General features: G+C 73.1%; 50 protein-coding genes and 1 pseudogene. 42 read left to right on the top strand and 9 right to left on the bottom strand.

What is annotated here, in order from left to right:
* Positions 1-133 precede the first annotated feature (133 nt).
* Both GSY69_RS05800 and GSY69_RS05795 read right to left on the bottom strand, forming a co-directional pair.
* The gene (locus GSY69_RS05800) at positions 134-1,615 is read right to left on the bottom strand and encodes a SulP family inorganic anion transporter (RefSeq protein WP_160952927.1); all 1,482 of its coding nucleotides are present in this window, start codon (positions 1,613-1,615) and stop codon (positions 134-136) included.
* A 5-nt stretch (positions 1,616-1,620) separates the two neighbouring features.
* On the bottom strand, positions 1,621-2,409 hold the full coding sequence (locus tag GSY69_RS05795; RefSeq protein WP_160952926.1) for a fructosamine kinase family protein: 789 nt from the start codon (positions 2,407-2,409) through the stop codon (positions 1,621-1,623).
* Between the two features lie 252 nt (positions 2,410-2,661).
* Here GSY69_RS05795 and GSY69_RS05790 point away from each other — a divergent pair, with 252 nt between their 5' ends.
* From GSY69_RS05790 to dapF, 11 genes are all read left to right on the top strand, one after another.
* Positions 2,662-5,376: a DNA translocase FtsK gene (locus GSY69_RS05790; protein ID WP_160952932.1), complete on the top strand. Its 2,715-nt coding sequence runs from the start codon at positions 2,662-2,664 to the stop codon at positions 5,374-5,376.
* A 46-nt stretch (positions 5,377-5,422) separates the two neighbouring features.
* On the top strand, positions 5,423-6,058 hold the full coding sequence (gene pgsA / locus GSY69_RS05785) for a CDP-diacylglycerol--glycerol-3-phosphate 3-phosphatidyltransferase (RefSeq protein ID WP_160952925.1): 636 nt from the start codon (positions 5,423-5,425) through the stop codon (positions 6,056-6,058).
* Positions 6,055-6,516, top strand: a complete 462-nt coding sequence (locus GSY69_RS05780; protein WP_160952924.1) for a CinA family protein — start codon at positions 6,055-6,057, stop codon at positions 6,514-6,516. The genes pgsA and GSY69_RS05780 overlap by 4 nt, the downstream gene beginning before the upstream one ends.
* A gap of 289 nt (positions 6,517-6,805) precedes the next feature.
* The gene (locus tag GSY69_RS05775; protein WP_202410851.1) at positions 6,806-7,117 is read left to right on the top strand and encodes a helix-turn-helix domain-containing protein; all 312 of its coding nucleotides are present in this window, start codon (positions 6,806-6,808) and stop codon (positions 7,115-7,117) included.
* Positions 7,118-7,348 (top strand): DUF3046 domain-containing protein, encoded by a 231-nt coding sequence (locus GSY69_RS05770; protein ID WP_160952922.1) that lies wholly within the window; start codon positions 7,118-7,120, stop codon positions 7,346-7,348.
* 277 nt (positions 7,349-7,625) lie between these two features.
* Positions 7,626-8,750, top strand: coding sequence for a recombinase RecA (gene recA / locus GSY69_RS05765; protein ID WP_160952921.1), 1,125 nt, complete (start codon positions 7,626-7,628; stop codon positions 8,748-8,750).
* Complete coding sequence (locus tag GSY69_RS05760) at positions 8,737-9,333, top strand: regulatory protein RecX (RefSeq protein ID WP_160952920.1); 597 nt, start codon at positions 8,737-8,739, stop codon at positions 9,331-9,333. The genes recA and GSY69_RS05760 overlap by 14 nt, the downstream gene beginning before the upstream one ends.
* A gap of 37 nt (positions 9,334-9,370) precedes the next feature.
* Positions 9,371-10,849 carry a tRNA (N6-isopentenyl adenosine(37)-C2)-methylthiotransferase MiaB gene (gene miaB, locus GSY69_RS05755; RefSeq protein WP_160952919.1) on the top strand — a complete coding sequence of 493 codons (1,479 nt, stop codon included), beginning with the start codon at positions 9,371-9,373 and terminating at the stop codon, positions 10,847-10,849.
* Positions 10,850-10,856: 7 nt separating this feature from the next.
* A complete protein-coding gene (locus GSY69_RS05750) occupies positions 10,857-11,687 on the top strand; it encodes a hypothetical protein (RefSeq protein WP_160952918.1) in 831 nt (276 codons plus the stop codon).
* A complete protein-coding gene (gene miaA, locus GSY69_RS05745; protein ID WP_160952917.1) occupies positions 11,684-12,598 on the top strand; it encodes a tRNA (adenosine(37)-N6)-dimethylallyltransferase MiaA in 915 nt (304 codons plus the stop codon). Before GSY69_RS05750 ends, miaA begins: the two co-directional genes overlap by 4 nt.
* Positions 12,599-12,645: 47 nt before the next feature.
* Positions 12,646-13,593: a diaminopimelate epimerase gene (gene dapF, locus GSY69_RS05740; RefSeq protein ID WP_160952916.1), complete on the top strand. Its 948-nt coding sequence runs from the start codon at positions 12,646-12,648 to the stop codon at positions 13,591-13,593.
* 111 nt (positions 13,594-13,704) lie between these two features.
* On the opposite strand, the gene GSY69_RS05735 is transcribed toward dapF, so the two are convergent.
* Positions 13,705-14,331: a class I SAM-dependent methyltransferase gene (locus GSY69_RS05735; protein WP_160952915.1), complete on the bottom strand. Its 627-nt coding sequence runs from the start codon at positions 14,329-14,331 to the stop codon at positions 13,705-13,707.
* A 143-nt stretch (positions 14,332-14,474) separates the two neighbouring features.
* Here GSY69_RS05735 and hflX point away from each other — a divergent pair, with 143 nt between their 5' ends.
* Positions 14,475-16,013 (top strand): GTPase HflX, encoded by a 1,539-nt coding sequence (gene hflX / locus GSY69_RS05730; protein WP_407925009.1) that lies wholly within the window; start codon positions 14,475-14,477, stop codon positions 16,011-16,013.
* The gene (locus GSY69_RS05725) at positions 16,010-17,977 is read left to right on the top strand and encodes an ATP-dependent DNA helicase (protein WP_160952914.1); all 1,968 of its coding nucleotides are present in this window, start codon (positions 16,010-16,012) and stop codon (positions 17,975-17,977) included. The genes hflX and GSY69_RS05725 overlap by 4 nt, the downstream gene beginning before the upstream one ends.
* A 17-nt stretch (positions 17,978-17,994) precedes the next feature.
* On the opposite strand, the gene lexA is transcribed toward GSY69_RS05725, so the two are convergent.
* Complete coding sequence (gene lexA / locus GSY69_RS05720) at positions 17,995-18,753, bottom strand: transcriptional repressor LexA (protein WP_202410842.1); 759 nt, start codon at positions 18,751-18,753, stop codon at positions 17,995-17,997.
* Between the two features lie 236 nt (positions 18,754-18,989).
* Here lexA and GSY69_RS05715 point away from each other — a divergent pair, with 236 nt between their 5' ends.
* The 7 genes and pseudogenes from GSY69_RS05715 to GSY69_RS05685 all read left to right on the top strand — a co-directional run bounded on the left by GSY69_RS05715 (position 18,990) and on the right by GSY69_RS05685 (position 23,984).
* On the top strand, positions 18,990-19,394 hold the full coding sequence (locus GSY69_RS05715; protein ID WP_160952913.1) for a LysM peptidoglycan-binding domain-containing protein: 405 nt from the start codon (positions 18,990-18,992) through the stop codon (positions 19,392-19,394).
* 9 nt (positions 19,395-19,403) lie between these two features.
* Entirely contained in the window at positions 19,404-20,546 is a 1,143-nt protein-coding gene (locus GSY69_RS05710) for a histidinol-phosphate transaminase (protein ID WP_160952912.1), read from the top strand.
* Positions 20,543-21,186: pseudogene (hisB, locus tag GSY69_RS05705) on the top strand (imidazoleglycerol-phosphate dehydratase HisB). Before GSY69_RS05710 ends, hisB begins: the two are co-directional and overlap by 4 nt.
* A complete protein-coding gene (locus GSY69_RS05700) occupies positions 21,183-21,779 on the top strand; it encodes a hypothetical protein (RefSeq protein ID WP_160952911.1) in 597 nt (198 codons plus the stop codon). Before hisB ends, GSY69_RS05700 begins: the two are co-directional and overlap by 4 nt.
* A complete protein-coding gene (hisH, locus tag GSY69_RS05695) occupies positions 21,776-22,402 on the top strand; it encodes an imidazole glycerol phosphate synthase subunit HisH (protein WP_160952910.1) in 627 nt (208 codons plus the stop codon). Before GSY69_RS05700 ends, hisH begins: the two co-directional genes overlap by 4 nt.
* Positions 22,399-23,145, top strand: coding sequence for a bifunctional 1-(5-phosphoribosyl)-5-((5-phosphoribosylamino)methylideneamino)imidazole-4-carboxamide isomerase/phosphoribosylanthranilate isomerase PriA (gene priA, locus GSY69_RS05690; RefSeq protein WP_160952909.1), 747 nt, complete (start codon positions 22,399-22,401; stop codon positions 23,143-23,145). The genes hisH and priA overlap by 4 nt, the downstream gene beginning before the upstream one ends.
* Positions 23,142-23,984 carry an SseB family protein gene (locus GSY69_RS05685; RefSeq protein WP_268528889.1) on the top strand — a complete coding sequence of 281 codons (843 nt, stop codon included), beginning with the start codon at positions 23,142-23,144 and terminating at the stop codon, positions 23,982-23,984. Before priA ends, GSY69_RS05685 begins: the two co-directional genes overlap by 4 nt.
* 290 nt (positions 23,985-24,274) lie before the next feature.
* Here the strand turns inward: GSY69_RS05685 and GSY69_RS05680 are convergent, their stop codons facing one another.
* The 3 genes from GSY69_RS05680 to GSY69_RS05670 all read right to left on the bottom strand — a co-directional run bounded on the left by GSY69_RS05680 (position 24,275) and on the right by GSY69_RS05670 (position 26,833).
* Positions 24,275-25,795 (bottom strand): catalase, encoded by a 1,521-nt coding sequence (locus tag GSY69_RS05680; RefSeq protein WP_160952908.1) that lies wholly within the window; start codon positions 25,793-25,795, stop codon positions 24,275-24,277.
* On the bottom strand, positions 25,792-26,265 hold the full coding sequence (locus tag GSY69_RS05675; protein WP_160952907.1) for a Fur family transcriptional regulator: 474 nt from the start codon (positions 26,263-26,265) through the stop codon (positions 25,792-25,794). Before GSY69_RS05675 ends, GSY69_RS05680 begins: the two co-directional genes overlap by 4 nt.
* A 163-nt stretch (positions 26,266-26,428) precedes the next feature.
* Positions 26,429-26,833 carry a DUF1844 domain-containing protein gene (locus tag GSY69_RS05670; RefSeq protein WP_235936319.1) on the bottom strand — a complete coding sequence of 135 codons (405 nt, stop codon included), beginning with the start codon at positions 26,831-26,833 and terminating at the stop codon, positions 26,429-26,431.
* Positions 26,834-27,146: 313 nt separating this feature from the next.
* On the opposite strand from GSY69_RS05670, the gene infC reads away from it, so the two are divergent.
* From infC to GSY69_RS05630, 8 genes are all read left to right on the top strand, one after another.
* The gene (gene infC, locus GSY69_RS05665) at positions 27,147-27,824 is read left to right on the top strand and encodes a translation initiation factor IF-3 (RefSeq protein ID WP_160952906.1); all 678 of its coding nucleotides are present in this window, start codon (positions 27,147-27,149) and stop codon (positions 27,822-27,824) included.
* A gap of 86 nt (positions 27,825-27,910) precedes the next feature.
* On the top strand, positions 27,911-28,108 hold the full coding sequence (rpmI, locus tag GSY69_RS05660) for a 50S ribosomal protein L35 (protein ID WP_160952905.1): 198 nt from the start codon (positions 27,911-27,913) through the stop codon (positions 28,106-28,108).
* 55 nt (positions 28,109-28,163) lie between these two features.
* Positions 28,164-28,553: a 50S ribosomal protein L20 gene (gene rplT, locus GSY69_RS05655; RefSeq protein WP_160952904.1), complete on the top strand. Its 390-nt coding sequence runs from the start codon at positions 28,164-28,166 to the stop codon at positions 28,551-28,553.
* Between the two features lie 134 nt (positions 28,554-28,687).
* A complete protein-coding gene (locus GSY69_RS05650; RefSeq protein ID WP_160952903.1) occupies positions 28,688-29,599 on the top strand; it encodes a TrmH family RNA methyltransferase in 912 nt (303 codons plus the stop codon).
* A gap of 222 nt (positions 29,600-29,821) precedes the next feature.
* Positions 29,822-30,403 carry an alternate-type signal peptide domain-containing protein gene (locus tag GSY69_RS05645; protein ID WP_160952902.1) on the top strand — a complete coding sequence of 194 codons (582 nt, stop codon included), beginning with the start codon at positions 29,822-29,824 and terminating at the stop codon, positions 30,401-30,403.
* Positions 30,404-30,436: 33 nt separating this feature from the next.
* Positions 30,437-32,281 carry a hypothetical protein gene (locus tag GSY69_RS05640; protein WP_160952901.1) on the top strand — a complete coding sequence of 615 codons (1,845 nt, stop codon included), beginning with the start codon at positions 30,437-30,439 and terminating at the stop codon, positions 32,279-32,281.
* Positions 32,281-32,931, top strand: a complete 651-nt coding sequence (locus GSY69_RS05635) for a signal peptidase I (protein WP_235936320.1) — start codon at positions 32,281-32,283, stop codon at positions 32,929-32,931. Before GSY69_RS05640 ends, GSY69_RS05635 begins: the two co-directional genes overlap by 1 nt.
* On the top strand, positions 32,921-33,751 hold the full coding sequence (locus GSY69_RS05630) for an LPXTG cell wall anchor domain-containing protein (protein ID WP_160952899.1): 831 nt from the start codon (positions 32,921-32,923) through the stop codon (positions 33,749-33,751). The genes GSY69_RS05635 and GSY69_RS05630 overlap by 11 nt, the downstream gene beginning before the upstream one ends.
* Positions 33,752-33,848: 97 nt before the next feature.
* Here GSY69_RS05630 and GSY69_RS05625 read toward each other — a convergent pair whose 3' ends face one another.
* The gene (locus tag GSY69_RS05625) at positions 33,849-34,511 is read right to left on the bottom strand and encodes a pentapeptide repeat-containing protein (RefSeq protein ID WP_160952898.1); all 663 of its coding nucleotides are present in this window, start codon (positions 34,509-34,511) and stop codon (positions 33,849-33,851) included.
* Positions 34,512-34,696: 185 nt separating this feature from the next.
* Here GSY69_RS05625 and pheS point away from each other — a divergent pair, with 185 nt between their 5' ends.
* From pheS to GSY69_RS05600, 5 genes are all read left to right on the top strand, one after another.
* Entirely contained in the window at positions 34,697-35,740 is a 1,044-nt protein-coding gene (gene pheS, locus GSY69_RS05620; RefSeq protein ID WP_160952897.1) for a phenylalanine--tRNA ligase subunit alpha, read from the top strand.
* Positions 35,740-38,259: a phenylalanine--tRNA ligase subunit beta gene (gene pheT, locus GSY69_RS05615; protein ID WP_160952896.1), complete on the top strand. Its 2,520-nt coding sequence runs from the start codon at positions 35,740-35,742 to the stop codon at positions 38,257-38,259. The genes pheS and pheT overlap by 1 nt, the downstream gene beginning before the upstream one ends.
* A gap of 2 nt (positions 38,260-38,261) precedes the next feature.
* Positions 38,262-39,080 (top strand): SDR family NAD(P)-dependent oxidoreductase, encoded by an 819-nt coding sequence (locus tag GSY69_RS05610; protein ID WP_160952895.1) that lies wholly within the window; start codon positions 38,262-38,264, stop codon positions 39,078-39,080.
* Positions 39,081-39,147: 67 nt separating this feature from the next.
* On the top strand, positions 39,148-41,127 hold the full coding sequence (locus tag GSY69_RS05605) for an ABC1 kinase family protein (protein ID WP_160952894.1): 1,980 nt from the start codon (positions 39,148-39,150) through the stop codon (positions 41,125-41,127).
* Positions 41,128-41,190: 63 nt separating this feature from the next.
* A complete protein-coding gene (locus GSY69_RS05600) occupies positions 41,191-41,613 on the top strand; it encodes a hypothetical protein (RefSeq protein ID WP_160952893.1) in 423 nt (140 codons plus the stop codon).
* Between the two features lie 40 nt (positions 41,614-41,653).
* Here GSY69_RS05600 and GSY69_RS05595 read toward each other — a convergent pair whose 3' ends face one another.
* Positions 41,654-42,625 (bottom strand): quinone oxidoreductase family protein, encoded by a 972-nt coding sequence (locus GSY69_RS05595; protein ID WP_160952892.1) that lies wholly within the window; start codon positions 42,623-42,625, stop codon positions 41,654-41,656.
* Positions 42,626-42,715: 90 nt separating this feature from the next.
* On the opposite strand from GSY69_RS05595, the gene argC reads away from it, so the two are divergent.
* The 9 genes from argC to tyrS all read left to right on the top strand — a co-directional run bounded on the left by argC (position 42,716) and on the right by tyrS (position 53,201).
* Positions 42,716-43,792, top strand: a complete 1,077-nt coding sequence (gene argC, locus GSY69_RS05590) for an N-acetyl-gamma-glutamyl-phosphate reductase (RefSeq protein WP_160952891.1) — start codon at positions 42,716-42,718, stop codon at positions 43,790-43,792.
* The gene (gene argJ / locus GSY69_RS05585; protein WP_160952890.1) at positions 43,789-44,961 is read left to right on the top strand and encodes a bifunctional glutamate N-acetyltransferase/amino-acid acetyltransferase ArgJ; all 1,173 of its coding nucleotides are present in this window, start codon (positions 43,789-43,791) and stop codon (positions 44,959-44,961) included. The genes argC and argJ overlap by 4 nt, the downstream gene beginning before the upstream one ends.
* Entirely contained in the window at positions 44,958-46,046 is a 1,089-nt protein-coding gene (argB, locus tag GSY69_RS05580; protein WP_160952889.1) for an acetylglutamate kinase, read from the top strand. The genes argJ and argB overlap by 4 nt, the downstream gene beginning before the upstream one ends.
* Positions 46,039-47,301 carry an acetylornithine transaminase gene (locus GSY69_RS05575; RefSeq protein WP_160952888.1) on the top strand — a complete coding sequence of 421 codons (1,263 nt, stop codon included), beginning with the start codon at positions 46,039-46,041 and terminating at the stop codon, positions 47,299-47,301. Before argB ends, GSY69_RS05575 begins: the two co-directional genes overlap by 8 nt.
* Entirely contained in the window at positions 47,298-48,236 is a 939-nt protein-coding gene (argF, locus tag GSY69_RS05570; RefSeq protein WP_160952887.1) for an ornithine carbamoyltransferase, read from the top strand. Before GSY69_RS05575 ends, argF begins: the two co-directional genes overlap by 4 nt.
* Positions 48,233-48,760 carry an arginine repressor gene (locus GSY69_RS05565; RefSeq protein WP_160952928.1) on the top strand — a complete coding sequence of 176 codons (528 nt, stop codon included), beginning with the start codon at positions 48,233-48,235 and terminating at the stop codon, positions 48,758-48,760. Before argF ends, GSY69_RS05565 begins: the two co-directional genes overlap by 4 nt.
* A gap of 85 nt (positions 48,761-48,845) precedes the next feature.
* The gene (locus GSY69_RS05560) at positions 48,846-50,045 is read left to right on the top strand and encodes an argininosuccinate synthase (protein ID WP_160952886.1); all 1,200 of its coding nucleotides are present in this window, start codon (positions 48,846-48,848) and stop codon (positions 50,043-50,045) included.
* Between the two features lie 190 nt (positions 50,046-50,235).
* Positions 50,236-51,690 carry an argininosuccinate lyase gene (gene argH, locus GSY69_RS05555; RefSeq protein WP_160952885.1) on the top strand — a complete coding sequence of 485 codons (1,455 nt, stop codon included), beginning with the start codon at positions 50,236-50,238 and terminating at the stop codon, positions 51,688-51,690.
* 215 nt (positions 51,691-51,905) lie between these two features.
* Positions 51,906-53,201, top strand: a complete 1,296-nt coding sequence (gene tyrS / locus GSY69_RS05550; protein WP_160952884.1) for a tyrosine--tRNA ligase — start codon at positions 51,906-51,908, stop codon at positions 53,199-53,201.
* The last annotated feature ends 554 nt before the right edge of the window (positions 53,202-53,755 follow it).

Genomic DNA, 53,755 nt, shown 5'->3' with positions numbered 1-53,755 from the left:
GCGTTAGCGTGGGACATGAAGGCCTCCTGTGATGCGTGAGCGGTTTGTCGACAGCTCCACTCTCGCAATGGGAGGCCTTCACCTGTCAGCGGGTAGACCGCGATTCACGCAACAACGTCCCTGGACATCACACCTAGTCCGCGCCGCCCTCGCCGAGCGCTGCGCGCAGCCGGGCCACGAAGCGGGCGCTCACCGCGTCGAGGCCGGTGAAGGAGACGCGGCGGCCGCGCCGGCGATAGCGCTCGGCCACGGCCTCGAGCGCCGCGACGGCGGTCGTGTCCCACACCGCTGCCCGGGCCAGGTCGATCGTGACCGCGCCGGTGCCCGCGCCGTAGTCGAACGCCTCGACGAGCTCGCCGGAGGACGCGAAGAACAGCTGGCCGGAGACCTCGTAGCGCTCCGGGCCGCCGGTCACGGACACGATGAGCGCCACCCTGCGGGCGAAGGCCACCATCGAGGCGAGCACCCCCACGATGACGCCGACGGCCAGGTTGCGGGTGGCCAGGGTGCCGAGCACCGTGAGCGCCATGACCACCGTCTCGCTGCGCGGCATGAGCGCCAGGGTGCGCAGGCTGTGCCAGTCGAACGTGGTCGCCGCGACCACGAGCATGACCGCCACGAGGGCCGCCATGGGAATCGCCCCCACCCACTGGCCCAGCAGCACGGACAGGGCGATGAGGAACGCGCCGGCGAGGAAGGCGCTCAGCCGGGTCCGGGCGCCTGCCTGCTTGACGTTGACCATCGTCTGCCCGATCATGGCGCAGCCGCCCATCCCGCCGAAGAACCCGGTGATGATGTTCGCGATGCCCTGCCCCCAGGCCTCCCGGGTCTGGTTCGAGCGGGTATCGGTGAGGTCGTCGACGAGGCGGGCCGTCAGCAGCGACTCCATGAGGCCCACGAGGGCCAGCGCCAGCGCATAGGGCGCGATCGTGGCCAGGGCGCCGAGCGTGACGGGGATGTGCGGGATCACGGGCACGGGGAACGCATCGGGCAGCCGGCCCTGGTCCCCGACGGTGGGCACGTCGAGGCCGAGGGAGACGACCGCGAGTGTCACGAGGAGGATCGACGCGAGGGGCGCGGGGAAGGCCTTCGTCAGGCGCCCCGCGACCGCGATGATGACGAGCCCGGCGGCCACGAGCGGGTAGACCGGCCACGGCACGTCGATGAGCTGGGGCAGCTGGGCGGTGAAGATGAGGATGGCCAGCGCATTGACGAATCCCACCATGACCGAGCGGGAGACGAACCGCATGAGCCTGGCGACCCCGACGGCGGCGAGGAGGAGCTGCATCGCCCCGCCCAGGATGACGGTGGCAAGCAGGTAGTCGACGCCGTGGTCGCGGGCCACGGGGAAGACGACGAGGGCCACGGATCCGGCGGCCCCGGAGACCATGCCCGGGCGCCCGCCGAACACCGCGGCCGCGCAGGCCATGGTGAACGCGGCGTAGAGGCCCATGCGGGGGTCGAGCCCCGCCACAATCGCAAAGCTCAGCGACTCCGGGATGAGCGCGAACGCGGTGATCAGCCCGCCGAGGACCTCGCGGGTGAGCAGGCGCGGCGAGCGCAGCGCCGCCCGCACGGAGGTCGCTGCGCCCGCGGTGCTCGGCGGCCCGGGCACGGGCCTCAGAATCCCAGCGCGCGGGCGCGGGCGACGATCGCCTCGGCGGTGCGGACGGCCTGCCGGGCGTAGCCGCCGCCGAACAGGCGCACGTGGGCGAGCAGCGCGAAGAAGAGGTGGGCCGGCAGATCCTGCCGCCAGCCGCTCGGCAGCCCGGCGGCCGCCTCGTAGCCGGCGAAGATCTCCTCGAGGTGCGGAGCGCCGAACAGGGCGAGCAGGGCGAGGTCCTCGAGGCGGTGGCCGCCGTGGGCGCTCGGGTCGATGAGCGTGGCGCCCCCCGCAGCGAACAGGACATTTCCCGCCCACAGGTCCCCGTGCACGCGGCTGGGGGCTTCGGCCGGGCCGCCGGCGATCCCGTCGAAGGCTCCCGCGCGCACCGCCGCGAGCGCCTCCTCGACCGCGCGGCGCCCCGCGGCATCGAGCGCATCGGCCGTCGCGGCGGCGAGCGGTGCGAGGCGGTCCTGCGCCCAGTAGGTCCGGAAGTCGCCGCGGTGGGCCACGGAGACCTCGAACGGCGCGTCGAGCGGGCCGAACCAGAGCCGCTCGGAGGGCGCGGCGCCGAACGCCTCGGCACCCGCCGCGTGCAGCGCAGCGAGGCCCCTGCCGAACGCCCGCGCCGCCGCGGCGGTGGGCGGCACGGCCTCGAGGCGCTCGAGGAGCAGACGGTCCTCCCGGACGTCCAGCACGCCCACGACCGGGACCGCCGCCGGCGCGGCCAGCCAGGCCAGCCCCGCGGCCTCGGCGGCGAAGAATCCCGGGGGAGCGGCGGGGCTTTCCTTGGCGTATTCCTCCATGCCCCCCACGGTAGAGCAGAGCGGCGGGCGCCGGGGCCGGCGGCGGGCCGCCCACCACGCCGGCCCGCGCCAATCCCCGGCCTGCGGGGCGCCTGTGCGTAGCATGGGAGCATGGCGACCAGCACGACTTCCCCCGCTGCTGGCACCGGCCGCCGCAAGCGCGCAGCTCCCCAGAGCGCGCCGGCACCGGAACCCGCGGGGACGAAGCAGACGACGAACCCCGTGACCGGCGCGTGGATGGGAGTGGCACAGATGGCAGGCAACCGCACCCGGCACGCCCTGAGCGAATCCGAGACCGCGGGCTCCGAGCACCCCGACGAGCGGCCCCAGGGCCGCCGCGACGGAACCGGCTTCTTCCTCGTGGGCCTCGCGATCGTCGTCGCGGCCTTCGAGTGGTGGAACATCCCCGGCCCGGTGGGCGACGGCGTGCGCGCCGTCATCGAGGGCACCCTGGGCCGTGTGGCCCTGGCGCTGCCCATCATCCTGCTCGCCTATGCGATCCGCCTGTTCCTGCGCGGCCACGACACCCGGGGCAACAACCGCACGCTCATCGGCACGATCGCCTTCGTGCTCGCCGCTGCAGGCCTGGCCCACATCGCCGCCGGCATGCCGAACTTCGCGAACTCCCGCGCGGCGATGGCCAACGGCGGCGGCGCCCTGGGCTTCGTCATCGCCTCCCCGCTCGTCACGGCCGCGACCGTCTACGTCGCCGCGCCGCTGCTCGTGCTGCTGGGACTGTTCTCCGTGCTCGTGCTCACCGCCACCCCGGTCAACCGGATCCCCCAGCGGATCGCGGCGCTCTACGAGCGCCTCGTCGGCGACCCCGCCCAGCGCGCAAGCGAGGACGCGGCCGCCCCGACCGACCTCGTGCGCGATGACCAGCGGACCTCCGCACTGCCCCCCATGGGCCGCAAGCGCGGCAGCCGCAAGCAGCGCGCGGCCGGTGCCGCGGCCCAGGGCGACGAGGCCGACCCGGCCTACGACAAGGCCTACATCCACGAGGACGACGTGGCGGCCGACGCACCCGCCCCCGCGCGCGGCGCCGGGCGCGGGAAGCCCGCGGGCGCCTCGGCGGCTGGGGAGCTCTACGACGTCGACGCGGACGCGGACGCGGGCGCGGATGCGCCCAAGCCCGGCCAGCGCCGGCCCACGAAGGCCGAGCGCGAGACCCAGCGGATCAAGCGCGAGGCCGGCATCGCCGACGAGGCGCCCACCACCGCCCTCGAGCGCGAGCCGGATCCGGCGAAGACGGTGCCGGCCGTGTCCACCCCGGCCCCCGAGGCCACGGGGGAGCTGCCCCAGCGCGTCGCCCAGCTCGAGCTCGCCGGCGATGTCACCTATGCGCTGCCCTCGTCAGACTACCTGCTGGCCGGCCCGCCGGCCAAGGAGCGCTCCGAGGCCAACGACCGCGTCGTCGAGGCGCTGCGCGAGGTCTTCGAGCAGTTCAACATCGACGCCGAGGTCTCCGGCTTCTCCCGCGGTCCCACCGTCACCCGCTACGAGGTGGAGCTGGGCGTGGGCACGAAGGTGGAGAAGGTCACCGCGCTGAGCAAGAACATCGCCTACGCCGTGGCCAGCGCCGATGTGCGCATCCTCTCGCCCATCCCGGGCAAGAAGGCGATCGGCATCGAGATCCCCAACAGCGACCGCGAGACGGTGGCCCTGGGCGATGTGCTGCGCTCGCAGGCCGCGCGGAAGACCGACAACCCCATGGTCGTGGGCCTGGGCAAGGACGTCGAGGGCGGCTTCGTCGTCGCCGACCTCGCGAAGATGCCCCACCTGCTCGTCGCCGGCGCCACCGGCTCGGGCAAGTCGAGCTTCGTGAACTCCATGATCACGTCCGTCATGATGCGCGCCACCCCGGACGAGGTGCGCATGATCCTCGTCGACCCCAAGCGCGTGGAGCTGACGATCTACGAGGGCATCCCGCACCTCATCACGCCCATCATCACGAACCCCAAGAAGGCCGCCGAGGCGCTCGAGTGGGTCGTGCGCGAGATGGACGCCCGCTACGACGACCTCGCGTTCTTCGGGTTCAAGCACGTCAAGGAGTTCAACAAGGCGGTGCGCGAGGGCCGGATCCAGCCGCCGCCCGGCTCCGAGCGCGACCTCCACCCGTACCCCTACCTGCTCGTCGTCGTCGACGAGCTGGCCGACCTCATGATGGTCGCCCCGCGCGATGTCGAGGCCTCCATCCAGCGGATCACGCAGCTGGCGCGCGCCGCGGGCATCCACCTCGTGCTCGCCACCCAGCGCCCGAGCGTCGACGTCGTCACGGGCCTCATCAAGGCCAACGTGCCCTCGCGGCTGGCCTTTGCCACCTCCTCGCTCGCCGATTCGCGCGTCGTGCTCGACCAGCCCGGCGCGGAGAAGCTCATCGGGCAGGGCGATGCGCTGTTCCTGCCGATGGGCGCCGCGAAGCCCATGCGCGTCCAGGGCGCCTGGATCAACGAGTCGGAGATCGAGCAGGTCGTCACGCACGTGAAGGGCCAGCTCGCCCCCGCCTACCGCGAGGACGTCGCGGTCGAGGCGCCCAAGAAGCAGATCGACGAGGAGATCGGCGACGACCTCGACCTGCTGCTGCAGGCCGCCGAGCTCGTCGTCACCTCGCAGTTCGGCTCCACGTCCATGCTCCAGCGCAAGCTGCGGGTGGGCTTCGCCAAGGCCGGCCGGCTCATGGACCTCATGGAGTCCCGCGGCATCGTGGGCCCCTCCGAGGGCTCGAAGGCCCGCGATGTGCTCGTCACCCCGGAGGACCTGCCCGCCACCCTCGCCGTCATCAAGGGCGAGGAGCCGGCCGCGCCTGCACCCGCCGCCGAGCAGGCGGGGGAGGCCCAGGCGGTGGAGCCGGCCGGGGCGGGCGATCCGTACGCCGCGGACATCTACGCGACGGGCATCGAGCCCCACGACGGCCTCGAGGTGGTCGAGGCCGAATCCGAGGACGCCTGGGAGCTCACCGGCCGATGAGCCGCCGCCCGGGCCCGCGGGCGGGCGCCGGTAGAGTGAGGATGTGATGAGCCAGCAGCGAGACGCAGTGCCCCCGCGCGACCCGGCCCCGCCGAGCCCGTGGAACGTCCCGAACGCGCTCACCGTGCTGCGGATCCTCATGGTCCCGGTCTTCGCCGTGCTCCTGCTCATGCACGGCGGGCAGGACCCCGTCCTGCGGCTGTGGGCGTTCGCGGTGTTCGTGCTGGCGATGCTCACGGACAAGATCGACGGCGACCTGGCCCGCAAGCACAACCTCGTCACCGACTTCGGCAAGATCGCCGACCCCATCGCGGACAAGTCGCTCATGGCGGCGGCGTTCATCGGCCTCGCACTCATCGGGGCCCTGCCCTGGTGGATCCCCGTCGTCATCCTCGTGCGCGAGTTCGGCATCACCGTGCTGCGCTTCGTCGTCATCCGCTACGCCGTCATGCCCGCCTCCAAGGGAGGCAAGCTCAAGACCGTGCTCCAGACCGTCGCGGTCGCCCTGTTCCTCCTCCTGCTGCCGGTCAGCGCGCTGGGCATCGGCTGGCTCACGCTCTGCCTCGTCGTGCTCGCGGGCATCTCGCTGGCCGCGGCCGTGGTGGTCACGCTCGTGACCGGCGTCGACTACTGCATCCAGGCCTATCGGCTCGTGCGCGACGCCCGGGCCCAGCAGGCGTGAGCCGGGCCGCGGCGGCGATCGGCGCCCTGCGGGAGGCGGACCTCACGGTCGCCACCTGCGAGTCCCTGACCGCCGGCCTGGTGGCCGGTGAGCTGGCCACCGTGCCCGGTGCCTCGGCCGTCCTGCGCGGGGGCCTCATCACCTACGCCACGCAGCTCAAGGCGGTCCTCGCCGGGGTCGACCCGAGCCTGCTCGCCGCCCGGGGGGCGGTGGATCCCGAGGTCGCCGAGCAGATGGCGCTGGGCGCGGCTCGGGTGTGCGGGGCCGACATCGGCCTGGCCTGCACCGGTGTGGCCGGCCCGGAGCCGCAGGACGGCCGGCCCGTGGGCCTCGTCTACACGGCCCTGGCCCGAGGCGGTCGTGCCCGGGCGCACGAGCACAGGTTCGGCGGCGACCGGGTCGCCATCCGGGCCGCAACCGTCGCGGCGCTGCTGGAGCGGGCGGCGCGGCTGCGCTGAGCCCGCGCCGTGGACCGGGCCGCGCTCCGGGCCGCTGTCCGCGCCGCCCTCCGCGCCCGGTGCCTGTGCCGGGGCTGTCCCTGCCCTGCGCGCGGGCCACGGCCGCGGTTGGAGCTGGCTGGCAATCGTCTCGCGGGGCGGCGCCGGGCTTCTGCCGGGGCGCCCGCCTGGGTAGCCTGGGGAATGAATCGGCTCGAAGCGTCGTTCGATTGTGCGTATGACTGCGAAGAGGATGACCAAGCCGACGACGAAGACCATCACCATCCCGCCGCCCCGAGGAGGACGCACCATGACATTGGTCCGAACGGAGATCGGCGATACGCTGCGCGCCACGCGGCGCCAGCAGAACCGCACGCTGCGCGATGTCTCCACCGGCGCGAGCGTCTCCCTGGGCTACCTCAGCGAGATCGAGCGGGGGCAGAAGGAGGCCTCCTCCGAGCTGCTCGCCTCGATCTGCGAGGCCCTCGACATGCCCGTGTCCGCGCTCCTGCGCGAGGTCAGTGACCGCATGGCGCTGAGCGAGGGAGTCCAGATCCCCGACACCGTGCCCGCCGAGCTCTCCGAGCGGGTGCTCGCCGACGAGGCCATGGCGGGGCGCTGAGTGCGCCACACCCTCTACGCGCGCCTCATGGACGATGAGTTCGGCCGGGTGCGCGCGGCCTCCCTGCACACCGACCTGGCGCTGAGCGCCCTGGGCTCGCTCACGCCGGCGCAGGCGCTGGCCGCCGGCCACGATCCGCGCGAGGTGTGGACCGCCGTGTGCGATGCGACGGGAGTGCCGGACGAGCGCAGGCTCGGGCGGGACCCGAAGCCGCGCTCGGCCCCGTTCTGAGCGCCCGCGCTGCCGGGTGCGCGCAGGCCGGCCCCCGTCCGGGGGCCGGCCTGCGCACGTTCCGGGGGCAGCCGCCCGCACCGCCGCGGGGGCGAGGGCAGCTCGACACGCCCGTCGCATATCGAACACGTGTTCGCATGATGCGCTAGGCTGGCGCCAGCGCCTGTGACCGCCGGGGCCCCCGAGCCCCGCCGCCGTCCACAGGCCGCCCATGAGCGGGAGCCGTGTCAGTGCCCCGCCCTAGAGTGCAGGCACAGGCATTCCACAAGGAGGAGACATGGCAGGCAAGACCGCGCGCACCGGCGCAGGCAGCAGCTCGGACAACAAGGCGAAGGCCCTCGAATCGGCGCTGGGCCAGATCGACCGCCAGTACGGCAAGGGCGCCATCATGCGCCTGGGCGATGAGACCCGCGCCCCCATCGAATCGATCCCGACGGGCTCGATCGCCCTCGACATCGCGCTGGGCATCGGCGGCCTGCCCCGCGGCCGCATCGTCGAGATCTACGGCCCGGAGTCCTCCGGCAAGACGACCGTCGCCCTGCACGCGGTGGCCAATGCCCAGAAGAACGGCGGCATCGCGGGCTTCATCGACGCTGAGCACGCGCTGGACCCCGAGTACGCCAAGAAGCTCGGCGTCGACACGGACCAGCTCCTCGTCAGCCAGCCCGACACCGGCGAGCAGGCACTCGAGATTGCGGACATGCTCATCCGCTCGGGTGCCCTCGACGTCATCGTCATCGACTCGGTGGCCGCGCTCGTGCCCAAGGCGGAGATCGAGGGCGAGATGGGCGACTCGCACGTCGGCCTGCAGGCCCGCCTCATGTCCCAGGCGCTGCGCAAGCTCACCGGCGCGCTCGCGCACTCGAAGACGACGGCCATCTTCATCAACCAGCTCCGCGAGAAGGTGGGCGTGTTCTTCGGCTCCCCGGAGACCACCTCGGGCGGCAAGGCGCTGAAGTTCTACGCCTCGGTGCGCATCGACGTGCGCCGCATCGAGACCCTCAAGGAGGGCACCGACGCCGTGGGCAACCGCACCCGCGCGAAGATCGTGAAGAACAAGGTCGCCCCGCCGTTCAAGCAGGCCGAGTTCGACATCATCTACGGCCACGGGATCTCCCGCGAGGGCAGCCTCATCGACATGGGCGTGGACAACGGCATCATCCGCAAGTCCGGGTCCTGGTTCACCTACGACGGCGACCAGCTGGGCCAGGGCAAGGAGAATGTGCGCAACTTCCTCGCCGACAACCCCGGCCTCGCCGAGGAGATCGAGCTGAAGATCAAGCAGAAGCTCGGGCTCATCGCCGTCGAGGGCGAGGCGGAGGAGCCCGCGCCGGCGCAGCCGGAGCCTGCAGAGGCCACGGCGGGCGGTGCGCCGGCGGTTCCGGTCGATGTCGACTTCTGAGCCGGCCGGGGGAGACCCGCGCACCGCGGTGCTCGACTCGCTGCGCACCGCAGTGGGCCGGGTCGCCGCGGAGCCCGCAGGTCCCCGCACCGCAGCCCAGGAGGCCGATGCCGCCGGCGTGGACGCGTCCGAGTACGCCCGCGCGAAGAAGCGGGCGCTCAACATGCTCGCCGCCCGCGACCACGGCAGCGCCGAGCTGCGCGACAAGCTGCTGGCCAGGGAGCACCCTCCGGAGGTCGTCGAGTGCCTCCTCGAGCGGCTGGAGCGCTCCGGCCTCATCGACGATGAGGCGTTCGCGCGCGCCTTCGTGCGCGCCAACCGCGAGCGGCGCGCGCTGTCGAAGACCGCGCTGCGCCGCGAGCTCAGCCGGAAGGGCCTGGAGGCCCAGACGGTGGCCGCCGCCGTCGATCCCGTCGCCGACGAGCACGAGGTCGCCTTCGGCGTCGCGATGAAGAAGGCCCGCTCGACTGTGGGCCTGCCGCGCGAGACCCGCGAGCGGCGCATCCTCGGCATGCTCGCGCGCCGCGGATTCCCCTCCGGCGTGTGCATCGACGTCACGCGCAGGGCGCTCGACGAGACGTGAGCGGCGGCGGGCGGACGGCGGATAGAATGGGCCCGCTATGACACACGCTCCCGCCGCCCCGCTCCCGCGCACCTACGAGGTCAAGACCTTCGGGTGCCAGATGAACGTCCACGACTCCGAGCGCCTCTCGGGCCTCCTCGACGACGCCGGATACAGCGCCGCACCGGAGGGCGAACAGGCCGACATCGTCGTGTTCAACACCTGCGCCGTGCGGGAGAACGCGGACAACCGCCTCTACGGCAACCTCGGCCAGCTGCGCGAGACCAAGGAGCGCCGGCCGGGCATGCAGATCGCGGTGGGCGGGTGCATGGCCCAGAAGGACCGCGACACGATCGTCAGGCGCGCCCCCTACGTCGACGTCGTCTTCGGCACCCACAACATGGGGTCCCTGCCGGTCCTGCTCGAGCGCGCCCGCCACAACCACGAGGCGCAGGTCGAGATCAAGGAGAGCCTGGAGGTCTTCCCCTCCACGCTGCCCACGAAGCGCGAATCGACCCACTCCGGCTGGGTGTCCATCAGCGTGGGGTGCAACAACACCTGCACCTTCTGCATCGTGCCGGCGCTGCGCGGCAAGGAGAAGGACCGGCGCCCCGGCGACATCCTCGCCGAAGTGGAGGCGCTTGCGGCCCAGGGCGTCATCGAGGTCACCCTGCTCGGCCAGAACGTCAACTCCTACGGGGCGGAGTTCCGCGACCGCGGCGCCTTCGCCAAGCTCCTGAGGGCCGTGGGGGCCGTCCAGGGCATCGAGCGCGTGCGCTTCACCAGCCCGCACCCCGCGGCGTTCTCCGCCGACGTCATCGATGCGATGGCCGAGACGCCCACGGTGATGCCGCAGCTGCACATGCCGCTGCAGTCGGGCTCCGACGCCGTGCTCAAGGCCATGCGGCGGTCCTACCGGACGAGCCGCTTCATGCGCATCCTCGACGCCGTGCGCGAGCGCATCCCCCAAGCCGCGATCACGACCGACATCATCGTGGGCTTCCCCGGCGAGACGGAGGAGGACTTCGAGGGCACCCTCGACATCGTGCGCCGGGCACGGTTCTCACAGGCCTTCACCTTCCAGTACTCGATCCGGCCGGGCACGCCCGCGGCGACGATGCCCGACCAGCTGCCCAAGGCCGTCGTCCAGGAGCGGTTCGAGCGCCTCACCGCGCTGCAGGACGAGATCTCCTGGGGGCTCAACCGCGAGCTCGTCGGTACCGAGGCCGAGGTGCTCATCACCGGCGCGGCCGATGCGCGGCACGGGCGCATGCCCGGCCGCGCCCGCGACAACCGCCTCGTGCACGTGATCGCCCAGGGCGCCGCGGCCGGGGCCCGGCCGGGCGACATCGTCACCACGTCGGTGACGGAGGCCAAGCCCTACTTCCTCATCGCCGATGCGCCCGCGGCGCTGCGGCGCACCCCGTCCGGCGATGCGTGGGATCTCGCGCAGGCCGCGTCGTGCGGCACGGGGGCGGGTGTCGGCGCGCCCGGGGCCACCGTCCTCGGCATGCCCACGATCCGCGTGGGCGCCTGAGCCCGGGATGAGCCCGGAGCCCGCGGCGGCGCCGGACGGCGATCGCGCAGTCCCGGCGGCCGGTTCGGCCGCGGCCCCTGAAGCCGCGGCAGCGTCTGCGGGCACCGCGGTGCGCATCGACATCGTCCCCGCCGCACCCTACTGGGCGCTCTGCGCCGCCAGTGCCGCGAGCCCTCCCGCCGAGGCCGCCCACCGCCGGCGCATCCGGGCGGCCTTCGCCCGCCCGGCCGTGCTGCCGGTGCCCGCCCTGCCTCCGGTGGCGGGCCTGGGCGCCTTCGGCATCGACGCCGGCGTTGACCTGCGCACCGGCCAGCGGCTCACCGGGCGTGAGTGGGAGCATCGCTGCGCACAGCTGACCGGCGATGAGCGCAGCGCGGCGCTCGCCGCCCATCCCGCCGTCGGCGTCGCCGCCCTGCTCGCCGCGCGCTCCGGCGGAGCACTCCGCCCGTGGCCGGTCAGCGCATCACCGGCCCGGCCGGGAGGGGCACCGCAGACCCATCCGGGCGGAGCGCCGGACCACCTCGTCCTCCCCATCGACCTGTCCGCGGCGAGCACCGCCGATGGCCCGCTGGCGGCGGTTCCCGGAGCGGAGGAGTTCGACGCCGCGGTGCTGGCCGCCCTCGCCCGCCGCGACGCGGCCGGCCTGCGGCGCTGCGCTGCGCAGGCCGAGCGGTTCGCCGCCGATCTCACCCTCCTGCTCGCCGCCCTCGAGCTGGCAGCGGCGGCAGGCCTGCGGTTCGCCGCCGAGCGCGGCGCGGCCGCGGAGGCGAGCTGCGAGCCCGTGCACGGCTCCCGCGTGTGCACCGCGACGGTGCATGGGCACTGGGAGGCCGCATGAGCCTCCCGGCCATCAGCGTGGTGGGCGCCACGGCCACCGGCAAGTCCGAACTCGCAATCGGGCTCGCCCGCGCGCTCGGCGGGGAGATCATCAACGCCGACGCCATGCAGTTCTACCGGGGCATGGACATCGGCACGGCCAAGCTCGCGCCGCACGAGCGCGGCGGAGTGCCCCACCACCTCATCGACATCCTCGACGTGCGCGAGGAGGCCACAGTGCAGGCGTTCCAGGCCGCGGCCCGCGCGCACATCGCGGACATCCGCGAGCGCGGCGGCGTGCCCATCCTCGTGGGCGGCTCCGGCCTGTACGTGCGGGCGGCCACGGACGACATCGCCTTCCCCGGCACCGACTCGGCTCTGCGCGCGCGGCTCGAGGCGATCGCCGCGACCGGCGGCGCCGCGCCTATGCACGCCCAGCTCAGCGAGCTCGACCCAGCCGCCGCGGCGAAGATCGCGCCCGCGGATGCGCGGCGCATCGTGCGCGCCCTCGAGGTCATCGCCCTCACCGGCGAGGAGTTCTCCGCGACCCTGCCCGCCTACCGCAGCGCCGTCCCCGCCGTCCAGCTCGGACTCGCCCTGGAACGCCCGGCCCTCCACGGGCGCATCGCCGGCCGGGTGCGCCGGATGTGGGGCGCCGGGTGGGTCGACGAGGTGCGCGGGCTGCGCCGCCTGGGCCTCGAAGAGGGCAGGACCGCCCCGCGGGCGATCGGCTACGCGCAGATCCTGGCCCACCTCGACGGGCGCCTGAGCCCGGAGGAGGCGCAGGAGCTCACGACCGTGCGCACCCGCCAGTTCGCCAAGCGCCAGGAGACCTGGTTCCGCCGGGACCCTCGCATCCGCTGGCTGCCCGCCGATGATCCGGGCCTGCTGCCCGCGGCGCTCGCGGCGATCCGCGCGGCCGCGGGCGAGTGAGCGTCCCCGGCGGGTGCCAACGCCGGCCGGCGTCTACACTGGGCGGCGTGATCACCCAGGCCAGCACCGGGCACGGCACCGGCAACGACTTCGTCCTCGTGCTCGACCCGCAGGGTGCGAACGACCCCACCGAGCTGCAGACCGCGCTGCTGGCCGACCGGCGCCGGGGCATCGGGGGCGATGGGGTGATCCGGGTGGTGCGCAGTGCGGACTCCGGCATCCCCGGTGCCGAGCAGGCCGCCGCCGCCGGCGCGGAGTGGTTCATGGACTACCGCAACGCCGACGGCTCGCTCGCGGAGATGTGCGGCAACGGCGTGCGGGTCTTCGCCCACTACCTCATGGAGCGCGGCCTCGTCGACGCGCACGACTTCCCTGTGGGCACCCGCGACGGGACGAAGCGGGTGGAGCGCATCGCGGACCCGCGCGGCGGCCCCGAGGCTTGGTACCGCGTCGACATGGGCGAATACCGCTTCCCGCGGGGCTCGGACGGTGCGGACTCCCTGGTCGAAACCGATGGGATCGCGGTGGCCCGGCCCGCGCTCAGCGTCGACCTGGGCAACCCCCACACGGTCCTCGCGCTTGCCAGCCGCGCCGAGCTCGACGCGGCGGACCTGCGGCGCCCGCCGCGGGTCGATCCGGTTCCGCCGGAGGGCACGAACATCGAGTACATCGTCGTCGATCCCGCCTCCGGCCACGAGCCGACGGGCGCCCAGGAGACGGGTGCCCAGGCGGCGGGCGCGGTGCGGATGCGCGTCCACGAGCGGGGGGTGGGCGAGACCTTCGCCTGCGGCACCGGGGCGTGCGCCGCAGCGCTGGCCGCCCGCAGCTGGGCCGGCGCCGGGGCCCCGGACTACTGGTTCGTCGAGCAGCCCGGCGGCACGGTGCGCGTCGAGGTCGCGGGCGGCCGCGCCTACCTGTCCGGTCCCGCCGTGCTCACGGCCGAGGTCACGCCGAGCCCGGAGCTCACGGCCGCGCTCGAGGCGCTGGCCGGCTGACCGATCGCTGGCCGGCAAACTGGGCTCCGGCAGGCTGAACAGCGTCGGCCTGCCGAGCGGCGCTGGCCGGCCGCAGACGCAGACGCAGACCAGGACTCGCCCGCAAGTACCTCAGCCGGCGCGGACCGCCCGCGTGATGACGAGGACGCGGAAGCCCTTGGCGGAGGCCCGGCGCTCCACGCCGTACTCCGCGCCGAGCTGCTCGGCCAGCCAGGCCTGCAGGGAGTCCGCGCCCAGGTTCTTCGACACGACGAGCCATGCCTGCCCCCCGGGGGCCAGCCGGGGCAGCCAGGCGAGCAGGAGGGCGTGGAGCTCGTCCTTGCCGATCCGGATCGGCGGATTGGACCAGATCGCCGCGAACTCGAGGTCGGCGGGCACCTCGGCGGCGGTGACGGGGCGGATGGAATGAATGCCCAGAGCCCGGGCGTTGTCTTCCGTGAGCGCCAGGCTGCGCGCATTGACGTCGAGCGCCCACACCCGGGTGCCCGTCCCCTCGGCGGCGGCCACGAGGCCGGCGTGGAGGCTCAGCGGCCCCCACCCGCAGCCCAGGTCGAGCAGGTTGCCCGGCGGGGGAGGCGGCAGGTGGCGCAGTAGCACCTGTGTGCCCAGATCCACGCGACCGGGCGAGAACACCCCGGAATCCGTGGTCACCTCGACGGTGCGACCGCCCAGCTGCGCGGCAATGGCCCGCGGCCGGCTGGCCGCACCTGGCTCGGCGGAGAAGTAGTGATCGCCCACGGCGCCATACTCTCACGCGGGCAGCGGAGCCGGGGCGCAGTGCCCCGCCCGCCGCGGCCCCGCATCCACAGGGCGCCCGCGCGCCGCCGGCGCGCGCCGGGCCTGTGGGAGAATCGACACGGACACGACAACAGGAAGAAGCGATGCTTGTGAGCGGATCCACGCAGGATTCCCCCAACGACACCACCCCGGAAGAGCAGCGGCGCGCCATGATCGACCGCGTGCTCTCCCACCGCGGCACCGCGCTCACCGACGAGCGCCTCGCCGCCGACGACTCCGACCAGGCCGATGTCCTCGACCGCGCGGCGCTGCGCCGAGTGGGCGGCCTGTCCACCGAGCTCGAGGACATCACCGAGGTGGAGTACCGCGAGATCCGCCTCGAGAAGGTGGTGCTCGCGGGCATCTGGACCTCGGGGACCGCCGCAGAGGCGGAGAACTCGCTGCGCGAGCTCGCCGCCCTCGCCGAGACCGCGGGCTCGACGGTGCTCGACGGCGTCCTCCAGCGCCGCGACAACCCCGACCCCGCCACCTACCTGGGCAGCGGCAAGGCCCACGAGCTCAAGGACATCGTCGCCGCCGTCGGCGCGGACACCGTCATCGTCGACTCGGAGCTGGCCGCCAGCCAGCGCCGCGCGCTCGAGGACGTCGTGAAGGTCAAGGTCGTCGACCGCGTCGCGCTCATCCTCGACATCTTCGCCCAGCACGCGAAGTCGCGCGAGGGCAAGGCGCAGGTGGAGCTCGCGCAGCTTGAATACCTCCTCCCGCGCCTGCGCGGCTGGGGCGACTCCATGTCGCGCCAGGCCGGCGGCCGAGTGGCGGGCGGCGCGGGCATCGGCTCGCGCGGCCCGGGCGAGACGAAGATCGAGCTCGACCGGCGCCGGATCCGCACGCGGATGGCCAAGCTGCGCCGCCAGATCAAGGAGATGGGGCCGGCCCGCGCGGCCAAGCGCGCAAACCGCGACCGCAACCGGGTGCCCGGCGCCGCGATCGTCGGCTACACGAACGCCGGGAAGTCCTCCCTGCTCAACCGCCTGACCGACGCCGGGGCGATGGTGCAGAACGCGCTCTTCGCCACCCTCGACCCCACCGTGCGCCAGGCCGAGGCGGCCGACGGGCGGACATACACGTACACCGACACCGTGGGCTTCGTGCGCAGCCTGCCCCACCAGCTGGTCGAGGCCTTCCGCTCGACGCTCGAGGAGGCGGGGGAGGCGGACCTCCTCGTCCACATCGTCGATGCCTCCCACCCGGATCCGGAGAGCCAGATCCGGGCGGTCCACGATGTCCTCGCCGACATCGACACCTCGGACATCCCCGAGCTCATCGTGTTCAACAAGGCCGATATCGCCGTGCCCGAGGTGCTGGCGGGCCTGCTGCTCAACCACCCGGGCTCGCTGGCCGTCTCCGCGTTCACCGGTGAGGGAGTGGGCGCGCTGCGCGCTCGCATCGAGGAGCTGCTGCCGCAGCCGGCGCATGAGCTCAGCGCGCTCGTGCCCTTCGACCGCGGCTCGCTCGTCTCCCGCATCCACGACGAGGGCACCGTGCTGGGCGAGGAGTACACGCCCGAGGGCACGCTCATCCGCGCGCGGGTCAACGCCGATCTCCTCGCCGAGCTGGAGGCCCTGCGCACCGAGCGCGAGCCGGCACCGGGGCCCGCGCAGCGCCTCGGCGGCGGGCAGTGACGAAGGTCGGGGACCTCCTCGACCATGCCGTCGCCGGCCTGGGCGGCACGCGCCGCGAGGGCCAGGACACGATGGCCCAGGCCGTGGGCTCCGCGCTGGACAGCGGCGTGCACCTGCTCGTGCAGGCCGGCACCGGCACCGGCAAGTCGCTGGCCTACCTCGTGCCCAGTGTGGAGTACGCGCTGCGCACGGGGGAGCGCGTCGTCGTCTCCACCGCCACCCTGGCGCTGCAGGCCCAGATCATCGACCGCGACCTGCCGCGCCTGACGAAGTCGATCGCCGGCGAGCTGGGCCGCAGGCCCACCGCGGCGGTGCTCAAGGGCCGGCGGAACTACGCGTGCAAGCACAAGCTCGAGGGCGGCTACCCCGACGACGGCGCCGGGATGCTCTTCGACCAGGGCGCGGACGGCGCCGCCGGCCGCGGAGGCGGCAACCCCACCGCCCTCGAGGCGGAGATCGCCCGGGTGCGCAGCTGGGCGAAGTCGACGGAGACCGGCGACCGCGACGACCTCATGCCCGGGGTCTCCGACCGGGCGTGGGCCCAGGTGTCGGTGAATGCGTTCGACTGCCTGGGCGCGAAGTGCCCGCTCTACGACGAGTGCTTCGCCGAGCTCGCTCGCGGCCGGGCGGGGGCGGCTGACATCGTGGTGACCAACCACGCGCTGCTGGCGATCGACGCCTTCGGCGATTCGCAGGTCCTACCCGAGCACGCCGCCGTCGTCATCGACGAGGCCCACGAGCTGCGCGATCGCGTGACGAGCGCGCTGACCGGGTCGCTCACCGCGGCGGTCCTCGCCGCCGCGGTGGCGGCCGGGCGGCGCCACACGCAGGTGCAGGAGGGCGTACTAAACCTGCTCGAGACCGCAGCGGCCGGGTTCGAGCGCGCGCTCGAGGCGTGCGAGGAGGGCCTTGTGCGGGTGTGGCCGGAGGCCCTGCAGGCCGCGGTGGTGGCCGTGCGCGACGCGGCGCGCCAGGTCGTCGCGGACATCGGCGGCGGTTCCGAGCGCGCCTCCGAGGCCGAGGCGGGCCGGCAGATGGCCCGCGCCCGCCTGCAGGAGGTCTTCGAGCTCGCGGAGCGGATGGCCGAGCACGGCGACTGGGACGTCGTGTGGGTGGCCCGCAGCGCCTACCGCGAGCAGGAGACGGTCGCGCTCGTCGTGGCGCCGCTGAGCGTGGCGGGCACGCTGCGTCGCGGGATCTTCGAAGACGCCACCGTCATCGCGACCTCGGCCACCCTGGCGCTGGGCGGCCGCTTCGAGGCAGTGGCCGCCTCGCTGGGCCTCGTGGGCCCCGAGGCCCCCCGCTACGACGCGATCGACGTGGGATCGCCGTTCGACTACGCCGCCCAGGGCATCCTCTACGCGGCCTCCCAGCTGCCCAAGCCGGGCCGCAGCGGGCTGGGGGAGGAGGCGCTCGCGGAGCTCGTCGAACTGGTCGAGGCCTCCGGCGGCGGGGCCCTGGGACTCTTCTCCTCGCGGGCGGCCGCCGCGCAGGCGGCGCAGGCGCTGCGCGAGCGCACGGACCTCACCGTCCTCGCGCAGGGGGAGGACACGCTGTCCTCGCTCGTGCGCCGCTTCGCCGCGGACGAGGACGCGTGCCTCATGGGCACGATGAGCCTGTGGCAGGGCGTCGACGTCCCCGGGCGCACGTGCCGGCTCGTCGTCATCGACCGGATCCCGTTCCCGCGGCCCGACGATCCGCTCTCGCAGGCGCGCACGCAGGCCGCGGCGCAGCGCGGGGCCAACGGCTTCATGGCCGTGAGCGCCACGCACGCGGCGCTGCGGCTGGCACAGGGGGTGGGCAGGCTCATCCGCAGCTCGGAGGACCGCGGGGTCGTCGCGATCCTGGATTCGCGCGTGCGCACGGCCCGCTACGGCGAGTTCCTCCTGTCCTCGCTGCCGCCCATGTGGCGCACCGAGAGCCCGGCGGCGGTGCGCGGGGCCCTGCGGCGGCTGCGCGGCTGAGCGCCGCGCCCGCCGCCTCAGACCCTGCGGATGACGGCGGTGACGATGCCCATGATCGTGGCGTGGTCGCCGTCGATGGGCTCGTAGTCCTTGTTCTGCGGCAGCAGCCACTGCTTGCCGCCGGTGCGCTTGAGCGTCTTGACGGTCGCCTCGTCGTCCAGGAGGGCTGCGACGATCTCGCCGTTGTCCGCGGTGGACTGGCGGCGCACCACGACGAAGTCCCCATCGCAGATCGCCGCCTCGAGCATCGAATCGCCCACGACCTGGAGCAGGAAGAGCTCACCGGAGCCCACCACCTGGCGCGGCAGGGCGAACATGTCGTCGACCGCCTGCTCGGCGAGGATGGGCCCGCCCGCGGCGATGCGGCCGATGACGGGCACGATCGCGGTGTTCGCCGACGTGTGGGCCTGGGATTCGAGCACATCGAGCTGCTCGGCGGGGCTCACGACCTCGATGGCGCGCGGCCGCTTGGGATCCCGGCGCAGGTAGCCGAGGCGCTCGAGCTGCGAGAGCTGGTGGGCCACCGAGGACAGCGAGGCGAGCCCGGCGGCCTCGCCGATCTCCCGCATGCTCGGCGGGTAGCCGTTCGTGTAGACCGCGTGCTCGATCGTCTCGAGGACGAGCCGCTGGCGGGGGGTGAGGCGGCGGTCGCCCTCCGCCGCCGAGGCCTGCGGGATCTCCACGACATCCGCGCGGTCGGCGCGGAACTCGTTGATCTCCTCGACGACGCTGTCGTTGCGGGGGCGTCCGCGGGGGCGGCGCTGCTGGGGGCTCATATTTCCTCATTCCCTCTCTGACCTGCGATGACTCCGACGTCGCTGCCCATGTCAGTGCCTCCGGGGAGACTTCCTGCAGAACATGAAGACGGTGACTTTTCGAATCCATTTTCACACACATGTTCGATGAAGAGTAGACATCTGTTCGAATGTCGGGTTCAATAGAACGTGAGTTCGAAACAGCAGTTCGATAAGCGTCGCGGGATCGCCCCGGCGCAGCTGGCAAGGAGGACGCCATGAGCACTGCAGCACTTCCCACGGCAACGCCGTTCCTGCACCGCCGGGCCGACGCGGGGCGCGGTGCGCGCGGCACCAGCCTCGTGCACACGGCGCGCGGCCCGCGCCGTACCGCGATCGCCGTGCGCCGGCTCGCGCTGCTCGCAGTCATTGCCGCACTCGGCCTCGGACTCGCCCTCGCGGTGCGCCCGGCGGCATTCGCCGGCGCCGGCGCCGCGCCCTCCGGCTCCAGCGCCCACACGCACAGCGTCGTCGTCGGCGAGGGGCAGACACTGTGGTCGATCGCCGTGCGGAACGCCGGCGGGGAGGACCCGCGCGACGTCATCGTCGAGATCCGCGACCTCAACGGCATCGAGGGATCGGTCGTCCACCCGGGCCAGCGGCTGGAGGTGCCCGCGCGATAGAATCGCCGGGTGCCCGAGTTATCCGATCTGCCCATCCGCGCGGACCTGCGCGGCCGCTCGCCCTACGGTGCCCCGCAGCTCGATGTGCCGGTGGCGCTCAACGTCAACGAGAACTCCTACCCCGTCCCGCCGACCGTCGCAGCCGACATCGCGCGGGCTGTCTCGGACCAGGCGGCCGGGCTCAACCGGTACCCGGACCGGGAGTTCACGGCCCTGCGGGGAAAGCTGGCGTCCTATGCGACCGGGGTGCTCGAGCGCCAGCCCAGTGACGGCGCGGCCGACGGCCCCGCGCGCATCGACCCCGGCCAGGTCTGGGCGGCCAACGGCTCGAACGAGGTCCTGTCCCATATCCTCCAGGCCTTCGCAGGGGCCGGCCGCACGGTCATGGGCTTCACCCCCAGCTATTCGATGCACCCGCTCATCGCCGCCTCCACCGGTGCCGCATGGCTCGAGGTGCCCCGCACCGCGGACTTCGAGATCGACCTGCCCGCGGCCCTGGCCGCCATCGAGGCCGAACAGCCCGACGTCGTGTTCGTGTGCACGCCGAACAACCCGACGGGGGGTTCGACCCCGCTGAGCGCCATCGGGGAGATCCTGGCCGTGAGCCCCGGTATCGTCATCGTCGACGAGGCCTACGCCGAATTCGCCCGGCCGGGCTTCGCGACCGCCCTCCACCTCCTGCCGCAGCATCCGCGCCTGGTCGTCTCGCGGACGATGAGCAAGGCCTTCGCGTTCGCCGGCGCCCGGGTGGGCTACGCCGTCGCCGCTCCCGCCCTCATCGACGCCCTGCGCCTGGTGCGCCTGCCCTATCACCTCTCCGCGCTCACCCAGGCCGCCGCCTGCGCCGCGCTCGACCACGCCCCGGAGCTGCTGGACAACGTCGAGCGCCTCGTGACCAGCCGCGATGCGATGGCCGCCGCACTGGCCGCCGCCGGCTTCGAGCCCGTGCCCAGCGATGCGAACTTCCTGCTGTTCCGCGGTGCCGCGGACCCAGCCGAGCTCTGGCAGCGCTTCCTCGACCACGGCGTGCTGCTGCGCGACATCGGCATCCCCGGCTGCCTGCGGGTCAACGCGGGCACGGAGACGGAGACCGCCGCCTTCACCGCCGCCCTGCAATCCATCGTGAGAGCCCACCCGGAGGTGCGCGCATGACGAACAGCCCCCAGCCCCCCGGCCCCGCGGGAAGCACCGCGCCGGCGCGGCGCGCCGAGCGCGCGCGCTCCACCTCCGAGTCCCAGGTCAGCGTCAGCCTCGACCTCGATGGGACGGGCGCGGCGGCGATCGCCACGCAGGTGCCGTTCTTCGACCACATGCTCACGGCGCTGGCGAAGCACTCGCTCATCGACCTGGACGTGAGCGCGCGCGGCGACACGCACATCGACGCCCACCACACGGTCGAGGACACGGCGATCGTCATCGGGCAGGCGCTGCGCGAGGCCCTCGGGGACAAGGCGGGCATCCGCCGCTACGGCGATGCCGCGGTCCCGCTCGACGAGGCGCTCGCCCGCTGCGTCGTCGATGTCAGCGGCCGGCCCTACTTCGTCCACTCGGGGGAGTCCGCCGGCCAGCTCACCCACCTCATCGGCGGGCACTTCACCGGGTGCTGACCGGCCACGCGCTCGAGTCGCTGGCGTTCGCCGCCGGGCTGACCGTCCACCTGGAGCTCGTGACCGGGCGGGACCCCCACCACATCGCCGAGGCGCAGTTCAAGGCGTTCGCCCGTGCGCTGCGCACCGCGATCGAGCCGGACCCGCGCGTGGTCGGCGTGCCGAGCACGAAGGGGTCGCTGTGAGCCGAACCGTCGTCGTCACGCCCTTCGGCCGGGCAGATCAGCTCGCCGCCGCCTGCGTGCTCTCCGGCATCGGCGGCGACGTCGTGCCGGTGGGGGACTTCACCGCGATCGTCGCCTCGGGCACGGACGTGGAGGCCGGCAACGCTGCGGCCGCGAAGATCTCCGAGCTCGCCCGCGACCACGAGGTGCTCCTCCTCGTGCGCAGCGACGAGCAGATCGACGCCGGCCACTACCGCAACGGTGCCAGGGAGGCCGATGTGCCCGCCGGGCTCGCGCTGACCAACCTGCCGGGCGAGGTCGAGTCGCTGCTGCTCGAAGCGCTCGACCCGGCCGATGTCGAGGGCCGCATCGACACCGCGTCGATGTCGCGCATGCAGGCCTCGGCCGCGGCGATGACGCCCGCGCGCGCCGCCCTCGCCCGCACCGCCCTGCTGTGGATGGTCGTCGCGCTGCTCGCCGTCATCGCGGTCGTCGCCGGCGCCCTCGTCGCGCTGGCCGGGACCGGCCCCGCGTGGTTCGCGGTCGGCCTGGGCGCGCTCGTGCTGGGCTTCTCGCTGTTCCGCGTGAGCCGGCTGCTGGCGGGCCGGGCATGAGCGCCCCCGAGATCGTGGTGCTCGACTACGGCTCGGGCAATGTGCGCTCCGCGGTGCGCGCCCTCGAAGCCGCCGGGGCGAGCGTCGAGCTGACGGCAGACCCGGTGCGTGCCGAGGCCGCGCAGGGCCTCGTCGTCCCCGGCGTGGGCGCCTTCTCCGCGGTCATGGACGGCCTGCGCGGGGTGGGCGCGGTGGAGCTCATCCGCCGGCGCCACGCCCAGCAGCGGCCGCTCCTGGGGATCTGCGTCGGCCTCCAGGTGCTCTTCTCCTCCGGCACCGAGCACGGGCTGACCGACGCCGGCGTGGGCCTGTGGCCCGGTGAGGTCACCCGGCTGCGCGCGCTGATCGTGCCCCACATGGGCTGGGACACCGTGGCCGCGCCCGCCGGCTCCCAGATGTTCGCCGGCATCGAGGACGAGCGGTTCTACTTCGTCCACTCGTTCGCCGCCCACACCCCGCCGCCGGGGGCGCCCGCCGCCCTCACCCGGGCGGGGGAGGACTTCGTCGCCGCGGTCGAGGACGGCACCACGTGGGCCGTGCAGTTCCACCCCGAGAAGTCCGCCGACGCCGGCCTCCACCTCCTGCGCAACTGGCTGGAGGCGCTGTCTAGGATGGGCGCATGAGCGAAATCGCCAGCGCACCCGCACTCACGCTGCTGCCCGCCGTGGACGTCGCCGACGGCCGGGCGGTCCGGCTCGTCCAGGGCGAGGCCGGCACCGAGACCTCCTACGGCTCCCCGCTCGACGCGGCCGGCCAGTTCGAGCAGGCCGGGGCCGAATGGATCCACCTCGTCGATCTCGACGCCGCGTTCGGCCGCGGGTCGAACTACGACCTCCTGCGCCAGGTGACGAAGTCCGTGTCGATCAGCGTGGAGCTCTCCGGCGGCATCCGCGACACCGACTCGCTCGAGCGAGCGCTCGACACCGGGGCCGAGCGCGTGAACATCGGCACCGCCGCCCTGGAGAATCCCGCCTGGACCGCCGAGGCGATCGCCACGTACGGCGACCGGATCGCCATCGGCCTGGACGTGCGCGGCACCACGCTCGCCGCCCGCGGCTGGACGGAGGAGGGCGGCGAGCTCTGGGACGTCCTCGCCCAGCTGGAGGAGGCCGGCTGCGCCCGGTATGTCGTCACCGATGTGACGAAGGACGGGACCCTGCGCGGGCCCAACACGGAGCTGCTGCGCGAGGTCTGCGCTCGCACGGACCGGCCGGTCGTCGCCTCCGGCGGGATCTCCGAACTGGCCGACCTCGCGGCTCTCCGCGAGCTCGTCCCCGAGGGCGTCGAGGCCGCGATCGTCGGCAAGGCGCTCTACGCGGGCCGCTTCACCCTGCCCGAGGCGCTCGACGTCGCCGGCGCCCAGTGAGCCGGGCCGAGCGCACCCCCGGTGCGGGCGCCGCCGCGAGCGCGCCCGCCCCGGATGCCTCGGCGGCGCACGGCGCGTCTGCGGCCAGCGCGCCGAACATCGCGGATTCGGCCGGGACCCCCTGGGCCGGGCGCACCCTGCGCCCCAACCCGTTCTCCGGCGATGACGGTCGGGCCGATCCGGCCCTGCGGTCAGCACTCGAGGCCGTGGCCGCCGCGCCGCTGGACCCGGCGGCCCACACCGGCGTGCTCACAGCCCTGCGCGCAGCGCGCCTCTATGCGCCGGTGCTGCCCACGGCGGTCGAGCACGTGAGCGACGAGCGAGGCTTCGTCCACGACAACCGCTCGGAGATGGCCATGGTGCGCCTGGCCGCGGAGGACGGGCGGGAGGCCACCCCCTGCTTCACGGACATCCCCGCGCTCACTGCCTGGGCCGATGCCGCCCGGCCGGTGCCGATCGAGGCGGAGCGCATGGCGGCCGCCGCCATCGAGGAGGGCGCCCAGCTGCTCGTGCTCGATCCGGGCACCGCGCACACGTTCGTCGTGCGCCGCCCCGCGCTGTGGGCGTTCATCCAGGGCCGCGCATGGACCCCGGCGTGGGCGGATGAGGCAGTGGCCCGCGCGTGTGCGCGCGCCACGGCTGGCCTCGACTGGATCGACGCCGCCGGCGTGGGGCCGGGCACCGCACAGGTCGGCACCGCCGGGCCCGAGGTGGCGCTGACCCTCACCTGCTCGCGCCAGCCCTCCGCCGCGGAGCTGGGCGTGGTCCAGGAGCGCCTGTCCGCGAACGAGGTGCTCGCCGAGCGCGCGGACTCCCTCACCCTCTCCCTGCGCGCCTGAGCCCCGTCCGCCGCATCGCTCCGCGCGCCTCGGCCCGGAGCCCTGCCCGGTTCCGGCCGCGGCCCGGCTGACCGCCCGGTCCCCACTTCGGCCCGGCTGACCGCACAGCGGTACAGCAGCCGAGGTGCCCGCCCGGCCCGGCTGCTCGTGCAGCTCCGAGTGCCGCGCCCGGCTGCCGCCCATTTCGCCGACCGTGCGGGCGACGCGCGCGCGGGCCCGCAGCAGCGCAAGGGGGCCCGGGCGCCGAAGCGCCCGGGCCCCCTGGGTGCGGGACGGTGTCTGCGGTTCGCTCAGCTCGGCGCGTTGAGCGTGTCCGAGGTGTGCTCGTCGGACTGCGCGCCGCGCACGACGTTCTCGATGCGCCCGCCGAGCTCGGCGTCGACGTTCTTCCAGTACTGGAAGGCGCGGCTGAGCACCGGCTCGCGCACGCCGTTGAGCAGGTGGCCGGAGATGTTGCCCACCATCCGGTCGCGGGCGGCGTCGTCGAGCACGTTGCGCACGAGCTCGCCGGCCTGGTTGAAGTCACCGTCGTCGGGCCGCAGCGTCTCCACCGAGCGCATGACCGCGCCCTCGACGTCGACGAGGTTGTCCTCCGTCGTGCGCTGCGGGTCCGCGTGCGGGCCGCCGTAGCTGTTGGGGGCGTACTCGGCCTGGTCCTTCGGATAGTTCTCGTAGGACATCGAGCCGTGCATCGAGTAGCTGTGCTTGGCCGCGTTCTTGGGCCGGTTGACCGGCAGCTGGGCGTAGTTCGCGCCGATCCGGTAGCGGTGGATGTCGGCATAGGCGAAGATCCGGCCCATGAGCATCTTGTCCGGGCTCAGGCCCGTGCCGGGCACCAGGTTCGAGGGCGCGAAGGCCGCCTGCTCGATCTCGGAGAAGAAGTCCTCCGGATTGCGGTTGAGCTCGAAGCGGCCCACGTCGATGAGCGGGTAGTCCGAGTGCGGCCAGATCTTCGTCACGTCGAACGGGTTGATGTGGTAGTCGGCGGCCTCGGCGTAGGGCATGATCTGGACCTTGACGTCCCAGCTCGGGTAGTTCCCGGCCTCGATCGCCTCGTAGAGGTCGCGCCGGTGGTAGTCGGCGTCGATTCCGGCCATCTCGTTCGCCTCGTCGGCGGAGAAGCCCTCGTGGCCGTTGGCCTCGATGAACTCCTGCTTCTGGTTCGAGTGGAAGTGGTACTTCACCCAGTAGCGCTCGCCCTCGGCGTTGATCCACTGGAAGGTGTGCGAGCCGTAGCCGTTCTGCTCGCGCCACGAGCGCGGGATGCCGCGGTCGCCCATGAGGTAGGTGACCTGGTGGGCCGAGGCCGGCACCTGGGTCCAGAAGTCCCACTGCATGTTGTGATCGCGCAGGCCCGAGCCGGTCTTGCGCTTCTGGGAGTGGATGAAGTCGGGGAACTGGATGGCGTCGCGGATGAAGAACACGGGCGTGTTGTTGCCCACAATGTCGAGGTTGCCCTCGGTCGTGTAGAACTTCAGGGCGAACCCGCGCGGGTCGCGCCACGTGTCCGGGGAGCCCTGCTCGCCGGCCACGGTCGAGAAGCGTGCGAGCATCTCGGTCTGCGTGCCGGGCTGGAAGACCGCGGCGCGGGTGTACTTCGAGACGTCGTTCGTGATCGTCAGCGTGCCGAAGGCGCCGCCGCCCTTGGCGTGGACCACGCGCTCCGGGACCCGCTCGCGGTTGAAGTGGGCGAGCTTCTCGATGAGGTAGTGGTCCTGCAGGAGGATGGGGCCGTTGGGCCCGATGGTGAGCGAGTGCTGGTCGCTGCCCACTGGGATGCCGAAGTCGTTGGTCGTGAAGCTCTCCGTCATGGGTTCTCCTTAGGACGGGTGGTCGGCGAGTCCTCCTCGCCGGATTCCTGGCACTGCGGGCACCGGCCCCAGTAGACGACCTCGGTGGCCTCGAGGGCGAAGCCGTGGTCGGCGGAGGGGTGCATGCACGGCACCGTGTCCGCACCGCACTCGACGTCGACGATCCGCCGGCACGACGTGCACACCAGGTGGTGATGGTTGTCGTGCGTCTGGAGCTCGTAGCGCGCCGCCGGGGAGCCGGCCGGGTCGATGCAGCGGACCAGGTCCGCGCGCTCGAACGCGGCGAGCACGTCGTAGACGGCCTGCTGCGAGACGCGGCCCAGCAGCGCCCGCGCGGCGGCGGTGATCTGCTCGGCGTCGGGGTGGGCGCGGTCGGCGGCCAGTGCGTCGTAGACGGCCTGCCGTGGTGCGGTGACGCGCAGGCCGGCGGCGCGGATGGCCTCCGCGGCGGGGTTCGGTGTCGTCGTCACGTTCGCTACGCTAGGTAGTTTTCTGGAATGAATCAAGAAAGGTCTGCCTCAGTGAGGCAGACCTTTCCGGGCGGGCGCGGTGAGGGGCGGCGGGGCCGGGGCTGGGCCGCGGTGCGCGGCGGCAGCGTCGTCGCGCCGTTGTGGCGCGGTGGGCGCTGCGGGCTCAGGCGACGGGGCCCGTGTACTTCTCGCCCGGTCCCATGCCGGGGCGGTCCGGGTGCGCGGAGGCCTCACGGAAGGCCAGCTGAAGGCTGCGCAGCCCATCGCGCAGCGGGCGCGCGTGGTGGTCGCCGATCTCCGTCGACCCGGCCGTCACGAGTCCGGCCAGGGCGGTGATGAGCTTGCGCGCCTCGTCGAGGTCGGCGAGGTCGGCCCCCGACCCCTCGGGCCCGTCCTCGGCGAGCCCGCACTTGACCGCGGCGGCGCTCATGAGGTGGACGGCGGCCGAGGAGATGACCTCGACGGCGGGCACCTCGGCGATATCGCGCAGCGCCTGCTGCTCGGCGGCGTGCTGCTGTGCCGCGTTATCTGCTCCGTCGGCTTCGAACCGGTGGGTGTGTTGGCTCATGCGCCCAGCTTCCCACAGCCCGGTCCTCCCAGCGCACCGGGCCGAGGCGCACCTCGGCCCGAGGAATGTGCCGGCCGAGGCGCGCCTCGGCCGGGGGGCCTGCGGGCCGCCGGGGTCCGTTCGGCCCCGGCGCGTGCGCCCATCGGCGATGCGTAGTACACTGGCAGGGTGCAAAGCGGAGCTCGCGCTCCCACCTGGATCGCCGCTGGCGATCGGGTACGGAATTCGCCTCTGTTTCACGCGGGGCGCAGCGGTGATCGCACCGCGGTTCCTCTCGGGCTCCCTTCGCATGCGTCGCAGGGAGCCCTTTCCCATGCGGCGCGCGATCACCGCATTCGTGAGAAGGAGAGAACACATCAGCGAGCCGCGCATCAATGATCGGATCCGGGTTCCGGAAGTCCGCCTCGTGGGCCCCAATGGGGAACAGGTGGGCATCGTCGCCATCCGCAAAGCGCTCGATCTCGCCCGCGAAGCCGATCTCGACCTCGTCGAGGTGGCGCCGCAGGCCAAGCCGCCCGTGGTCAAGCTCATGGACTTCGGCAAGTTCAAGTACGAATCGGCCCAGAAGGCCCGTGAGTCGCGCCGCAACCAGGCCAACATGGCGCTCAAGGAGATCCGGTTCCGGCTCAAGATCGACGAGCACGACTACGAGACCAAGAAGGGCCACGTCACCCGGTTCCTCGCCGGCGGCGACAAGGTCAAGGTCATGATCATGTTCCGCGGTCGCGAGCAGTCCCGCCCGGAGATGGGCATGCGCCTGCTCAACAAGCTCGCCGAAGAGGTCTCCGACCTGGGCTCCGTCGAATCCGCGCCGCGGGTCGACGGCCGCAACATGGTCATGGTGATCGCCCCCAGCAAGTCGAAGGCCGACGCGAACGCGGAGTCCCGCAAGGCGTCCGAGGGGGCCAAGGGCTCGACCGCCGAGGTCAAGTCGCGCCGTGAGCGCGAGGCCCAGGCCAAGGCCGGCAGCAAGAAGGCCCCGGCCGAATGATCCTCGCGCCGCGAGCCATCGCGGCGCTACCGCATTGCACGTCCAGCCGCGCTCGCGCGCGGCCAGGCAAGAAGGAGAACGGCACTATGCCGAAGCAGAAGACCCACAGCGGCGCCAAGAAGCGCCTGCGCCTCACCGGCAGCGGCAAGGTCATGCGCGAGCGCGTGAACAACCGCCACCTCGCCGAGCACAAGTCGTCGCGCCGCAAGCGCCGGCTCCAGCTCGATCAGGTCCTGTCCAAGGGCGATGCGGCCAAGGGGCTCAAGCTCCTCGGCAAGCGCTGAGCACCCTTCGGTCCAGCTGGCTGCCGCCAGAGACGCAATTTTCTAAGGAGTACACGTGGCACGTGTGAAGAGGGCGGTCAACGCCAAGAAGAAGCGCCGGGTCATCCTCGACCGGGCAAGCGGCTACCGCGGGCAGCGCTCGCGCCTGTACCGCAAGGCCAAAGAGCAGGTCATCCACTCGCTCGTCTACAGCTACCGCGATCGCCGCGCCCGCAAGGGCGACTTCCGCCGGCTGTGGATCCAGCGCATCAATGCCGGCGCGCGCGCCAACGGCATGACCTACAACCGGTTCATCCAGGGCCTCAAGGCCGCCGGTGTCGAGGTCGACCGCCGCATGCTCGCCGAGCTCGCGGTCAACGACCCGGCCGTCTTCGCCTCGCTCGTGGCGACGGCCAAGGCCGGTCTGCCGGCCGACGTCAACGCGCCGAAGACCTCGGCGGCGTGACCCTCGCGGCCGCCCGAGCGGCCGCACGGCCCGGCGCGCAGCCGGTCGCCGCACCCGAAGCGGGGCGGCGGGAGCACAGCTCCCGCCGCCCCGCTTCGTATGCCCGGGCGCCCGCGGCCGCTAGGGTGGCGGGCATGAGCACTCCTGCCGTCTCCGAACTCCACCCGGGCCTCCAGGGCCCCGTGGTGACCTCCGCCCAGTCCCGCCGCCTCAAGGAGGCCGCGAAGCTGCACGCGCGCACCTGGCGGGCGAAGTCGAAGCGCTTCCTCATCGAGGGGCAGCAGGCCGTGGGCGAGGCGCTCGCCCACGAGGCCGAGGTGCGCCCCGCGCGCGTGACGGTCAACGGCGCCGCCGGGGGGCGCCCGGCCGGCGCACTCGTCGACCTATGGGCCACGGCGCACGCCGCCCGGCGCCACCCGGAGCTGCTCGCGGCCGCTGCCGCGGGCGGGGTGCGCATCCGCCAGGCCGAGCCCGAGGCGCTGGCCGGGGTGGCCGACACCGTCGCCTCGCAGGGACTTGTGGGCGTCTGCGAGCACCTGGATGTTGAGCTTTCCGATGTCCTCACCCGCGACGCCCGCCTGGTCGTCGTGCTCTCCCAGGTGCGCGACCCCGGCAACCTCGGCACCGTGCTGCGCGTGGCCGATGCGGCCGGTGCCGACGCAGTCGTGTGCACGTCCTCGAGTGTCGATGTCTACAACCCGAAGGCGGTGCGGGCCACCGCTGGGTCGCTGTTCCACGTGCCGGTGGTCACAGGGGTCGGCCTGCCCGAGGTGGTCGAGCTCGGCCGCGCTCGGGGCCTGCAGGTGCTCGCGGCCGACGGCCACCCGCCGGCGCACGACCTCCATGTCCCGTGGGAGAGCGGTCTGGACCTCACCCGCCGGACGATGTGGGTCTTCGGCAACGAGGCGTGGGGGCTGCCGGAGGCCGACCGCGCGCTCGCCGATGCTGCGGTGGCCGTGCCGATCTACGGCAGGGCGGAGAGCCTCAACCTCGCGACCGCCGCGAGCGTGTGCATCTACGAGTCCGCGCGCAGCCTGGCGCCGTGAACGGCACCGCTGCGGCGCAGCGCCGCAGTGCCGCGCATGGCTGCGCGGGGGTGGGCTGGAGCGGCGGTTCCGCGTTCGCAGGAAAAGAGTGATCGTTCGCTTAGTGTGCAACGCCGCTGGTGACCGCCCCGCTGGATAGAATTTGGGGGCGGGCTGAGAGCCCGCACGGGGCGGCCGAAGTCCGAACATCCCCACCGTTCGGCCACGAAGCCGGAGTCACGCATGAGCACACACGCACAGCCCAAGAAGAACCGCCGCGCAGCCAAGGCCGTCGCCGCGGCCGCCGTGGGCATCGCCCTCCTGGCCGGCGGCGCCACGACGTTCGCCAAGTGGTACGAGGAGCAGGAGATCGGCGGGGGCAACCTCCAGTCCGGCCACCTGAACTTCACGGTCGCCAACCCCAAGTGGGTCGACTCCAACCACGGCGACAAGACCATCGACCCCACCGCGTTCAAGATGGTCCCCGGCGACAAGGTCACCTACACCGCGACGGTCACCCCGGACCTCGTGGGCGACAACCTCACCGCCACGCTCAAGGTCAACACGGCCAACACGGTCACCGGCGACCTGGCGAAGATCGTCAAGGTCACGACGAAGGTGGGAGGCGAGGACGCGGCGAAGCAGGTCAAGTCCGGCGATTCGACCGCGGTGAACGTCTCCGCCGTCATCGAATTCCCGCTCACCACCGATGGCGCGAAGCCGGCGGACGACAAGTCCAACTGGTGGAAATCCCAGGGCGAGGACGGCAGCGTCAACCTCAAGGAGACGAAGGTCGAGCTCATCCAGGACAACAACCCGGCCTGACCCTGACCGCCGTTCCACAGCCTGAGGACTCCCATGGGACTGCGCCGCATCCGGCCGTGGGCCGCCGCCTGCGCGGCCGGCTGCGCGCTGCTGCTCCTCGGGCCGACCGGCACCACGCTCGCCCGCTGGACAGCCGCGAGCCCGGTCGGCTCGGCAGACATCGGAACCGGCCACCTGAGCGCGACGTCCACGCGGGTGGGCTACGAACTCCAGAGCATGATCCCCGCCGGTCAGCGGACCGCGCTCGACACGGGCACGGCCTGCACCCCGGCCGCGGGTTACCAGGAGTGCCGGTCGTTCACCCCCGCCCAGCTGGCCGACGTGGCGCTGGTGCCCGGTGACCGGATCGTCATCGCCAACGAGTTCACGGTGAGCGCGGCGGGCGACAACCTCGCCGCCGACGTCACCCTGGACGGCGAGCCCGCCAAGGCCGGGCTGCCCCCCCGAGACGACTGTCACCTCGACGCTCACCCGCGCCGGAACGGCGGTCACCCCGCCGGTGCGCGTGCGCGGCAGCGATCCGGCCAGCGCCCAGCAGGCGACCTGGCGCGCCGTCACGACCGTGACGACCCCCAAGCAGTGGCCGGCGGCCTACGCATCGAAGGCCTACAGCCTGGGCGCGCTGTCCGTCAGCGTCACCCAGGCCGGATGAGCCCCGCCCGCCCCCGCCGCACCCCCGCAGTCCCAGCAGGAAGGCACACCATGAGCAGACGCAGCTGGGTGGTCCCCGCCACCGCCGTCGCGATCCTGCTGCTCCTGTGCGCTGCGGTGCTGGGTTCCCAGGGCAGCACCGCAGCGAAGTGGTTCGCCCGGCCCGGCGGCGACGGCGCCTCGGGCACCTCAGACGGTTTCACGATCTCCGCGGCGGATGCCTCGACCCAGAGAGCGAACAACGATCCCGCCGGCCGCGTGTGGAACGACACGGACTTCGCGCTCGTCAACGACTCGCGGACGCTCAGCCGCCGCGTGCTCATCCAGTCCTCGACGGTCTCCTCCCGCTACGCCTATCCGGACAAAACGCTCGATCCGGTCTTCCGCGCGAAGATCACGTACAACCTCGCGGCGCAGGGCAAGGACTGCACCGACTGGACCCGCACCGAGCTTTGGCCGATCAAGGGCGCGGACAGCGCAGCCGCCTCGGGCGGGAAGTACACCGCTCCGGCCGGCACGGCCGTCACCCTGGCAGCGGGGGAGACCCGGCACGTCTGCGTCGACTTCGCGCTGGCCCTGGGCTCCGACAACGGCGCGCAGCGAGCGGAGATCCTCAAGCAGCTGGCCGGCGGCGGCATCAAGGTGCAGACCGCGTACAAGACGGAGCAGCAGTACTCCACCACCACCGGCGCCGAGTCGGGCACCGTTCCCGCGTACTACCGCATCGGGCTGCCGCAGCCGGTGCCCAATGCGGCAAAGGCGGACGCCAGTGCCGTGCCCGGGTGTGTACGAGATGGCTCGCGCAGTCGGCTCTACTGGAACTGGTTGGGGGAGTGGGAGAGTTCAGTTTCTGCGAGCACCGTGAGCGCTGTCGACCACTGGGAACTGTGGACGAGCGCCAACGGCCAGAGCTTCAGCAAACTGACGTCGAACCTCTACAGCTACGAGGGCAAACTCAACGGCACGAATATCCCCACCGGTGCACGCTCGATCGGGGTGGACCGCGCACAGATGAGCGGTGGGACCACCGCCAGCCCGGTGAAGCGGGCCTTCCTCGTCGTCGGCGTGCTCGCCGGTACGAACGGTGGTTCGCCGGTTCGATTCGCCGCGTCGAAGACATGGACGCTGAGCTGGAACGGCGTGAACAACGGCAACCTGTGCGCGGGCACCGCAACCGTGCCGGACGCGGTCACCGGCCAGCCGAACATGCCGGGGCCCACGTGGTGATGGCGCGCATCGGCAGGGCGGTCCTGTGGGGGCTCGCGGCTCTGCTGGCCGCCCTGCTGCTGGCCATGGTCATCGTCCCCCGCCTGTGCGGGTGGGTGCCGCTGACCGTGCTCACCGGCTCCATGGAGCCCACGATCCCGCCGGGCTCCCAGGTCTACGTCAAGCCCATCGACGAGAGCACGCAGATCTCCGCCGGGCAGGTCATCACGTTCATGCCGAACCCCGACGACCCGACGCTCGTCACCCACCGCGTCGTGGGCGTCTCGCAGGACGGCAGCGGGACCCCCTCCTACGTCACGCAGGGCGATGCGAACAACGCCGCGGACCCGGAGCCGGTGGCGCGCAAGCAGGTGCGCGGCACGCTCGTCTACCACCTGCCGTTCGTCGGGCGCCTCGCGCTGGCGATCGGCGGCAAGGCGAAGCTGGGCGGCATCATCGCGCTGGGCGTGCTGGCCCTCCTCTATGCCGCGTGGCAGGTCATCCGCCTGATGGTCGAGCGCCGTTCTGCCCGCGCGCCGCGGGGGCGGCCGGGCTCAGGCGCGCCGAGCGCAGAGCCCAGGGAATCAGCCCCGAGCGATGCCCTCGGCCGGTCCGCGCACACCCCTGCCGCCAACCGGCCCGCCCGGCAGGGAGGCGGTCGTGAGAGCTAGGGGGCGCCGCGTCCAGCGCGCCGCGAGCAGCGCGGCGCTCGCCTGCCTGCTCGTCGGCGGGGCAGCGGGCGTCGGCACGGGGGGAGTGGCGATGGCGGCTTCCGGTGCCGGTGCGGCCCCTCGTGCCCGCGTCTCGGTGGACGGCACGCACTTCGCGGCGAACCTGCCGCACCCGCTCTTCTCCCGGAAGCCGCGAATGGCCCCCGGCGCTGAGGAGACGGAGACCCTGTGGGTGAAGAATGTCAGCGACCAGCCCCTCCGGGCGGCGCTCAGGATGGCCTGGAACGGCGGCCGCAATCCGCGTGGCTTCGACGACGACCTGGTGTTTCGGGCCGGCAGCCGCCACAGCACCGCGGCTGCGCTGCGCCACGAGCCGCTGACGATCGACCTCGGCACACTGGCACCCGGACATGTCGCCCGCGCCAGCGTCACGGCCGCACTGCCGCTGGGGTCCGGCAACCGCAGCGAAGACGCAGACATCCGCGTGGCGCTCTCGCTGCTGCTGTCGGGGTCTGACCAACCTGCTCCCAGCCCGAGCAGCCCCGCACCGACGTCATCGCACTCGCGCCCGCCCCAGCCGTCCTCGGACACGCCCGACCGCCGACCGTCCAGCGGGCCGAGCGCCACCGCAGCCGAACCAGGGCACCCCACCGCCACCGCCGGCCCGAATCGCCCGGCCGAGGTCGGCCCGGACCCCGGCCCCGGCTCCCCGCTGCCGCGCACGGGCGCGCAGGCGCTGTCGACCCTGCTCGCCGCGGCGGCGTGCGTGGGCGTCGGCCTGCTGCTCGTCGTCCTGGGCCGCAGGCGCCTGCGGCGCTGACTCAAAGCTCGCCGCTGAGTCCCAGCTCGCCGCGCAGGCGCCCCCCCCCGCGGCCGACTCGCACACCGCCGCACCCGTGGTGCAGCCGCTCGGCCGCTCAGGGCACGGGATCGCCGATCCGGATGCCGAACTCCGCGGCCAGGGCCGGTGCGAGCAGGGCGACCTGCTGCTCGTCGAGCGTGGCGCCGGCCAGCCCGCGCAGCCCCGTGATGCGCCCGATGCTCGCGCCGCGCAGGTCGACGTCGGCCAGCGCTGCCCCCACCACCTCGAGCGCCTCGAGCTCGGACTGCGGGCACGCCGCGCGCGCGGCCGTGGCCTGGCCCAGATCGAGCTCGCCGATCCGGCACTGCTCGAAGCGCACATCGCGCAGCACGGCCCCGCGCAGGTTCACATACCCCAGCCGGCACGCGGCGAACTCGACGCGCTCGAACGCGGCGCCGTAGGCCTCGAGGCTGCCCACCCGGCACCCGTCGAAGCGCACATTGGACAGCCGGGAGCGCACGAGCGCCAGGCCGGCCGCGGCGCAGCGGTCGAAGGCGCAGCCCGTGAGCGCGGCGAGCTCGAGATCGAGGCCGGCGAACTCGCACGAGGCGAACCGGCAGTCGAGCACGCTGGCGGCCCGGGCGCTGCCCGGGCCCAGCTCGAGGTCGGCGAACTCGAGGCCGTCCACCCGGTCCTCGGGCCCCAGGTCACCGGGCAGGCCGGGGGTGAGGGCAGGCAGGCTGACAAGCGGTGGCCGAGGCACGGCGGGAGCGGACATGCGCCCATTGTGCCCGGCCCGCCCGCCGCGCATCCGGCGGGGCACCGTCGCCGACGCGGACGGCGCCGCGCCCACCGGGGCGCACTCGCTAGACTGGTGCGCGGCCCGCGCCGTGCAGCCGGCGCCCGCCCGAGTCCAGCACCGCCACCGCAGCGCCCGCGCTGCAGCCAGGAGGAACACCGCGCATGTCAGAGCCCCTCAGCCCGCTCGACGAGGCGGGAGTCGGCGCAGCCGTCGACGCGGCGCTGGCGGCCTTCGCCGCGGCGCGCACCCTCGACGAGCTCAAGGCCGCGAAGATCGACCACACGGGCGACCGCTCGCCGCTGGCGCTGGCCAACCGGGCGATCGGCGGTCTCGACAAGGCGGACAAGGCGCGCGCGGGCAAGCTCGTCGGCCAGTCGCGCGGGCGCGTGAGCCAGGCCCACGCGGCCCGCCAGGGTGAGCTCGAGGCGCAGCGCGAGGCCGAGGTGCTCGTCGCCGAGGCCATCGACGTCACCCTGCCGAGCCGCCGCCGGCCCGCCGGGCACCGCCACCCGCTCCAGCTGCTCCAGGAGCAGATCGCCGACCACTTCGTCGGCCACGGCTGGGAGGTCGCCGAGGGCCCCGAGGTCGAGAACGAGTGGCTGAACTTCGACTCCCTCAACTTCGGCCCGGACCATCCCGCGCGCCAGATGCAGGACACCTTCTTCGTCGACCCGCCCGCCTCCGGCCTCGTGCTGCGCACCCACACCTCCCCGGTCCAGTCGCGCAGCCTGCTCACGCGCGGCGTGCCGCTCTACGTCGTGTGCCCGGGCAAGACCTTCCGCACCGATGAGCTCGACGCCACCCACACGCCCGTCTTCCACCAGGTGGAGGGCATCGCGATCGACCGGGGCCTGACGATGGCCGACCTCAAGGGCACGCTCGACGCGTTCGCCCGGGCCATGTTCGGCCCCGAGTCGCGCACCCGCCTGCGGCCCAGCTTCTTCCCGTTCACCGAGCCCAGCGCGGAGATGGACTTCTGGTTCCCGCAGAAGGTCGGCGGCCCCGGCTGGATCGAATGGGGCGGCTGCGGCATGGTGCACCCCAATGTGCTGCGCGCCGCCGGGGTCGACCCCGCCGAATACCAGGGCTTCGCGTTCGGCATGGGCATCGAGCGCACCCTCATGCTCAAGGAGGGCATCAACGACATGCACGACATGGTCGAAGGCGATGTCCGCTTCTCCGCCACGTTTGGAGTGATGTCCTGATGCGCGTCCCGCTGGAATGGCTCGGCCAGTACGTCGACCTGTCCCCGTACGCCGGCGACTGGCACCGCCTCGCCGCGGACCTCGCCGGCATCGGCCTGGAGGAGGAGGACTTCTTCGGCCCCGCCGTGACCGGTCCGCTCGTCGTCGCGCGCGTGCTCGCCATGGAGCCGGAGGAGCACTCGAACGGCAAGACCGTCAACTGGTGCCAGCTGGACGTGGGAGAGGACTCGCCCCGCGGTATCGTGTGCGGCGCCCACAACTTCGCCGTCGGCGATCTCGTCGCCGCCGCCCTGCCCGGTTCGGTGCTGCCCGGAGGGTTCGCGATCGCGGCCCGCAAGACCTACGGCCACGTCTCCGACGGCATGATCTGCAGCGCGCGCGAACTCGGCCTGGGCGAGGACCACGACGGCATCATCGTGCTGGCCGACTGGGGCCTGGACGCCTCGCCCGGAGACGATGCGAAGGCGCTGCTCGGACTCGACTCCACCACCCTGGACGTCAACGTCACCCCCGACCGCGGCTACCAGCTGTCCATGCGCGGGATCGGGCGGGAGTACGCGATGCTCACCGGCCAGTCCTTCGCGGACCCCGCCGACGGCGAGGCACTGGCCCCCGCCCCCGACGGCTTCCCCGTCGAGCTCGCAGACACGGCCCCCATCCACGGCACCGCCGGCTGCGATCGCTTCACCGCGCTGCGAGTCAGCGGCGTCGATCCCACCGCCCGCACCCCGTTCTGGATGGCCAAGCGCCTCCTCGACGCCGGCATGCGGCCGATATCCCTGTGCGTCGACGTCACGAACTACGTCATGCTCGAGCTCGGCCAGCCGCTGCACGCCTACGATGCGGCGAAGCTGCGCGAGCCCATCGTCGTGCGCCGTGCCCGGCCCGGGGAGAAGCTCACCACCCTGGACGGCGCCGAGCGCTCCCTCGACCCCGAGGACCTCCTCATCGCGGACGCCGGCGGCGAGCGGATCATCGGCCTCGCCGGCGTCATGGGCGGCGCCGACACGGAGGTCGAGGCGGACACCGACACCGTCATCGTCGAGGCCGCGCACTTCGATCCCATCACCGTGGCCCGCACGAGCCGCCGCCATCGCCTGCCCAGTGAGGCCGCGCGCCGGTTCGAGCGCGGCGTCGACCCCGCACTGGGCCCCGCGGCAGCTCGCCGTTGCGCGCAGCTCATCGCCGACCTCGGCGGCGGTACGATCGGCCCGGCCACCGTCGTCGGCGAGGCGCCCGCGCCGCGCACGATCGAGCTGCCCGTGGCCGCCCCGGCGCGCCGGGTGGGCGTCGCCTACACCCCTGACCAGGTCGTGGCGGCCCTCGAGGCCGTCGGCTGCCGGATCGCGGACAAGGCCGAGGCGGCGGCCCCCGACGCCGTGCTCGCCGTCACCGTCCCCACCTGGCGGCCCGACCTCACGGCAGCCGAGGACCTCATCGAGGAGGTGGCCCGGGTCTGCGGCTACGAGCAGATCCCGTCCCGGCAGCCGCAGGCGCCCGGCGGTGCCGGGCTCAGCCGTGCCCAGCGCGCCCGGCGCACTGTCTCGCAGCTGCTGGCGGCCCTGGGCCTCACCGAGGTGCTGACCTACCCCTTCACCTCCGAGGCGCGCAGCGACGCGCTGCTCATCCCGGCCGACGACCCCCGGCGGGCGAGCCTGCGCCTGGCCAACCCGCTCGCGGAGGACCAGCCCCTGCTGCGCACCTCGCTGCTGCCCACGCTCGTCGACGCTGTGGCGCGCAACACCGGTCGCGGGTTCAAGGACGTCGCGGTCTTCGAGGCGGGTCTCGTCACGCTGCCGGGCGGCGCCCTGCCCGAGGGCCTGACCTTCGAGCCGGGCTACCACCCCACGGAGGACGAGCTCTCCCGGATCTTCGCCTCGGTGCCCGCCCAGCCCTACCATTACGCGGGCGCGATCACCGGCCACTGGGACCTCCCGGGCAGCTGGGGGAGCGGCCGGCGCGCCGAGGCGGCCGACGCCATCGACGTCGTGCGCCGGGCAATCGCCGCACTGGGCCTGCGCGCCGAGGTCGAGGCGGCCGCGCACGCGCCGTTCCACCCCGGCCGGTGTGCGCGGTTCGCGCTCGCCGACGGCTCCACCGCAGGCTACGCCGGCGAGCTGCACCCCAAGGTCCTCGAGAACCTCGGCCTGCCCGCCCGCACGGTGGCGTTCGAGTTCGACCTCGACGTCCTGCTGGCGCAGGCGCCCGAGCGCGACTGGGACGGGGCGCTGTCGGCCTACCCGGTCTCGCGCCAGGACGTGGCGCTGCTCGTCGCCTCCGATGCCCCCGCCGCCGAGGTGGCGCGGGCCCTGCGCGCCGGCGCCGGCGCCGAGCTCGAGGACATCGAGCTCTTCGACGTCTACACGGGCGACCAGGTGGGCGAGGGACAGAAGTCGCTGGCGTTCCGCCTGACGTTCCGCGCCGCCGACCGCACGCTCACCGCCGCTGAGGCCTCGGCGCTGCGCGAGGCGGCCACCGCCGTCGCGGCCGAGCGCTTCGGCGCGACGGTGAGGAGCTGAGCATGGACCACGGGCAGGACCTCGCCGTCATCACCGGTGGTGCGCGCGGCATCGGCCGCCACCTCGCGGACGCCTTCGCCCGGGCCGGCTATGCGGTCCTCCTCACGGCCACCGACGGCCAGCGCGCCTCGGCGGCCGCGGCCGAGCTGGCCGCGGACACGGCCGGGCGGGTGAGCGGCGCCGCGCTCGATGCGGGCGACCCGGCCTCCGTCGCGGCCCTGGCCGCGCGGGTCGACGAGGCGCAGGAGGCCCTGGGCGCGCGGCTGCGGGTGCTCGTCAACAACGCCGGGCGCATCGAGTCCACGGAGGGCCCCGTCTGGGAGGCCGATCCCGCGTCCTTGGCCGCGGTCGTCGCGGCCAATGTGGCCGGCCCGCTGCTGGTCGTCAACGCCCTGGCGCCGCTTCTGCTGGCCACGGCCGAGGCCACCGGCCGGCCCGCGCGCATCATCGACCTCAACTCCGGGTCCGGGGCGCAGGGCACGAACGCCTACGCGGCGTACTCGGCCTCGAAGCTCGCGCTCTTCCGGCTCGCGGACTCCGTCCAGCACTACGGGTTCGACCGCGGCCTGCGGATCTTCGAGCTCAGCCCCGGCGTCATCCGCTCCGACATGACAGGATCGATGCCCGTCCACGCCGAGCGCACCGAGTGGACGGACCCGGCGGAGGTCGCGGCGCTCGCGCTCGCCCTGGCGGGCGGAGAGCTCGACGCGTGGTCCGGCCGCTATGTGCGCGCCGGCCTCGACACACCGGAGTCGCTGGCGCGCCGCGCGGCCGCCGGGCCCCTGCCCGCCGGCCTGCGCCGGGCCACCGTGGAGATGTGACCCGCCGGGCGCGCCCGGTGCGTGCCGTAGGCTGGGCGTGGCCGCGAGCTGAGAAGAGGGAGCCTGCGTGAACCTGCTCTGGACGATCCTGCTGGGCCTCATCAACGCCGTCGTCGTGGGGGTGCTGGTCCGCCGGGTCATCACGGTGGGCACGGGCTGGGTGCGCAACACCGTCGTCTCCCTCGTCATCGGCCTGTCGCTGTGGCCCATCACGCTGCAGGCGTTCTCGATCCTCGGCATCACCGATCACGGCGCCGTGCCCTGGGTGGGCCTGGGCTTCCAGGCGGCGATGGTCTTCCTCCTGCTCTACGGCTGGTTCATCGTCGTCCAGATGTTCGTCCTCCTGGCCATCGAGCTCGTGGTGCCCTCGGGGTCGTTCACGACCGTCGCGCGCTCGGCCAGCCGGCTGCCCACCTGGTACCGGCGGGTCCGGCGGCTCATCCAGATCCAGCGGATCCTGCTGAAGTTCGGGCTGGGCCGCTACCTGCGCCCGCGCCTGCCCTCCCTGCGCCTCAACCGCCGCGAGATCGCGAAGACGACCGCGGAGGCGTTCGCCGCAGCCGGGGTGACGTTCGTCAAGCTCGGCCAATTCATCGCCACCCGCGCGGACATGGTGCCCATCGAGTTCGTCGAGGAGTTCTCCAAGCTGCAGTCCGAGGTGCCCCCGGTGCCGTTCGCCCAGCTCGAGCCCGAGCTCGTGCGCGCGTGGGGCAGGCCCGTCGACGAGGTCTTCGCGGAGTTCGACACGGTCCCGCTGGCCGCCGCCTCCGTCGCCCAGGTCCACCGGGCCGTCATGTTCGACGGCGCCGAGGTGGTGGTCAAGGTCCAGCGGCCCAAGCTGCGCCGGCAGGTGCGCGCGGACTCGGACATCGTGCTCACGCTCGCCCAGCAGGTCGAGCGGCGCGCGGGCTGGGCGCGCAAGGTCGGCATCGTCAAGCTCGCCGCCGCGTTCGTCGACTCCCTGGCCGCGGAGCTCGACTACCGGGGCGAGGCCGCGCAGACGATCGCACTGCGCCGGGCCGACATCGCCCACGACGACTCGCTCGTGCGCATCCCGGAGGTCTACACCGAGCTCTCCGGGCCCACGGTGCTCGTCCTCGAGCGGATCGAGGGCGTGCCGCTCGCCCGGGCGGGCACCCGCCTGGACAGGCTCTCGGCGCTGGCCCGCCGCGACCTCGCCGAGCAGCTGTTCGAGATCGTCGCGCGCCAGGTGCTCACGACCGGGATCTTCCACGCGGACCTGCATGCCGGCAACATCATCATCGACGGGGGCGGCCGCGCCGGCCTCATCGACTTCGGGGCGGTGGGCCGCCTCGACAAGCGCGACCGGCGCGATGTCGCGATCCTCCTCGTCGCCTTCGAGCAGCAGAACTCGCAGGCCGCGACCTCCGCGGTGCTCGACATGCTGGGCGCCCCCGTGGGCGTCGACGTGCGCGAGCTGCAGCGCGATGTCGGGCAGATCATGATGCAGTTCCAGACCGCGCCGGGCGGCTACTCCGCGCTGTTCAGCCAGCTCATCGAGTTCTTCGTCGACCACGGCTTCGCGATGCCCTCGACGATCGCCACCGCGTTCCGCGCCATCAGCACGCTCGAGGGCAGCCTCAAGCTCCTCGACCCCCAGCTCGACCTCCTCGACCTCGTCCGCGCGCACGGGGAGGGGCTCCTCGCGGAGACCCGCAGCATGAGCGGGGCGATCGAGGACGCCAAGCTCTACGCCGCGACGACGGCCCCGCTCTTCGCGGAATTCCCCGCCCGCGTCTCCCGCGTCGTCCAGCACCTCGAGGACGGCACGCTCGACATCGGCACGAGCGGCCTGGGCCTCGACTCCATCAAGGAGCTCGTCCGCTCGCTCGTCGACAGCCTCGTGCAGGTGGTCCTGTCCACCGCGCTCATCCTGGGCGGCGTCGTCATGATGGCCGCAAACTTCGGTCCACAGCTCACGAGCGAGCTCAAGCTCTTCACGTACTTCGGCGGCTGGATCCTGCTGGGCGGCTGCACCCTCGCCGCGATTGTGCTGGCGCCGTCGCTGAAGAACCGGTCGCTGTAGGCGCAGGCGACCGCAGGGATGCGCACCCCAGCGCGCGAGCGCGCAGGGCAGAAGAAGAACACGATGGCCAGGCGCACGGCGGTCAGCACAGCCGCGGGGATCGCGTTCATCGGGGCGAGCGCGCTCCAGTGCGCCAAGCCCGAGGTGTTCAGAGAGCTCGTGCCCGTGGAGTCGCCGGCTGCGGCTCGCCGCATCCAGGCGGCGATGGCGGCCGTGCTCGGCTCAACCGGAATCGCACTGGTCGTGCCCGTGCTGCGCCGCCGCGCCCGGTGGCCGGCCCTCGCCGTCCTCGTGGGCTCGCTGCCCGCAGCGCTCCAGCAGGTCCGGCGCCCCGCTCAGCTCCAGCGCGCGGGCCTGCCGCCCGAACTCGCACCGGTGCGCATCGCCGCCCAGGCGGCGATGATCGCCGTCGTGTGGTACGCGACCGGGGAGCCGGCTCGCACCCCGTCGCCGCGCGCCCGGGAGGGCGCGCGGCGCGGCGAGTGAGGCGAGTGGGCCCTCCCGGCCGATCGGCGCGCCGCCGGCCTCAGACCGTGAGCACGACCTTGCCGGTGGTCTGGCGCCCCTCGAGTGCCCGGTGGGCCTCGGCCGCCTGCGCCAGCGGGAAGGCCGTGCCCACCCGGAAGTCGAGCCAGCCCTGCTCCAGGCCCTCCATGACCATGGCCGAGCGCTCGGCCAGCTCCTCGGGCGTGCGGGTGAACCACACGAGCGAGGGGCGGGAGAGGAAGAGGCCGCCCTCGGAGTTGAGGCGCTGGATGTCGAACGGCGGCACCTGGCCCGAGGCGCCGCCGAAGAGCACCATGGAGCCGCGGACCTTGAGCGAGGCCATGGAAGCATCGAACGTGTCCTTGCCGACGCCGTCGTAGGCGACGTCGACGCCCTCGCCGCCCGTGAGTTCGCGGACCGTCGCCGCGATGTCGACGCCCGGCCCGTAGAGGAACACGTCGTCGGCGCCGGCGGCGCGGGCCAGCTCCGCCTTCTCCGGCGTGGACACCGTGCCGATCACGCGGCCACCCAGGTGCTTGACGAACTGGGTGAGGATGAGGCCCACGCCGCCGGCCGCCGCGTGGATGAGCGCGGTCTGCCCTGGCTCGATCCGGTGCGAACCGGTAGCGAGGTACTGCGAGGTCAGGCCCTGCATGGGGATCGCGGCCGCGGTCTCGAAGCCCACGGAGTCGGGCACGCGCATGAGCTCGTCGGCGCTCACGCACACGAGCTCGGCGTACGAGCCGTGGGCGTTGTGCCAGGCGACCCGGTCGCCCACGGCCACCTGGGTGACGCCCTCGCCCAGGGCCCGGACCACGCCGGAGCCCTCGACGCCCACCGTATGGGGGAACTCCATGGGGTAGACCCCGCTGCGGCGGTAGGTGTCGATGAAGTTGATGCCGGCCGCTCTGACCTCGACGAGCACCTCGCCGGCCTGGGGCTCGGGGTCGGGGACCTCGCGGTACTCGAGGACCTCGGGGCCACCGGCCCTCATCGCCTGGACTGCGTGCATGGGGTGCTCCTGTCCCGCGGGCCTGCCGCGCGCCTCACCGGCAAGGGGGCCGATGTGAATAAAACTCGAGATCTATGTATAGTTATTCAAATGAGTGGGTTCACAGTCGCGGTCTCCGGTGCCACGGGCTATGCAGGGTCGGAGGTGCTGCGGCTCCTCGCCCACCACCCGGAACTCCACGTTACCGCCGTCCTCGGCCACGCGTCCGCCGGTTCCACGATGGGGGAGCACCAGCCCCGCCTCGGCGCCTTCGCCGACATGGTGATCGGGGAGTCCACCGCCCAGAGCCTCGCGGGCCACGACGTCGCCGTCCTCGCCCTGCCCCATGGGGCCTCCGGCCGGATCGCCGCCGAACTCGAGGCCACGAGCCCGCAGACGCTCATCGTCGACCTCGCCGCCGACCACCGGCTCGTCTCCGCGCAGGCGTGGGAGCGCTTCTACGGCAGCGCGCACCCCGGGACCTGGACCTACGGCCTGCCCGAGCTCATGACCGCACAGGGGCGCCAGCGCGAGCGGCTCGCCGCCGCCCGCCGCATCGCCGTGCCGGGCTGCAACGTCACGGCCGTCACCCTCGGCCTCCAGCCGCTCATCGCCGCGGGGCTCATCGACGAAGCGCATCTCACCGTCGTGCTGGCCAACGGCGTCTCCGGGGCCGGCAAGGCGCCCAAGCCCCACCTCATGGCCGCCGAGGTGCTGGGCGGGGCCAGCCCCTACGGCACCGCCGGCACCCACCGGCACGTCCCGGAGATCATCCAGAACCTCAACGCCGTCCTCGGGCGCCCGGCCGACGACAGCGGGGTGAGGATCTCCTTCACCCCCACCCTCGTGCCCATGGCCCGCGGCATCCTCGCGACCATCACCGCTCCGCTGGCGGGCGCTGCGCTCGACGACCACGGGGCCGTGCGCGCCGCCCTGGCCGCGGCGTACGCGAACGAGCCCTTCGTGCGCGTGCTGCCCGAGGGGCAGTGGCCCCACACCGGCGCCACGGTCGGGTCCAACGAGGCGCAGCTCCAGGCCGCCGTCGATCCGGCGGCCGGCACCGCACTCATCAGCGTGGCGCTGGACAACCTCGTCCGCGGCACCGCCGGCCAGGCCCTGCAGTCCGCTCACCTGGCACTCGGCCTGCCCGAGGACCTGTCCCTGCCCACCGAAGGAGTCGCGCCATGAGCACGACCTATCCCCGCGGCTTCACCGCCGCCGCCGCCACTGCCGGGCTCAAGCCCAGCGGCACCCCGGACCTGGCGCTCGTCGTCAATACCGGGCGCAGCGATGCGATCGCGGCCGTCTACACGGCCAACCGCTGCAAGGCCAACCCCGTGCTGTGGAGCGAGCGGGCGACCGCGGACGGCCGCGCCCGCGCCGTCGTCCTCAACTCGGGCGGGGCCAACTGCTACACGGGAGCGTTCGGCTTCCAGACCTCCCACCAGACCGCCGAGGAGACCGCGGAGCTCGTGGGCACCTCGGCCCAGGACGTCGTCGTGTGCTCCACCGGCCTCATCGGCGTGGGCGGCGAGGACTTCCGCGCGAAGATCCTCGCGGCCCTCCCCGGCCTGGCGGCGGACCTGGCAGGGACCCCGACGGCGGGCCAGGCCGCGGCCCGGGCGATCATGACGACGGACACCGTGCCCAAGACGGTGGCGCTCGACGGCCCGGGCTTCCGGATCGGGGGCATGGCCAAGGGCGCCGGTATGCTCGCCCCGGCGCTGGCCACGATGCTCGTCGTGCTCACCACCGACGCGCCGCTGAGCGCCGCGCAGCTCGACGCCGCCCTGCGCGCGGCCACCGCCACGACGTTCGACCGGCTCGACACGGACGGGTGCATGTCCACCAACGACACCGTCGTCCTCCTGTCCTCGGGCGAGGGCGCCGAGGGCGACGGCGCCGCCGTGGACGAGGCGGCCTTCGCCCGCGCTCTCGCCGACGCCTGCGCGGACCTGGCGGGCCAGCTCCACCGCGATGCCGAGGGAGCCCACCACGACATCGCAATCGAGGTCGCGGGGGCGGCCACGGAGGAGGACGCGGTGGCGGTCGCCCGCGCGATCGCCCGGTCCAACCTGTTCAAGGCCGCGATCTTCGGCGAGGACCCTAACTGGGGCCGCGTCGTCGCCCAGGTGGGCACGACCGACGCGCAGTTCGACCCGCAGAACATCGACGTGGCGATCAACGGGGTGCAGGTGTGCCTCGGCTCCGCCCCGCACGCCGACCCCGCCGAGGTCGTCTTTGCCCGCCGGGTGGACGTGCGCGTCGACCTCCACACGGGGGGCGCCGCCGCCACCATCCTCACCTCCGACCTCACCCACGACTACGTCGAAGAGAACAGCGCGTACGCGACATGAGATACAACACGACCGCCGAGCCCCACGAGCCCAGCCCCGCCGAGCGGCTTGCCCGCGCGCAGGCCAAGGCAGAGGTGCTCACTGAGGCGCTGCCCTGGATCAAGGCCTTCGCCGGCGCCACGATCGTCATCAAGTACGGCGGCAACGCGATGGTCTCCCACGAGCTCCAGCAGAGCTTCGCCGATGACATCGCCTTCCTCCGGTTCGCGGGCATTCGGCCCATCGTCGTCCACGGCGGCGGCCCGCAGATCAACGCGATGCTCGAGCGCCTCGGCATCGAGTCCGAATTTCGCGCCGGCCAGCGGGTGACCTCCCCGGAGGCCGCGCAGGTCGCCCGGATGGTCCTCTCCGGCCAGGTCAACCGCGACATCGTCGCCCGGATCAACCAGAACGGCTCGAACGCCGTGGGCCTCTCCGGCGAGGACGCGGACCTCATGCTCGGGGAGCCGCTCACCGTCGAGGACGGCGGCCAGCTGGTCGACCTGGGCCGCGTGGGCCGCATCGTCGAGGTCAACACCTCGGTGCTCGACGAGCTGCTCGACGCCGGCCGCGTCCCGGTCGTCTGCTCGATCGCCGCGGAGCGCCGCGGGGCTCCGGACCAGCCACTCAACGTCAACGCGGACCTGGCCGCGGCGGCCATCGCCCGCCACATGTGCGCGGACAAGCTCATCGTGCTCACCGACGTGCCCGGGGTCTACGCGAACTGGCCGGACCGCGACAGCCTCATCTCCCGGATCTCCCCGGACGAGCTGCGCGCACTCCTGCCCAGCCTGGACTCCGGGATGATCCCCAAGATGACCGCCGCCCTCGAGGCCGTCGACCACGGCGTCACGCAGGCGCACATCATCGACGGCCGCACCGCGCACTCCGTGCTCCTCGAGGTCTTCACCGACCAGGGGATCGGCACGATGGTGCAGGCCCCGGGCGCCCGGCTGCGGACCCACCGCGAGCCCGGCCACGGCGCGGTCGAGGACCACGGCGGGCACGGCGCGGCGGGCGCCTCGGACCCCGCCGCGGAGAGCGCGGCGGCCCGCACCCAGCCCACCGATCCGACCACCGCCCCGCAGGAGGCACCCCATGGCTGAGACCGCTCCCGCCGAGACCTGGCGGACCGCCCACGAAGCAGCGCTGCTGCCCGCACTCGGCCGCCCGCAGCGCCTGCTCACCCACGGCAGTGGTGCCCGCGTGTGGGACGCCGAGGGCCGCGAATACCTCGACCTGCTCGCCGGGATCGCGGTCAACGCGCTCGGGCACGCCCACCCGGACTACGTGCGCGCCGTGAGCGAGCAGGCCGCCACGCTCGGCCAGATCTCGAACTACTTCGCCTCGGAGCCCCAGATCGCGCTGGCCAGCCGGCTGCTCGCCCTCGCCGAGGCGCCCGCCGGCTCCGCGGTCTACTTCTGCAATTCCGGGGCCGAGGCCAACGAGGCCGCGCTCAAGATGGCCCGGCGCGTGCCCGCCGGCCCCGGCGGCGCGCCGCGCACCACCATCGTCGCCGTCGAGGGCTCGTTCCACGGCCGCACCATGGGCGCGCTCGCCATGACCTCGAAGGAGGCGTTCCGGGCGCCGTTCGAGCCCGGCGTGCCCGGCATCCGGTTCGTCCCATTCGGCGACGAGGCGGCGCTGCGGGCCGCGGTGGACGAGACGTGCCAGGCCGTCATCGTCGAGCCCATCCAGGGCGAGGGCGGTGTGCGCAACCACCCCGCCGGCTATCTGCGGGCCGCCCGCGAGGCCACGCGGGAGGCGGGCGCCCTGCTCGTGCTCGACGAGGTCCAGACCGGCATCGGCCGCTGCGGTGCCTGGTTCGCCTTCCAGCGCCCGGACATCGGCGAGGGGATCGTCCCGGATGTCGTGACGCTGGCCAAGGGGCTGGGCGGGGGCCTGCCGATCGGCGCGACGATCCCGTTCGGCTCCAGCGCCGCACACCTCCTGCAGCCGGGCCAGCACGGCTCGACGTTCGCCGGCAACCCCATCGTCACCGCCGCGGCCGGGGCCGTGCTCGACGTCATCGAGCGCGACGGGCTCGTCGCCGCGGCCCAGGACCTGGGGGAGCGGCTCGCCTCGGCCCTCATGAAGGCCGACGGCGTGACCGCCGTGTCCGGCGCGGGCCTGCTGCGCGCGTTCGAGCTGCCGGAGCTCGACTCGCACGACGTCGTGGCCGCGGCGCTGGAGGCGGGCTTCATCTGCAACGCCGTGAGCGCGCACCGCGTCCGGCTCGCCCCGCCGCTCATCGTGAGCGCCGAGCAGCTCGACGCGTTCACCGCCGCCCTGCCGGACATCATTGCCGCAGCCGCCCGGCGGGTGAAGGACAAGGAGAAGGAGAAGGAGGCCGCAGCATGACCCGTCACTTCCTGCGCGACGACGACCTGAGCCCGGACGAGCAGGCCGAGGTGCTCGACCTGGCCGCCCGCCTCAAGGCCGCGCCGTACTCCGCGCGCCCGTTCGAGGGCCCGGAGACCGTCGCGATCGTCTTCGACAAGACCTCGACCCGCACCCGCGTGTCCTTTGCCGCGGGCGTCGCGGAGCTGGGCGGCAGCCCGCTCATCATCAACCCCGGCGAGTCGCAGCTGGGCCACAAGGAGTCGATTGCGGACTCCGCCCAGGTGCTCAGCCGCATGGTCGCGACGATCGCGTGGCGGACCTATGCGCAGGCGGGCCTTGAGGAGATGGCCGCCCACGCGACGATCCCCATCATCAACGCGCTCTCCGATGACTTCCACCCCTGCCAGCTCCTCGCCGACCTGCTCACGATCCGCGAGCACCGCGGCACCGGGCAGGGCAACGGGCTGGCCGGGCTGGCGCTGAGCTACTTCGGCGACGGAGCGAACAACATGGCCCACTCCTACCTGCTGGCCGGCGCCACCGCCGGCATGGACGTGCGCATTGCGGCCCCGGACGGTCACCAGCCGGAGCCGCAGGTGCTCGCCCGCGCCCAGGAGATCGCCGCGGCCACCGGCGGCTCGGCCGCCGTGACCGCGGACCCGGTGCGGGCCGCGCAGGGCGCAGACGTCCTCGTGACGGACACGTGGGTCTCGATGGGCCAGGACCACGCGGGCCGCGACGACGCCGCCTCGCCGTTCACCGCCTACCAGGTGACCGAGGAGCTCATGGCCGCCGGCCGCGACCCGATCTTCCTCCACTGCCTGCCCGCCTACCGCGGAAAGGAGGTCGCAGCCACGGTCATCGACGGCCCCCGCTCCGTCGTCTTCGACGAGGCGGAGAACCGCGTGCACGCCCAGAAGGCGCTCATGACGTGGCTGCGGGAGCGATCATGAGCGCGGCCGCGCCCCAGCGCGGCTGCGAGAGCCCCGCGACGAAGACCGCCCGCCAGCAGCTGCTCGCGGACATCATCCGGCGCAACCGGGTCCATTCGCAGTCCGAGCTCGTCGACCGGCTCGCGCAGGCCGGCGTGACCGTGACGCAGGCAACCCTGTCGCGCGATCTCGTCGAGCTCGCCGCCGTCAAGGTGCGCACCGCGGACGGCTCGGTCTACGCTGTTCCGGGCGAGGGCGGGGACCGCACGCCCCAGCAGGGCATGGGGGCCGAGGTCCTCGACGCCCGCCTCCACCGTCTTCTCGAGGAGCTGCTCGTCTCCGCGGTGGCCTCCGGGAACTTCGTCGTGCTGCGCACCCCGCCGGGGGCCGCGCAGTACCTCGCGTCCTCGCTCGACCACTCGTCGCTGCCCGCGGTCATGGGCACGATCGCCGGGGACGACACCGTCCTCATCATCGCGGTCGACGAGGAGGGCGGCGCGAAGCTCGCGGAGACCCTCATCGAACTCGCCACCGGACGCGGCTGACCCGCCCGCGACTGAACCGCCGGACGCAGCTCAGGCGCCGCACACCCCACGATTTCCCACGCACGGACGAAGGAGAAGAACCACCATGACAGAACGCATCGTGCTCGCCTACTCGGGCGGACTCGACACCTCCGTGGCCATCGGCTGGATCCAGGAGGCCACCGGGGCCGAGGTCGTCGCCATGGCCGTCGACGTCGGCCAGGGCGGGGAGGACCTCGAGACGATCCGCCAGCGCGCGCTCGACTGCGGCGCCGTGGAGGCCTACGTCGCCGATGCCCGCGATGAGTTCGCCGAGGAGTACTGCATGCGCGGGCTCAAGGCCAACACGCTTTACATGGACGCCTACCCCAACGTCTCCGCCCTCTCCCGCCCGCTCATCGCCAAGCACCTCGTGGCCGCGGCCCGCCAGTACGGCGCGGGCACGGTGGCGCACGGCTGCACCGGCAAGGGCAACGACCAGGTCCGCTTCGAGGTCGCGATCACGTCGCTCGCCCCGGACCTCACGTGCATCGCCCCTGTGCGGGACCTGGCGCTGACCCGCGAGGCGGCCATCGAGTACGCCCAGCGCAACGACCTGCCCATCGTCACGACGAAGAACAACCCGTTCTCCATCGACCAGAATGTCTGGGGCCGCGCCGTGGAGACCGGCTTCCTCGAGGACATCTGGAACGGCCCCACGAAGGACGTCTACGACTACACCGACGATCCGGAGTTCCCCCCGCCGGCCGACGAGGTGACGATCGCGTTCGCGCGCGGCATCCCCGTCGCGATCGACGGCGCCCCCGTCACCCCCCTGCAGGCCATCGAGCAGCTCAACCAGCGCGCCGGCGCCCAGGGGATCGGGCGCATCGACATCGTCGAGGACCGGCTCGTGGGCATCAAGAGCCGCGAGGTCTACGAGGCGCCGGGCGCCATGGCGCTCATCGCCGCGCACCGGGAGCTGGAGAACATCACGCTCGAGCGCGAGCAGGCCCGCTTCAAGAAGCTCGTCGACCAGCGCTGGACCGAGCTCGTCTACGACGGCCAGTGGTACTCCGAGCTCAAGGACTCCCTCGACGCGTTCATCGACGACAGCCAGGAGCACGTCTCCGGTGAGATCCGCATGACGCTGCACGGTGGGCGGGCCACCGTCACCGGGCGCCGCTCGGATGACTCGCTGTACGATTTCAACCTCGCGACCTACGACGAGGGCCAGTCGTTCGACCAGTCGGCCGCCCGCGGCTTCATCGACATCTACGGGCTGTCCTCGAAGCAGGCCACGGCGCGCAACCAGCGCCGCGGCTGAGCCGCGCCCGAGGCGCGGGCCTGGCAGACCCGGCCCGCGCCTCGGCGGCACAGGCGGGCGCTGCCAGGCGGCAGAGCCCGCCTGGCCGCACGCGCACCCAGCGTTCCGCGCGCGGAGGCATCCGCGCACACAGCAGTCCGAGCACCCAGCAGTCCGAGCACCCGCGTTCCGCGAACCCAAGGAGAGCCCCGTGTCCGATCGCATCAGCCTGTGGGGCGGCCGCTTCGCCGACGGCCCCGACGACGCGCTCGCCCAGCTGTCGAAGTCCACGGACTTCGACTGGCGCTTCGCCCGCTACGACATCGCGGGCTCGCGCGCCCACGCCCGCGTGCTGCACACCGCGGGGCTGCTCGACGACGCGGAGCTGGCCGGGATGCTCACGGCGCTCAACACGCTCGAGGACCGGGTGGTGAGCGGGGCGTTCACCGCCGCGCAGGCCGATGAGGACGTCCACTCGGCGCTCGAGCGGGGGCTGCTCGAGATCGCCGGTGCGGACCTGGGCGGCAAGCTGCGCGCGGGCCGCTCGCGCAACGACCAGATCGCGACGCTGGGCCGCATGTACCTGCGCGACGCCGCGCGCACGCTCGCCGGCGGCGTCCTCGATGCCGTCGATGCGTTCATCGACCAGGCCGAGGCGCACCGGGACGTGCCCATGCCCGGGCGCACCCACCTCCAGCACGCCCAGCCGGTGCTGCTGGCCCACCACCTCCTCGCCCACGCGTGGCCGCTCATGCGCGACGTCGAGCGCCTCGTCGACTTCGACCGCCGCGCGGCGCTCTCGCCCTACGGGTCCGGGGCGCTCGCCGGCTCCTCGCTCGGCCTGGACCCGGAGGCCGTGGCCGCGGAGCTCGGGTTCGCCGGCGCGGTGGAGAACTCGATCGACGGCACGGCCTCGCGCGATGTGTTCGCGGAGTTCCTCTTCGTGGCGGCGATGATCGGCATCGACCTCTCCCGCCCCAGCGAGGAGATCATCGTCTGGGCGACGAACGAGTTCTCCTTCGCCGTCCTGGACGACCGCTTCTCCACCGGCTCGTCGATCATGCCGCAGAAGAAGAATCCGGACGTCGCGGAGCTCACCCGCGGCAAGTCCGGCCGGATCATCGGCGACCTGGCGGGCCTGCTCGCCACCCTCAAGGGCCTGCCGCTGGCCTACAACCGGGACCTCCAGGAGGACAAGGAGCCCGTCTTCGACGCGGTCGACACGCTCACGCTCCTGCTGCCCGCCTTCACCGGCATGGTCGCCACGCTGCGCTTCCACACGGAGAAGATGGAGCACCTGGCCCCGCGCGGCTTCGCGCTGGCCACCGACGTCGCCGAGTGGCTCGTGCGCCAGGGCGTGCCCTTCCGCGTCGCCCACGAGCTCTCCGGGGAGGCCGTCCAGCTCGCCGAATCCCGCGGGGTCGAGCTGTGGGACCTGAGCGATGAGGACTACGCCGGCATCTCCGAGCACTTCACCCCGGCCATGCGGGAGGTGCTCACCACCCGCGGGTCCATCGACTCGCGCAGCGCCAAGGGCGGCACCGCCCGCTCCGCCGTGGACGCGCAGCTCGAGCGGGCGCGCGCCGAGTCCGCGCGGCTGCGCGCGTTCGCGGATGCGCCGGTGCGCTCGGCGGACTCTGACGCGCCGGTGGGCTCGGAGGACTGAGCCGGCAGGGCCTGCACCGCACCCGAGGCGCCGGCGAGGTCGGCCGCGCCCGCGCCTCGGTCGCCGATGAGGGCGCGGGCCGCCCGCGCCTCGGGCGCCGGTGAGAGCGCGGGCTGCGCCCCGCTAGGATGGGCGCGGGCGCGCGCCCGGCCCGTGCCCCGCAGCCGCGGGGACAGCGGGCGCATCCTCACCAGCGCAGTTTCGAAAGGCAGACCGTGACGGACATCCTCGGCGACCTCCAGGCCCGCGACATCGTCGCGCAGACCACGGACGAGGACGCGCTGCGCCGCGACCTCGACGCGGGGCCGCTGACGTTCTATGTGGGCTTCGACCCCACGGCGCCCAGCCTGCACATGGGCAACCTCGTCCAGCTCCTCGTGGCGCGCCGCCTCCAGCGGGCCGGCCACAACCCGCTCGCGCTCGTGGGCGGTGCGACGGGCCTCATCGGGGACCCGCGGATGAGCAGCGAGCGCAACCTCAACTCCCGCGAGGTCGTCGCGGAATGGGTGGGGCGCATCCGCGGCCAGGTGGAGAAGTTCCTCGACTTCGACGGCCCGCACGCGGCCCGCATGGTCAACAACCTCGACTGGACCGGCGGGGTCTCCGCGATCGACTTCCTGCGCGACATCGGCAAGCACTTCCCCGTCAACCGGATGCTCGCGAAGGAGGCCGTCTCCGCCCGCCTGAACTCCGAGTCGGGCATCTCGTTCACCGAGTTCAGCTACCAGATCCTCCAGGGCAACGACTACCTCGAGCTCTACCGCCGCTACGGCTGCACGCTGCAGACCGGCGGCTCGGACCAGTGGGGCAACCTCACCTCCGGCACGGACCTCATCCGCCGCGTGGAGCAGGGCCACGTGCACGCGCTGTCCACGCGCCTCATCACGAAAGCCGACGGCACGAAGTTCGGCAAGACGGAGTCCGGCACTGTGTGGTTGGACTCCGCGCTGACCTCGCCGTACGCGTTCAGCCAGTTCTGGCTCAATGCCGCCGATGCGGATGCCCCGGGCTACCTGCGGGTGTTCTCCCTGCGCCCGCTGGAGGAGATCGAGCAGCTCATCGCCGCCTTCCGCGCGGCACCCCACACGCGCCTCGTGCAGAAGGCGCTGGCCGAGGAGGTCACCGCGCTCGTCCACGGGCCCGAGGCGACCGCGCAGGCCTTCGCCGCGGCCGATGCGCTCTTCGGCACGGGCGATCTCGCGGCGCTGGAGCCGGCGACGCTCTCTGCGGCCGTCGACTCGCTGCCCACCGCTCGGCTGCCGCGCTCGGCGCTCACGGCAGGGATCCCCGTGCTCGACGCCTTCGTCGAGGCCTTCGCGGGCTCCGGCAGCCTCAAGTCCAAGGGCGAAGTCCGCCAGGCCATCAAGCAGGGCGGGGCGTACATCAACAACGCGAAGGTCGACTCGGATGCCGCTGTCATCGACGCGCAGCGGGTCCTCGACGCGGGGGAGTCCGCCGTGGCGGTGCTGCGCCGCGGGAAGAAGACCCTGGCCGCGCTGCGGTTCGCGTGAGGCCGCACGGGGCCGATCCCCGGTCCGATTTGCACGCGCCCCGCACGAGGGGGTAGATTCGTCTCTCGCCGCTGCGGACGGGAAACCGAACGCGGCGGCGGGATTTCGATCGGGCTCATGACACTTCTTCGGAGTGTGTGGTGAGGGTCACGGCGGAGCGGCTTGCTTCGCAGTGAGGATCGGGTCTAAGCTAGGTGATTGTTCGCCTCGAGCAGCGCGACCGGCCCGCACGGGTCCGGTGGAGCGGAAGTCGGGGCACCCGGCATCCTTCTGTGGGTCTCGCACGCCGTGTGGGGCTCGGGTTGGTGTGCCTGTTCTTTGAGAACTCAATAGCGTATTCGTACATACAAGTCTTTCTGCGATGCCAGTATTTTTGTTGTATTGGCTGGCAGAAGTATTTAGTTATTTGATTGACGTAACGGACACCCGGCTGCCTGCCCTTTGTGGTGGGTTGGTGGGGTGTTGTTCTTGTCAGTGATTCTTTTGTCGGCTGGGGTCTTTTTTGGCTCGCACATTTTTTTGTGGAGAGTTTGATCCTGGCTCAGGACGAACGC

The organism is Brevibacterium rongguiense, assembly GCF_009857845.1.
In the GTDB taxonomy this organism is placed as follows: domain Bacteria; phylum Actinomycetota; class Actinomycetes; order Actinomycetales; family Brevibacteriaceae; genus Brevibacterium; species Brevibacterium rongguiense.
Note: the sequence above shows the minus strand (reverse complement) of the source record. Positions and strands in the feature narration are given on the sequence as shown.

Excerpts from the sequence above, each read along its gene's own strand:
- GSY69_RS05795 (WP_160952926.1), bottom strand. The coding sequence starts at position 2,409 with ATGGAGGAATACGCCAAGGAAAGCCCCGCCGCTCCCCCGGGATTCTTC.
- GSY69_RS05790 (WP_160952932.1), top strand. The coding sequence starts at position 2,662 with ATGGCAGGCAACCGCACCCGGCACGCCCTGAGCGAATCCGAGACCGCG.
- pgsA (WP_160952925.1), top strand. The coding sequence starts at position 5,423 with ATGAGCCAGCAGCGAGACGCAGTGCCCCCGCGCGACCCGGCCCCGCCG.
- GSY69_RS05775 (WP_202410851.1), top strand. The coding sequence starts at position 6,806 with ATGACATTGGTCCGAACGGAGATCGGCGATACGCTGCGCGCCACGCGG.
- recA (WP_160952921.1), top strand. The coding sequence starts at position 7,626 with ATGGCAGGCAAGACCGCGCGCACCGGCGCAGGCAGCAGCTCGGACAAC.
- GSY69_RS05760 (WP_160952920.1), top strand. The coding sequence starts at position 8,737 with ATGTCGACTTCTGAGCCGGCCGGGGGAGACCCGCGCACCGCGGTGCTC.
- miaB (WP_160952919.1), top strand. The coding sequence starts at position 9,371 with ATGACACACGCTCCCGCCGCCCCGCTCCCGCGCACCTACGAGGTCAAG.
- GSY69_RS05750 (WP_160952918.1), top strand. The coding sequence starts at position 10,857 with ATGAGCCCGGAGCCCGCGGCGGCGCCGGACGGCGATCGCGCAGTCCCG.
- miaA (WP_160952917.1), top strand. The coding sequence starts at position 11,684 with ATGAGCCTCCCGGCCATCAGCGTGGTGGGCGCCACGGCCACCGGCAAG.
- hflX (WP_407925009.1), top strand. The coding sequence starts at position 14,475 with ATGCTTGTGAGCGGATCCACGCAGGATTCCCCCAACGACACCACCCCG.
- lexA (WP_202410842.1), bottom strand. The coding sequence starts at position 18,753 with ATGAGCCCCCAGCAGCGCCGCCCCCGCGGACGCCCCCGCAACGACAGC.
- GSY69_RS05715 (WP_160952913.1), top strand. The coding sequence starts at position 18,990 with ATGAGCACTGCAGCACTTCCCACGGCAACGCCGTTCCTGCACCGCCGG.
- hisH (WP_160952910.1), top strand. The coding sequence starts at position 21,776 with ATGAGCGCCCCCGAGATCGTGGTGCTCGACTACGGCTCGGGCAATGTG.
- priA (WP_160952909.1), top strand. The coding sequence starts at position 22,399 with ATGAGCGAAATCGCCAGCGCACCCGCACTCACGCTGCTGCCCGCCGTG.
- GSY69_RS05680 (WP_160952908.1), bottom strand. The coding sequence starts at position 25,795 with ATGACGGAGAGCTTCACGACCAACGACTTCGGCATCCCAGTGGGCAGC.
- GSY69_RS05670 (WP_235936319.1), bottom strand. The coding sequence starts at position 26,833 with ATGAGCCAACACACCCACCGGTTCGAAGCCGACGGAGCAGATAACGCG.
- infC (WP_160952906.1), top strand. The coding sequence starts at position 27,147 with ATGCGGCGCGCGATCACCGCATTCGTGAGAAGGAGAGAACACATCAGC.
- rpmI (WP_160952905.1), top strand. The coding sequence starts at position 27,911 with ATGCCGAAGCAGAAGACCCACAGCGGCGCCAAGAAGCGCCTGCGCCTC.
- GSY69_RS05650 (WP_160952903.1), top strand. The coding sequence starts at position 28,688 with ATGAGCACTCCTGCCGTCTCCGAACTCCACCCGGGCCTCCAGGGCCCC.
- GSY69_RS05645 (WP_160952902.1), top strand. The coding sequence starts at position 29,822 with ATGAGCACACACGCACAGCCCAAGAAGAACCGCCGCGCAGCCAAGGCC.
- GSY69_RS05640 (WP_160952901.1), top strand. The coding sequence starts at position 30,437 with ATGGGACTGCGCCGCATCCGGCCGTGGGCCGCCGCCTGCGCGGCCGGC.
- GSY69_RS05635 (WP_235936320.1), top strand. The coding sequence starts at position 32,281 with ATGGCGCGCATCGGCAGGGCGGTCCTGTGGGGGCTCGCGGCTCTGCTG.
- GSY69_RS05625 (WP_160952898.1), bottom strand. The coding sequence starts at position 34,511 with ATGTCCGCTCCCGCCGTGCCTCGGCCACCGCTTGTCAGCCTGCCTGCC.
- pheS (WP_160952897.1), top strand. The coding sequence starts at position 34,697 with ATGTCAGAGCCCCTCAGCCCGCTCGACGAGGCGGGAGTCGGCGCAGCC.
- pheT (WP_160952896.1), top strand. The coding sequence starts at position 35,740 with ATGCGCGTCCCGCTGGAATGGCTCGGCCAGTACGTCGACCTGTCCCCG.
- GSY69_RS05610 (WP_160952895.1), top strand. The coding sequence starts at position 38,262 with ATGGACCACGGGCAGGACCTCGCCGTCATCACCGGTGGTGCGCGCGGC.
- GSY69_RS05600 (WP_160952893.1), top strand. The coding sequence starts at position 41,191 with ATGGCCAGGCGCACGGCGGTCAGCACAGCCGCGGGGATCGCGTTCATC.
- GSY69_RS05595 (WP_160952892.1), bottom strand. The coding sequence starts at position 42,625 with ATGCACGCAGTCCAGGCGATGAGGGCCGGTGGCCCCGAGGTCCTCGAG.
- argC (WP_160952891.1), top strand. The coding sequence starts at position 42,716 with ATGAGTGGGTTCACAGTCGCGGTCTCCGGTGCCACGGGCTATGCAGGG.
- argJ (WP_160952890.1), top strand. The coding sequence starts at position 43,789 with ATGAGCACGACCTATCCCCGCGGCTTCACCGCCGCCGCCGCCACTGCC.
- argB (WP_160952889.1), top strand. The coding sequence starts at position 44,958 with ATGAGATACAACACGACCGCCGAGCCCCACGAGCCCAGCCCCGCCGAG.
- GSY69_RS05575 (WP_160952888.1), top strand. The coding sequence starts at position 46,039 with ATGGCTGAGACCGCTCCCGCCGAGACCTGGCGGACCGCCCACGAAGCA.
- argF (WP_160952887.1), top strand. The coding sequence starts at position 47,298 with ATGACCCGTCACTTCCTGCGCGACGACGACCTGAGCCCGGACGAGCAG.
- GSY69_RS05565 (WP_160952928.1), top strand. The coding sequence starts at position 48,233 with ATGAGCGCGGCCGCGCCCCAGCGCGGCTGCGAGAGCCCCGCGACGAAG.
- GSY69_RS05560 (WP_160952886.1), top strand. The coding sequence starts at position 48,846 with ATGACAGAACGCATCGTGCTCGCCTACTCGGGCGGACTCGACACCTCC.